Origin of the sequence: Massilia aurea, from assembly GCF_024753205.1 — a bacterium.
Classification (GTDB): Bacteria; Pseudomonadota; Gammaproteobacteria; order Burkholderiales; family Burkholderiaceae_D; genus Telluria; species Telluria aurea.
In genome coordinates this window covers 1,147,971-1,205,641 of sequence record NZ_JANUGZ010000001.1, presented here as the reverse complement: position 1 = coordinate 1,205,641, position 57,671 = coordinate 1,147,971, and the positions used below count along the sequence as shown (strand labels likewise).

At 55.0% G+C, this 57,671-nt stretch carries 50 protein-coding genes and 2 pseudogenes (1 of these 52 only partly in view); 28 read left to right on the top strand and 24 right to left on the bottom strand.

Annotation, left to right across the window (positions count from 1 at the left end; all coding sequences use genetic code 11):
* The 5 genes from NX775_RS05180 to NX775_RS05160 all read left to right on the top strand — a co-directional run.
* On the top strand, positions 1-598 hold the end of the coding sequence (locus tag NX775_RS05180) for a tyrosine-type recombinase/integrase (RefSeq protein WP_258835008.1). It extends 677 nt beyond the left edge of the window; the window shows 598 of its 1,275 coding nt (coding positions 678-1,275); its start codon lies off the left edge, out of view; the stop codon is at positions 596-598.
* Positions 595-2,517, top strand: a complete 1,923-nt coding sequence (locus NX775_RS05175) for a site-specific integrase (RefSeq protein ID WP_258835007.1) — start codon at positions 595-597, stop codon at positions 2,515-2,517. Before NX775_RS05180 ends, NX775_RS05175 begins: the two co-directional genes overlap by 4 nt.
* A 5-nt stretch (positions 2,518-2,522) precedes the next feature.
* Complete coding sequence (locus tag NX775_RS05170) at positions 2,523-4,715, top strand: site-specific integrase (RefSeq protein ID WP_258835006.1); 2,193 nt, start codon at positions 2,523-2,525, stop codon at positions 4,713-4,715.
* Positions 4,708-5,184, top strand: coding sequence for a hypothetical protein (locus NX775_RS05165; protein ID WP_258835005.1), 477 nt, complete (start codon positions 4,708-4,710; stop codon positions 5,182-5,184). Before NX775_RS05170 ends, NX775_RS05165 begins: the two co-directional genes overlap by 8 nt.
* Before the next feature lie 234 nt (positions 5,185-5,418).
* Complete coding sequence (locus NX775_RS05160; protein ID WP_258835004.1) at positions 5,419-6,567, top strand: PA0069 family radical SAM protein; 1,149 nt, start codon at positions 5,419-5,421, stop codon at positions 6,565-6,567.
* 133 nt (positions 6,568-6,700) lie between these two features.
* Here NX775_RS05160 and NX775_RS05155 read toward each other — a convergent pair whose 3' ends face one another.
* Positions 6,701-7,450, bottom strand: a complete 750-nt coding sequence (locus tag NX775_RS05155; protein ID WP_258835003.1) for a hypothetical protein — start codon at positions 7,448-7,450, stop codon at positions 6,701-6,703.
* Positions 7,451-8,148: 698 nt separating this feature from the next.
* Between NX775_RS05155 and NX775_RS05150 the strand changes: the two genes are divergently transcribed.
* Positions 8,149-8,385, top strand: coding sequence for a helix-turn-helix domain-containing protein (locus NX775_RS05150; RefSeq protein ID WP_258835002.1), 237 nt, complete (start codon positions 8,149-8,151; stop codon positions 8,383-8,385).
* Positions 8,386-8,403: 18 nt separating this feature from the next.
* Here the strand turns inward: NX775_RS05150 and NX775_RS05145 are convergent, their stop codons facing one another.
* Both NX775_RS05145 and NX775_RS05140 read right to left on the bottom strand, forming a co-directional pair.
* A complete protein-coding gene (locus tag NX775_RS05145; RefSeq protein WP_258835001.1) occupies positions 8,404-9,786 on the bottom strand; it encodes a UvrD-helicase domain-containing protein in 1,383 nt (460 codons plus the stop codon).
* Complete coding sequence (locus NX775_RS05140; RefSeq protein ID WP_258835000.1) at positions 9,779-11,503, bottom strand: ATP-dependent nuclease; 1,725 nt, start codon at positions 11,501-11,503, stop codon at positions 9,779-9,781. The genes NX775_RS05145 and NX775_RS05140 overlap by 8 nt, the downstream gene beginning before the upstream one ends.
* A gap of 574 nt (positions 11,504-12,077) precedes the next feature.
* Here NX775_RS05140 and mscL point away from each other — a divergent pair.
* Positions 12,078-12,485: a large conductance mechanosensitive channel protein MscL gene (gene mscL / locus NX775_RS05135; RefSeq protein WP_258834999.1), complete on the top strand. Its 408-nt coding sequence runs from the start codon at positions 12,078-12,080 to the stop codon at positions 12,483-12,485.
* A gap of 179 nt (positions 12,486-12,664) precedes the next feature.
* On the opposite strand, the gene NX775_RS05130 is transcribed toward mscL, so the two are convergent.
* The 5 genes from NX775_RS05130 to NX775_RS05110 form a co-directional block, all read right to left on the bottom strand.
* Positions 12,665-14,353, bottom strand: coding sequence for a putative bifunctional diguanylate cyclase/phosphodiesterase (locus NX775_RS05130; RefSeq protein ID WP_258834998.1), 1,689 nt, complete (start codon positions 14,351-14,353; stop codon positions 12,665-12,667).
* A gap of 233 nt (positions 14,354-14,586) precedes the next feature.
* Positions 14,587-14,856 carry a hypothetical protein gene (locus NX775_RS05125; protein WP_258834997.1) on the bottom strand — a complete coding sequence of 90 codons (270 nt, stop codon included), beginning with the start codon at positions 14,854-14,856 and terminating at the stop codon, positions 14,587-14,589.
* Between the two features lie 255 nt (positions 14,857-15,111).
* Entirely contained in the window at positions 15,112-15,933 is an 822-nt protein-coding gene (locus NX775_RS05120; protein WP_258834996.1) for an NADPH-dependent F420 reductase, read from the bottom strand.
* 32 nt (positions 15,934-15,965) lie between these two features.
* Positions 15,966-16,961 carry an MBL fold metallo-hydrolase gene (locus tag NX775_RS05115; protein WP_258834995.1) on the bottom strand — a complete coding sequence of 332 codons (996 nt, stop codon included), beginning with the start codon at positions 16,959-16,961 and terminating at the stop codon, positions 15,966-15,968.
* Positions 16,962-17,084: 123 nt separating this feature from the next.
* Entirely contained in the window at positions 17,085-18,014 is a 930-nt protein-coding gene (locus NX775_RS05110; RefSeq protein WP_258834994.1) for a LysR family transcriptional regulator, read from the bottom strand.
* A gap of 285 nt (positions 18,015-18,299) precedes the next feature.
* On the opposite strand from NX775_RS05110, the gene NX775_RS05105 reads away from it, so the two are divergent.
* Both NX775_RS05105 and NX775_RS05100 read left to right on the top strand, forming a co-directional pair.
* Positions 18,300-19,232, top strand: a complete 933-nt coding sequence (locus tag NX775_RS05105; protein WP_258834993.1) for an LLM class oxidoreductase — start codon at positions 18,300-18,302, stop codon at positions 19,230-19,232.
* 46 nt (positions 19,233-19,278) lie between these two features.
* A complete protein-coding gene (locus NX775_RS05100; protein WP_258834992.1) occupies positions 19,279-20,172 on the top strand; it encodes a LysR family transcriptional regulator in 894 nt (297 codons plus the stop codon).
* A gap of 96 nt (positions 20,173-20,268) precedes the next feature.
* On the opposite strand, the gene NX775_RS05095 is transcribed toward NX775_RS05100, so the two are convergent.
* From NX775_RS05095 to NX775_RS05085, 3 genes are all read right to left on the bottom strand, one after another.
* Entirely contained in the window at positions 20,269-21,258 is a 990-nt protein-coding gene (locus tag NX775_RS05095; RefSeq protein ID WP_258834991.1) for a zinc-dependent alcohol dehydrogenase family protein, read from the bottom strand.
* Positions 21,259-21,608: 350 nt separating this feature from the next.
* Positions 21,609-22,010, bottom strand: coding sequence for a hypothetical protein (locus NX775_RS05090; protein ID WP_258834990.1), 402 nt, complete (start codon positions 22,008-22,010; stop codon positions 21,609-21,611).
* Between the two features lie 266 nt (positions 22,011-22,276).
* On the bottom strand, positions 22,277-22,474 hold the full coding sequence (locus NX775_RS05085; protein WP_258834989.1) for a hypothetical protein: 198 nt from the start codon (positions 22,472-22,474) through the stop codon (positions 22,277-22,279).
* Positions 22,475-23,678: 1,204 nt separating this feature from the next.
* On the opposite strand from NX775_RS05085, the gene NX775_RS05080 reads away from it, so the two are divergent.
* Positions 23,679-27,857, top strand: coding sequence for a CheR family methyltransferase (locus tag NX775_RS05080; RefSeq protein ID WP_258834988.1), 4,179 nt, complete (start codon positions 23,679-23,681; stop codon positions 27,855-27,857).
* Positions 27,858-28,459: 602 nt separating this feature from the next.
* Positions 28,460-28,690: a hypothetical protein gene (locus tag NX775_RS05075; protein ID WP_258834987.1), complete on the top strand. Its 231-nt coding sequence runs from the start codon at positions 28,460-28,462 to the stop codon at positions 28,688-28,690.
* A 175-nt stretch (positions 28,691-28,865) separates the two neighbouring features.
* On the opposite strand, the gene NX775_RS05070 is transcribed toward NX775_RS05075, so the two are convergent.
* The 4 genes from NX775_RS05070 to NX775_RS05055 form a co-directional block, all read right to left on the bottom strand.
* Positions 28,866-29,111, bottom strand: a complete 246-nt coding sequence (locus NX775_RS05070; RefSeq protein ID WP_258834986.1) for a hypothetical protein — start codon at positions 29,109-29,111, stop codon at positions 28,866-28,868.
* A 705-nt stretch (positions 29,112-29,816) separates the two neighbouring features.
* Complete coding sequence (locus tag NX775_RS05065) at positions 29,817-30,212, bottom strand: response regulator (protein ID WP_258834985.1); 396 nt, start codon at positions 30,210-30,212, stop codon at positions 29,817-29,819.
* A gap of 1,056 nt (positions 30,213-31,268) precedes the next feature.
* Complete coding sequence (locus NX775_RS05060; protein ID WP_258834984.1) at positions 31,269-31,745, bottom strand: energy transducer TonB; 477 nt, start codon at positions 31,743-31,745, stop codon at positions 31,269-31,271.
* 236 nt (positions 31,746-31,981) lie between these two features.
* A complete protein-coding gene (locus NX775_RS05055; protein WP_258834983.1) occupies positions 31,982-32,608 on the bottom strand; it encodes a tyrosine-type recombinase/integrase in 627 nt (208 codons plus the stop codon).
* A gap of 142 nt (positions 32,609-32,750) precedes the next feature.
* Between NX775_RS05055 and NX775_RS05050 the strand changes: the two genes are divergently transcribed.
* The 6 genes from NX775_RS05050 to NX775_RS05020 all read left to right on the top strand — a co-directional run bounded on the left by NX775_RS05050 (position 32,751) and on the right by NX775_RS05020 (position 41,700).
* On the top strand, positions 32,751-33,080 hold the full coding sequence (locus tag NX775_RS05050) for an H-NS histone family protein (protein WP_258834982.1): 330 nt from the start codon (positions 32,751-32,753) through the stop codon (positions 33,078-33,080).
* Positions 33,081-33,632: 552 nt separating this feature from the next.
* Entirely contained in the window at positions 33,633-37,697 is a 4,065-nt protein-coding gene (locus NX775_RS05045; RefSeq protein ID WP_307732072.1) for a PAS domain S-box protein, read from the top strand.
* An 871-nt stretch (positions 37,698-38,568) separates the two neighbouring features.
* Entirely contained in the window at positions 38,569-38,922 is a 354-nt protein-coding gene (locus NX775_RS05035; RefSeq protein ID WP_258834981.1) for a DUF6404 family protein, read from the top strand.
* A 692-nt stretch (positions 38,923-39,614) separates the two neighbouring features.
* Positions 39,615-40,115 carry a DUF6630 family protein gene (locus tag NX775_RS05030; RefSeq protein WP_258834980.1) on the top strand — a complete coding sequence of 167 codons (501 nt, stop codon included), beginning with the start codon at positions 39,615-39,617 and terminating at the stop codon, positions 40,113-40,115.
* A 222-nt stretch (positions 40,116-40,337) separates the two neighbouring features.
* Positions 40,338-40,901, top strand: coding sequence for a hypothetical protein (locus NX775_RS05025; RefSeq protein ID WP_258834979.1), 564 nt, complete (start codon positions 40,338-40,340; stop codon positions 40,899-40,901).
* 574 nt (positions 40,902-41,475) lie between these two features.
* The gene (locus NX775_RS05020; protein WP_258834978.1) at positions 41,476-41,700 is read left to right on the top strand and encodes a hypothetical protein; all 225 of its coding nucleotides are present in this window, start codon (positions 41,476-41,478) and stop codon (positions 41,698-41,700) included.
* Positions 41,701-41,778: 78 nt separating this feature from the next.
* Here the strand turns inward: NX775_RS05020 and NX775_RS05015 are convergent, their stop codons facing one another.
* Both NX775_RS05015 and NX775_RS05010 read right to left on the bottom strand, forming a co-directional pair.
* A complete protein-coding gene (locus NX775_RS05015; protein ID WP_258834977.1) occupies positions 41,779-42,048 on the bottom strand; it encodes a hypothetical protein in 270 nt (89 codons plus the stop codon).
* A 141-nt stretch (positions 42,049-42,189) separates the two neighbouring features.
* Entirely contained in the window at positions 42,190-42,477 is a 288-nt protein-coding gene (locus tag NX775_RS05010) for a hypothetical protein (protein ID WP_258834976.1), read from the bottom strand.
* Between the two features lie 428 nt (positions 42,478-42,905).
* Here NX775_RS05010 and NX775_RS05005 point away from each other — a divergent pair, with 428 nt between their 5' ends.
* Together NX775_RS05005 and NX775_RS24140 are read left to right on the top strand one after the other, a co-directional pair.
* Positions 42,906-43,481 carry a site-specific integrase gene (locus NX775_RS05005; RefSeq protein WP_258834975.1) on the top strand — a complete coding sequence of 192 codons (576 nt, stop codon included), beginning with the start codon at positions 42,906-42,908 and terminating at the stop codon, positions 43,479-43,481.
* Positions 43,406-43,579: a site-specific integrase gene (locus tag NX775_RS24140; RefSeq protein WP_370660560.1), complete on the top strand. Its 174-nt coding sequence runs from the start codon at positions 43,406-43,408 to the stop codon at positions 43,577-43,579. The genes NX775_RS05005 and NX775_RS24140 overlap by 76 nt, the downstream gene beginning before the upstream one ends.
* Positions 43,580-43,648: 69 nt before the next feature.
* Here the strand turns inward: NX775_RS24140 and NX775_RS05000 are convergent, their stop codons facing one another.
* The 3 genes from NX775_RS05000 to NX775_RS04990 form a co-directional block, all read right to left on the bottom strand.
* Positions 43,649-44,068 carry a hypothetical protein gene (locus NX775_RS05000; protein WP_258834974.1) on the bottom strand — a complete coding sequence of 140 codons (420 nt, stop codon included), beginning with the start codon at positions 44,066-44,068 and terminating at the stop codon, positions 43,649-43,651.
* Positions 44,069-44,155: 87 nt separating this feature from the next.
* Positions 44,156-44,536 carry a DNA-binding transcriptional response regulator gene (locus NX775_RS04995; RefSeq protein WP_258834973.1) on the bottom strand — a complete coding sequence of 127 codons (381 nt, stop codon included), beginning with the start codon at positions 44,534-44,536 and terminating at the stop codon, positions 44,156-44,158.
* Between the two features lie 982 nt (positions 44,537-45,518).
* Positions 45,519-45,908: a DNA-binding transcriptional response regulator gene (locus tag NX775_RS04990; RefSeq protein ID WP_258834972.1), complete on the bottom strand. Its 390-nt coding sequence runs from the start codon at positions 45,906-45,908 to the stop codon at positions 45,519-45,521.
* 424 nt (positions 45,909-46,332) lie between these two features.
* Between NX775_RS04990 and NX775_RS04985 the strand changes: the two genes are divergently transcribed.
* Positions 46,333-46,467: a hypothetical protein gene (locus tag NX775_RS04985; protein WP_258834971.1), complete on the top strand. Its 135-nt coding sequence runs from the start codon at positions 46,333-46,335 to the stop codon at positions 46,465-46,467.
* A pseudogene (locus tag NX775_RS04980) lies at positions 46,458-47,080 on the top strand (IS6 family transposase); the annotation flags it as partial. The gene NX775_RS04985 and the pseudogene NX775_RS04980, both read left to right, overlap by 10 nt.
* Before the next feature lie 210 nt (positions 47,081-47,290).
* On the opposite strand, the gene NX775_RS04970 reads toward NX775_RS04980, so the two are convergent.
* Positions 47,291-47,572 (bottom strand): hypothetical protein, encoded by a 282-nt coding sequence (locus NX775_RS04970; RefSeq protein ID WP_258834968.1) that lies wholly within the window; start codon positions 47,570-47,572, stop codon positions 47,291-47,293.
* Positions 47,573-47,836: 264 nt separating this feature from the next.
* The gene (locus NX775_RS04965) at positions 47,837-49,000 is read right to left on the bottom strand and encodes a GGDEF domain-containing protein (protein ID WP_258834967.1); all 1,164 of its coding nucleotides are present in this window, start codon (positions 48,998-49,000) and stop codon (positions 47,837-47,839) included.
* Between the two features lie 841 nt (positions 49,001-49,841).
* Here NX775_RS04965 and NX775_RS04960 point away from each other — a divergent pair.
* From NX775_RS04960 to NX775_RS04945, 4 genes and pseudogenes are all read left to right on the top strand, one after another.
* Positions 49,842-50,723 (top strand): annotated as a pseudogene (locus tag NX775_RS04960) (PA0069 family radical SAM protein); the annotation flags it as partial.
* A 125-nt stretch (positions 50,724-50,848) separates the two neighbouring features.
* Positions 50,849-51,004, top strand: coding sequence for a hypothetical protein (locus NX775_RS04955; RefSeq protein WP_258834966.1), 156 nt, complete (start codon positions 50,849-50,851; stop codon positions 51,002-51,004).
* A gap of 330 nt (positions 51,005-51,334) precedes the next feature.
* The gene (locus tag NX775_RS04950; RefSeq protein ID WP_258835113.1) at positions 51,335-52,630 is read left to right on the top strand and encodes an MFS transporter; all 1,296 of its coding nucleotides are present in this window, start codon (positions 51,335-51,337) and stop codon (positions 52,628-52,630) included.
* Between the two features lie 61 nt (positions 52,631-52,691).
* A complete protein-coding gene (locus tag NX775_RS04945) occupies positions 52,692-53,276 on the top strand; it encodes an AAA family ATPase (protein WP_258834965.1) in 585 nt (194 codons plus the stop codon).
* Here the strand turns inward: NX775_RS04945 and NX775_RS04940 are convergent.
* The gene (locus NX775_RS04940) at positions 53,257-53,838 is read right to left on the bottom strand and encodes a gamma-glutamylcyclotransferase (protein ID WP_183555387.1); all 582 of its coding nucleotides are present in this window, start codon (positions 53,836-53,838) and stop codon (positions 53,257-53,259) included. The genes NX775_RS04945 and NX775_RS04940 overlap by 20 nt on opposite strands.
* Before the next feature lie 54 nt (positions 53,839-53,892).
* Positions 53,893-54,798 (bottom strand): LysR family transcriptional regulator, encoded by a 906-nt coding sequence (locus NX775_RS04935; protein ID WP_258834964.1) that lies wholly within the window; start codon positions 54,796-54,798, stop codon positions 53,893-53,895.
* 96 nt (positions 54,799-54,894) lie between these two features.
* Between NX775_RS04935 and NX775_RS04930 the strand changes: the two genes are divergently transcribed.
* The 3 genes from NX775_RS04930 to NX775_RS04920 all read left to right on the top strand — a co-directional run bounded on the left by NX775_RS04930 (position 54,895) and on the right by NX775_RS04920 (position 57,422).
* Entirely contained in the window at positions 54,895-55,920 is a 1,026-nt protein-coding gene (locus NX775_RS04930; protein ID WP_183555385.1) for a fumarylacetoacetate hydrolase family protein, read from the top strand.
* Positions 55,917-56,561 carry a maleylacetoacetate isomerase gene (gene maiA, locus NX775_RS04925; RefSeq protein ID WP_258834963.1) on the top strand — a complete coding sequence of 215 codons (645 nt, stop codon included), beginning with the start codon at positions 55,917-55,919 and terminating at the stop codon, positions 56,559-56,561. The genes NX775_RS04930 and maiA overlap by 4 nt, the downstream gene beginning before the upstream one ends.
* 66 nt (positions 56,562-56,627) lie before the next feature.
* Positions 56,628-57,422 carry a uracil-DNA glycosylase family protein gene (locus NX775_RS04920; RefSeq protein WP_258834962.1) on the top strand — a complete coding sequence of 265 codons (795 nt, stop codon included), beginning with the start codon at positions 56,628-56,630 and terminating at the stop codon, positions 57,420-57,422.
* Positions 57,423-57,671: the final 249 nt, after the last annotated feature.

The following is a 57,671-nucleotide window of genomic DNA, read 5'->3' as shown; positions in this document are numbered from 1 at the left end:
TTTGGATGAAATTAACTGTTTGACCACATTGCAGTTTCTCAGTTTATGTCCCGATTCGGCGACTCCGTTTGTGAGCATGCCGTTGACTATCCATCACGGGAAGGGAAAAAAAACACGGCAAGTATCTATTCCGACCTGGTTGGTAATGGATGCTATTGCATATATAGACGGCGAACGTGCAGATTCGCTTCGATCCTGCAAAGTCAAATCTCGAACGCCCTCACACAAGCTGCTCCTCGCTCATATAACTTCCCGGTCATGCGGGAGACCAGTCACGAACGGTGCACTGCAAAAAATGTTTAGAAATGCGTGTTTTGAATTAGGTCTAGTAGATACTGTTAAAAAGAAGGACCCAATGACGAACGAAGTGTTTTTGGATAAGGTGCCAAAACATTCGATCCATGACTTGCGTCATTCATACGCAGTGCTAACATATCATGCTGAGCGTCTTAATGGTAATCCAGAACCATGGAAGAAAATACAGGCCCAGCTTGGTCACGAGAACCTCAAGACAACCATCGGCACTTATCTAAGGTACGTGGAGATATTTAACGACCAGCCTGGGATGACTGATGTACGACGGATGCTTGGATTGTGAATACAAAAGCTAATCAAATAACTCAGTCTACTGGGATGTCGGGGAGCCGTAAAAAGCCCTCGTCAGCAGCTATTGTGGCCGCGCAGGTTCAAGCAAAGAACGAACAAAATTCAACGATAAAGTCGATAGTTAAGGCTAGAGCCGATCACTGGGTTGATCAAAATACCGGAGAATTGACCTTTGGCGCAATTTTCCCGCAGCCAGAAGGAGGAGAGCCACATAAGATCGACCTTGGGTTCCTTCTGGAATTCCCCAAACTTCAGCCGATATTTACAGAGGCAATCCTAGCATGGGGCGTGCATTGTAAGAAAAATACGCGGTCAGGAGTTGTAGGAGTACTGAGGCGCGGATTCTTCAAGTATCTAAGGGAGTGTTGGCATGTCATGCTTACACCCGAAGATGTAGACGATGAAATATTGGTGGGATTTAAAGAACATTTGCTGCGAAGGGTGAGTGCAAAGGGCAAGCCATTGCACCCAGCAACAGTGAGTTCGTTATTAGACGCGTTAAGGTCAGTATTGGGTGCACTCGACTCCGGCGCTTGGGTTATAAACGCACGACATATAGTCGAGAGGATACCAGCTGGTCCGACGGGGGCAGGCGCTAAGTCACAGCCAACGGAGGTTCTCGATCTTGAAGCGATCGTATCGATTCTGCAAGCTGCCGAAAAAGAAATCCTAGAGATTGAGGCGCGCCGAGCTCTTGGGGAACAGCTACTAATCGAAGGTCGCGCAAAATTGCTTGATCCTACTCGGGTTAAGTCAGGAAACCGAAACGACTATAGCGACTTGTCTGTCTGTCTGGCGGCGTTAGATTCGGCTTATTCAGATCTCATTCCAGATCTAGAGGACATAATGGCTGATAATTCTCCATTAGGCTATGCGGTAAAGCATATACACGGGCAGCGGGAAGTTTGCTCGTATTTTTCTCCAACAGGACGTGATTTGGCCCCGTTTGTGTTGCTACTTACTATTGCAACGGTCTTCAACCCGGAGACAGTCTTGAAGCTGAGTTGGAACGATGTCGATATCGACAAAGATCGCGCAGGTACTCCTGTGATTGAAATTTGGGGAACTAAAGCTCGCGCGAAACGGGACCCTGTTTGCCGAATCGACCCAGGAAGTTCGGTTTCTTCTAATTTGAGTCTTCATCGGTTGTTAACGTGCCTGAAAAAAATTACCGAGCGTATCCGAGCAGCTGCGGACCCAAGTAACATTGGCTATTTGTTTTTATGTGTTCAACAGGTAGGCAAAAAACGGCCTAAGTGCCTTGGCGAAGAAGTGGGACGTGGTGGAAGCAGTGTATGGAAGTGGGCTCTCAAAGGCTTTATTAGTGACAACAAACTTTCCTCATTTACGTTAAGGCAATTGCGCCCAACAATTCTTAGTTTAGTGCAGTTTATAGATGGCAGTCTCGAAGCCGCGCAGCGGGTTGGCAACCATAAAAATCCTGTGACCACTTGGACGCATTACACTAGCAGCGCCGTCAAAAAGCGCTATAGGGAAAAAATTGGTCAAATCATACTGCTACGCGAGCGTTGGATTGAAACTCAGGGAACGATCGATCCCCGACGACTGCAGCCACGACAGGAAAAGGGGGCAGCGACGCCAGGCTTCCTGTGCTTAGATCCATTTGACTCCCCCCGTCCGAACCAGCAACCGGGAAAGCTGTGTAAGGATTACGGTGGATGTCCCGCCTGCCCAATGGCTGCGGCATTTCCAAACGAAGTTGTGAGTGTCGGATACTATTTCGCACTTGAAGTCGCTATTTACAAGAGTCAGTCAGTGATGAGTACAAAAACTTGGTTTGAACGTTGGGTGCCTGTACTTACGGATCTAAGGGCATTATTAGCTTTGGTGCCGCCCGATGTGTTAGCGGAATCGCGGAAATTTTCCATCAAACTTCCTAATGTCGGATGAGTAAGATGTCCAATACACGCTACTTGGGGCTTTCTGCTCCGGCGCCCAAAAAGAAGAAAATTTACGAATTGAATGACGAGGAACTCGGCCTCTATTGTATAAGTTCTAATAGCCAATTTAAGGATGTGGTGTGGTCATTCATTAATCCCACACCTGGCGCAAGGAAGGGCGACAGCAATCTAAATTGGGAAATTGAGCTATTAGATGGAAGCCGGTTGACCGATCAGCAACATGTAGAACGAATTCGATGGGCCAAGATATTGACGCTTACTCTTTTCGTGCTGCCGGTGAAAGGGCGCGCACCTGCTCCTGGATCAGCACCGGGCTTGCGACATGAGTTTAAGTGGATACTTTCTTGGATGAGCGAACGCGGGTATCACTCCCCAAGTGAATTAACTCCGTCTGTAATCCAGCAGTACATTGAAGAGTTATATCATTTCATGATTCGTCATTGTAGCGATGAAGAGATTAGTGTAAGTACTGCTATCAGAGCACTGGCGCCACTCATGCGCTTATGGGATCAGCGATCTGCACTTGAGAAAATGGGGGTTAAGTCGTTATCTAATCATCCTTTCGAAGGAAAGGGAACGCATGCGGTCGCAAAGGAAATTGCTACGAAAGCGCAAGGTTGGATTAAACCGATCCCCGATGAAGTAGCAATTCCTTTGCTGAATAAAGCAGCGTGGTTTCTTGAGACCCCTGCCGACGATGTTATCAAGCTTTTGGATGTAGTACGAGATCCTTCTGCAGGCGTTGTCGTGCCAATAGAGAGAGGGGAGTATATCTCGATGTGCAAGGCCGGGGAGGGTAAAAGTTCGCGCTTGCGTCGTGCCAAAAAATTCTTGGATAACTTTCAGTTCGGCACACCGACAGGCGAAGAAAATCCATGGCATGAGTCGCTTGACGTTAAGTACAATGCCACATCCGAGCGTTCAGCCAGAAAAATGGAGAGGGTGAGAGAATTGTGGGAATCCGTTCGGGATGCAGCTGCAATCGTAATTCAGTCGACCTCAGGCATGCGAATATCCGAATTGCTTGGCATTAAGGCGGGGATTGATAGCGAGACAGGTCTGCCTAGAGATGTCCGCTTGGAAAAAAGTCCCACCGGTTTGTACGAATGGTTCGTCCTTCGCTCAGTACTTTCAAAAACTGATGATGGATTGCCTCGGGAAGTTGACTGGGTTCTTGGCATGAGACCAGGAGGTAGTGTCCAGATGCCGCTTGCCGTTCGTGCGCTCTACATACTTAATAAGATTTATGAGCCTTGGCGTACAAACACACAGAGTGAGTATTTATTTCTCTCGAAGGGAATGGGTAAGCTTCTTCCCCTTGCATCCACGTCACTCCGAGCGATGTCTAATGACACGTTGAATGTTACTATAAAACGCTTTATTGAACGTTGGATTGACCTTTCGAGGTTGCCTGACGAGAGCAAGCATAAATCGGAAGACAACGATTTGATACCTTGGCGCGAAAGCAAGGGAAGTATATTTAGCACGCACATGCTGCGTAAAACTTGGGCACAGTTCACTTTGGCCTGCGATCCCCGACTTTTACCAGTTATTCAGATGCAGTTCCACCATTTGAGTCTGGCGATGACAGAGGGAGGCTATATTGGGCGCAACCCGCTCCTGATTGAGGCTCTTGACTCGATATCTCTTCAAAAGCGAAATCTCATGCTATTCGAGTCGCTGACAGGGAAAACACTGCTTGCCGGACGTATGGGTGAACAGTTGGAGCAGGAAATGGCCCGACTGCGCGCGACAGTGGGTGAGCTCTCTACATCCGAAAAATGGAAAAGCACTGCCGAGTGGGCGGACTCACACGATCTGCAGATGTTTTTTTCCGCGCATGCGACTTGCTGCCCCACCCGAACCAGTGAAATGCGATGTCATGACACAGCGAGAACCCCAGTGTGGTTACGGAAGGAGCCAAATAGCGCAACACGTGAGCCAAGCCTGTGTGCTGGCTGTGCCTGCGCGGTTATGGATAAAAGCCATGAGCCGTTCTGGTCCGAACGTTATGTGACCAGCGAAGTGACGATAAAAGCAGCTTCTGTAGCTGAGATTAAACAAGGATATTTTAGGGAAATCCGGTTTCGTGCGGAGCAAGCAAGAAACATCCTTAAAAAATTCGGGGCCGACATGGAAAAGCTAGACGCACAGGTCCGATTGTCTTTGGAGCAAGAATATGCCTAAGCTGAAACCCGAAGCGCCGGTGGACGATCCTATTGAGCGGGATTTTCTAGATGCAATCCAAAGGTTGCTGGACGGCAATCCAAAGCATAAGACGCTTAAGTTGCAAAAAGAAAGAGGCGCTCTCAAAATCAACATTTCGAATGTTGCTATGGAAGCAGGGCGCGCACGCACCTTGATTGCCTTGGAGCAGGGATGTCGTTACCCGAGGGTGCGTGAACTGGTCAAGCAAGCAAAAAGCGGTAAGTCGGCCTTGCCGACAACCCTTACGGAACTAACTGATCGTCTCCGTTTCGACAAAGCTGAATTGACCGCCCAGGTAAAAAAATATCAAGTTGAGGCGGCGGTACACTTCCAAGCCCGTGTGAAAGCAGAAGCTGAAGCGAAGCGTGAGCGTAATACTGTTGCGCAGCTTCGTAGAGAGCTTGCCAAATGTCGCGACGTGATTCAGCTCGTGCCAAAGGCGCATTAAGCCTATCGCATGGGCCTGTCCAGCAGGAGAGTTAACGTATAAGTTTTCGAATTCGCAATAAGCCTTGTCAAAGGTGGGGCTCTGCTTCTGATGTCTGGTTGCCAAGTAGCGCTGACTTTTGACGTGTGGCGTCGCAAGTTCGCGACGATGCGCACAGCGGTTGCACTCGCCAGCATCGGTTGTTACACTAGAGGTGAATACTGTATAAATATACAGTTAACCTGGGCGGGCGCTATGAATTCAGACTTCACTGAGGTTCGACAGCAACGGATACATGTGCTGAAAGGACGAGGGGCAACGAGCAATGTGCAAGGGCGTTTTGAGGCCAGAACGCGAGAGCGCACCTGCGACGGGTGGGATGCGGAGCCTGATCACTTCTCTGATGAGTACCAGAGAAAAACCGTTGTGTCGGACGAAGTTGCCAAAAGCATCCTCAGCCGCAATTCTTCGCCCGACATCCCCTTCAACGTGTCTCTCAATCCATATAGGGGCTGTGAACACGGCTGCATATATTGCTTTGCCAGGCCGTCACACAGTTATCTCGGCTTGTCGCCTGGACTCGATTTCGAAAGTCGCATCTTCGCTAAGGTGAACGCGGCCGAACTACTGCGCCAAGAGTTAGCGCGGCCCGGATACGTGCCAGAGAATATTGCCATCGGCGTAAACACGGACGCCTATCAGCCATGCGAACGCGACAAGCGCCTGACGCGCCAAGTGCTCGAGGTGCTAAGCGAGTGCCGTCACCCGATTGCTATGATCACTAAATCGGCTTTAATCGAGCGCGACATTGACATCTTGGCGCCTATGGCTGAGATGGGTCTTGCCTGCGCCGCGATTACCATCACCACGCTCGACTCCGAGATCTCGCGTACCTTGGAGCCGCGTGCCTCGGCGCCTGCGCGACGGTTGCGCGCGATCCGAACGCTAACGGAGGCCGGTATTCCTGTTAGTGTCAGTGTGGCACCGATCATTCCCTTCGTTACCGAACCAGAGATCGAAAAAATTCTTACAGCGGCGCGTGACGCGGGCGCTGTGAGCGCGCATTATGTCGTGCTGCGACTGCCTTTCGAGGTCAATCCGTTGTTCCAACAATGGCTGGAGGCCCACTTCCCGGAGCGTGCTCAGCGTGTAATGAACCGTGTGCGCGAGATGCGCGGAGGGAAGGATTACGACAGCGATTTTTCCAAGCGCATGCATGGCGAAGGGGTGTGGGCAGACCTGATCCGTCAACGCTTTACCAAGACCGTTGAGCCGCTCGGCCTTGGTAAGCTTGGTAGTCGTTTTGAACGTCTTGATACGACACAGTTTCGTCGGCCGCTGATCGTGCCGGCGTCAGCAGGTACAGGCCGCGCAACGGCAGCGGGGCAGCTAAACTTGTTCTGAAATCGGTTACTGCTTGAGCGAAGGCGTCGTCGGTGCGAGTCACGCAGGTTAGTTTTATAGTTTGAGGCCGTGCGCGCCACCTGTCATGGTTTTGTCCATCACTAAGATTTACTATGGGATGGTATCTCGGCAATTAGTCTGAACATTCACCAGGTGGAGAAGTAGCAAACCACGTTGCAGCAGCACAGTCTATCGGTTTCGTAATCAAGTACTCGACGTACTTGACGACATCACGCCCCTTCAACTTCTTGAAGCAGACGTCACCAGCTTTAAGAATCGTATCAAGAAGAATGTTAGTTAACCACGACGCCTCTCTCGGGGATGGTCTATGCCAAGGCCAAATCGACTGGCCATTTGCGAGTCGGTAGTCGACAGAGCGGCGAATGCCTCCGGGTAGCATGTTGTAGATGTGCTGCGGCGTATGCTTACCCTCCTGTGTCAATGCTGCGAGGTTCTTCACTGAATAGTAGACGACGTTCCACATCTCACCAATCGAGCATTTGTCTAAATAGTGCTGGATAGCGCCAGAGACTTTGGCAGAGTAGATGCCAGGATGAGCGAATCTGTAGCGTTGCCACTGGCTGACGAAGTATCGCCTGCATTCGTCTTCTGCTACCAAATACCACAGTACCTCGACCGCCTTTGGCTCAGGTCGATCCAACCTACGAAATAATAGCGTAAGAATTTCATCTATCGATCTCCCTGAGACATCGCTTGCAAGGGTCCATGCTCCTGCACGGATGTCAATCGTTACGGCATCGGTATCACGATCCAGACTAAACGCATCAAGGTCAGAAGACAGGGCAGGTATGAAGATTCCGTCGGTGCAAAGCCGACCATAGATTTCGTTTGCTAGCTCTGGAGTCGGAGCGAGTTCGTCCATTTGCATCTCCAACGGCGGCACGACGCTTTGGCCCGGCGCTAGATTCGCAGCAAGCAACGCAGCATACAGGAGACATGACTGTAAGAAGCTCAACTCCGCGTAGTCCACCGGTTTGGCTTTTTCGTGCAAACGCCTCAGTGCGTTTGCTACACGATCCCGGTGATTCGTCAGGATGACTGGACCGTTATCTTGTTTGGGCGCGAGAGCAGCTGCAGAGCAGAAACTGCACAATGGCGGAGGCCAAAGTTCACCGAACTTGTGAATTTTTCGAATTAGTGATGAGTACTCGCTACGAGTCATCACTGAGATCTGGCCTCTGCAGCTTCCACAGCATACGCGAGGAAAGTGCAACCGGCATGCCGATTTCAGCATGTCAACCATCTCCCCCTTGCTGAGTCCTGAATCTGACAGCAGGGTTTGGAATGACTCAGCCCATTTCCCAGTCGGCGATCTTGCCCAATACCTCAAACAAAAACTGTTTGCGATCTCGCTGTCGGTCAGGAGGCACAAAAAGGAAGCGCGATTTCTAGTCATTTTTCGGATAAGGGCCCTGAACAAATTGTCGGACCAGAAAACATCGTCGAAAGCTAGCATGACGCTAAGCATCACTACCTACATCTGCGCAGATGATGACTATAGTCCGAAGACTCCATGATAACGCAGAGCCATGATTTCCCTTCAATATAGGGGGAAATCTTTTGGACCCAGGTTTTGCGTTCGGAAAAGTATTGCGTACGGTTCGAAAGGACGCTGGCCTTACTCAAGAACAACTTGCACTCGCAGCAGACATTGATCGTACGTTTGTAAGTTTGATGGAGCGGGGAGAGAGGCAGCCAACTATACGTGTGCTCTTCAAATTAGCGACTGCCTTGCACGTTCCACCAGCCCGGTTAATCCAGTTGACTGAGGAGAGGGTGGCGCTTGGCATGACGTAGCTAATGGCTCCCAAGGCGTCAAATCGTAGGTTTGGGGAACTGTAAGAAGCGACTGGACGAGGCGATGGTGAGCGACCTCGTCGCGCGAGAAATCGCTACGTAAAAGAGTTTGGCTTGGGCTTGATTTTCTCGGGCAAAGTGCGTCGCGTCCGGGATCACCACATGATCGAACTCCAACCCTTTCAACAGCAGGGGCGTCGAAACCGTCCGGGTCGGCAGGCGCCGACCCGAATTTGCCGTACGTTGGCGCACGACGCCAGCTGCCTCGGTCATGGTTTCGCAGCGGCCAGCGTCCACCTCGCCGATTGCGCGCTCGGCATCGCGCCAAATTTCTCCTCGGAAGATCTTCCACCGTGGACGCATGCGCGCGAGCGCGAACAATCGAAGCAGTTGGGCCGCGCCGTTGCCCTCCGAAAGGGTCTTCGCTGTCGCGTTCATTTCGTCCGCGACGGCTTGGTCGCCCAGATCGGGAGTCGTGCCGTCCAACGCAGGCTTTTTGTTCACGCATTCCTCCATCAGAGCCTTGACGGCGGCGAGACGATTCCCGTTTTCAGGCGAGGCGTCCCATGCCGTGGCGAAGGCGTGTAATCGATTAGCAGCCATTTCCTCGATGGCTTGGAATCCTCCGCTGGACGCTCGAGCGAGCTGGTTGCACACGCCTCTGCGGCAGTGAATTGCAGCTTGCGAACCATTCCGGCTGTCGATCCCATCAAAGAGAAGGCCCATTTCGAAGGCGTCGTCGGCCTCTCTAAACGCTATAGGCCCATCCATCAGGTCAATGCGCTCGCCGGCGATCAGCTTATCCCGGGTTCGCGCAACCCAAGCCCCCAGATCAGGATTTTTTCCATTCCAGCGATGAGGCGTGTCCAAACTTCCCGCCAACGGGAAATCGTCGTGGATGTGGCCCTTCCAGCTCAACGTGGCGCCGGCGAATTCGAAGATGCCCTGCATGGGGTCGCCAAAGATCAGGGTGGGGGTAATCTCGGCCAAGACCACAGCGAGCTCGTGCTGAAGCGCATGACAGTCCTGATATTCATCGATCAGGATCCGGTCGTAGGAGGCGGCGACCACTTCGCGCAAGGCAAGAATAGTTCCGCGGTAAAGCTGATCCCATTCCTGATCGTTCCTCGGCATCCCTTTGGGCGGCTGAGCCACTTTGGGGAAGGCGTTAGCATAGCGCATGCACCATCCTGCAATCGTGTCGACTGATACCGCACCCGATAGAATGCCCAAACGTTTCATCCGGGAGCGGATCGCGTGCACGCCGGCGTGAGTATGGGTCAAGACCAAAGCCCTTACGCCGAGTGCGGCGACGTTGGCTATGACCTCCGTTTTTCCATGGCCCGCTGGCGCAACCACGGCACCGGACCTCAGGCGCACCAAGTCGGCGGGATTAGGCATAGAGCCACTCCTCGGAGGCGGCAAGGGTCAGAGCCAAGGGCGAATTGGGAGCAGACATTGCCACTTTCCAAACATGAGGAGCTAGGCCCCGGCCCACCCGCTGGTCTTTAAACCATTTTTTTCGACAGATCACCTCGGCGATAATTTTGCGCAGATCGTCGCCCGACTTACTAAATGTTTCGCTCCACTCCGCGAAAGGGGCGCTCGCGCTGACCCGATTCATTCCAAGAATCAGCGGCGCCAAGTTGTCGGTCACTGCATCTCCACGCTCCGTTCGGGTATAGGCCAACAGGTCCTCGACCGCCTCGTCGCTCGCCACGCTGAATATGGCCTGCTCGGTGTTGAGCGAGTGGCCATACTCGAAGACCTGGACGCGCGCTTCCGCCAGCTTGGCGATCTCTTCAGGCTTCAACGCGACGTCCGAATCGCGGAAAATGGCAACGGCGTAGCCCAAGGCTCGGAGCGCCAAGGCGAGCTCGCAAGCTTGGTTTCCGTTCCCGTTTGTGACTGCGGCGCCAAGTTGCTCGATGGGCTTGCCTCCATGGCGGGGCGGCCACATTTCACGAATGCCCGTCATCATGCCAACCTCGGTCATGCCCTCGGTCACGAGTATGCGGCGGGCAAACATGGCCCGCGGCGTGTGGCGGAGCAGCGCGACGATCGGAGCGGGCGCCTTTGCCGCGAGAGGGCTTGTCATCCGATCCGGCCGCGATGAGTTCACGACATACAAGCCCTTGCCGCCCGTCTCGCCCAAAGCGATGTCGGAGTGCGTTGTCATAATCACTTGACCAATGGGTCCGCCGACAAGCTCGGCGATGCCTTGGTCGGATTTCAATTGGGAAATGGCACCAATAATGCGGTGAGGCTCAAGGCCATGCTCGATCTCGTCGATGAGGATGATCGCCCCCTCAGGGATGGCGGACTTCTGAATGCCCAAGGTGGCCAAGCGGCGTGTACCCAGCCCGGCGAGGCGCAAGGGTACGCCGCCGTCGTGCAGGGCGATCGAGCCCGACGACAATCCTGAGCGTCCTAGCTCCAAGCCAGGCGTGTACGATCCGTCGACATAAGCCCCAAGCTCTTTCGCGTGCCCCTCCGCTTTGAACGCCGCGGAGGCAAGCGACTCGATCTGATCCAGCTGCGCGCTGTCGCGGGCGGCGCGGTAAGCCTCGGCGAGTCGCCCGCTAGCCTCTGCGCTGTCTCCCGTCATCCGGGAGAGAACCGAGCCTTGGGCCCAGGTGAGGTGCCGCGCGTCGTCGCCGGCGAGGCGAACCAATCCGAACAAGGCCCGGTCTCGGTTCGAAATGGCCCTCGGCATCCCCGCCCGATCGCAGACGATTTCCCATACGGGTTCGAGCGTGGCGTCCACGCTGAGCCTGACTGTAAGGGCCGGCTCGTCCCCGTCCTCCGGCTCGTCCCGCAACGTACCTTCCGGGGTCCAGCCGCGCATGTATAAGCCGAAACGCTCGTCCGATTTTAGTGCCTTCGACAGCTCGCTGACGGTCACCTCGATTACGATAGGACTGCTGGTGTCGCACGCGAAAAAGTCCGATTCGGAGAAAGAGAACCAACGGGAGTTGAGGACTGCCTCGGCCGCGTCCAAGATCGTGGACTTGCCAGAATCTCCAGGTCCGATGAGGCAACAGAACGCATCCTGCGGAGTCCAGTCCATGGCGGTCACGCCGCGAAAATTTGTCACCTTCAGTTGACGGATCTGCATTCGGGTTCCTTGTTGAGAGTTTTCAACGTTATCTAAAAACAATATCGTTTATATCCGAGAATAGAAGGGCTCTCAAGTGTTTTGGTGGCGCGGGTTGTTACCAGAGGCATCAGCAGCTTTGTCGCTACTATTCACAAACTTACCTCGCTTTAAAAAAGGCTAGGTGCAACACATGCCAGGTGGTACGATTGACCCATCGTAACCTCTGGTTCTCGTGCGCATGTCAGTGTTTATCTCGCATCAACAAGCCGATAGCCCTAAGGCTTATGAAATCTCTCGCTACCTCCGCATCTATCACACAATTGATACCCGTCCGTACAGCTGAGTATTTAAGGTAGCCGAGGCGGAAAAGTCGCGGACTGCCACGAAGGGCTGGAACCGACCCGAAGCAGACTTTGCTGTTGTTGAGTTCAACAACCTTCTTCCAATTTTGTGCCATATGCTTGTTGGAACGATCGTTACTGCTGGGTAGGATAGTTCTAACTAGTACTCAGCTAGACGGCGGATTGACAGCATCATTTCTCCCATTTCGAAATTGTTTTGAGTTATTCTTGAATTTTTAATGGAGAAAAAAATGACCGTGCTAACTGAATTTAGAGAATTTGCCACTAAGGGGAATGTGATGGACCTGGCGGTTGGGGTCATCATTGGCGCAGCATTTAGTAAGATCGTCGATTCGCTTGTACAAGACATTATTATGCCAATTGTAGGGAAAATTTTTGGAGGGCTTGATTTCGGGAACTATTATCTACCGCTAAACGGTCAGGCATGGGGACTGCCCCTGATCGAAGCAAAAAAGGCGGGCGCGGTATTGGCATACGGAAATTTTCTAACAGTTTCAGTAAATTTCATTATCCTCGCATTTATAATTTTCCAGATGGTTCGTATGGTAAATCGTCTGCGTAAACCCGCTCCGGTTATTATTGCTACTACCGAGGAAGTCAATCTACTTCGCGAAATTCGAGATGCGTTGCAACGGTAGGCTAGCTTCAGTCGCTGATGTTGCGATAAGTCTAGCGGCACTGGTATCACTGGAGAGATCGTAACTTTGTACAAATTTAGGGGTGACCTTAACGCTGGAAAATTCAAGTGAACTGCTGTGTGCACCCGTTATCATCGCAGTCGGTTGTACGCATAATCAGGGGAATTATCTCTCTTTAATTAATGATCGAGTGTACCTTTCTTCAACCACTGCATGGCTGCAGCGGGTGATAGCGATCGTGAAAACAGATAGCCCTGCATGCATTGGCAATGCGCTGCCTGTAAAAAGTGCGCTTGATCCGTCGTTTCAACTCCTTCTGCCGTCACATCAATGTGCAATGCTTGCGAGAGAGAGATAACGGCGCTTGCAACCTTGTTGGCATTTGTAGCTTGTGGTATTTCCCGTACGAAACTTCGATCGAGTTTGATTATGTCGATCGGCAGCGTACGCAGATAGCTGAGCGACGAGTAGCCGGTACCGAAGTCGTCCAGTACGATTAGGCATCCCATGTCTCGCAGGTTGCCGAGGATTTCTGTGCTGCTACCTTCTAATTGAATAGCGTCACGTTCCGTTAATTCGATTTCGACTTGCGATGGCTCTAAGCCAAACTCTACGAACGCATTTTCAAGGGACCTTATGTAAGCCGGATCAAGCAATTCCTTCGCGCATGTGTTGACTGCCAATCGAATTTTTTTCATTCCACCGAGATGCCATTGCTTCAGCTGCATGCACGCTTGGCGAAAAACCCACGTGCCAATAGTTACGATCAGTCCCATTTCCTGCGCGAGATTAATCACGTAGTCGACCGAGTGACCAGCGAGTTGGGGGTGGACAAAGCGGATTAATGCTTCCATCGATACAGTGCAGCCAGTCTTGGCGTTAACGATCGGCTGGTACTCAATTCGATAGAGATTGTTTTGTACGGTATTGCGCAACGCGGCTTTATCCAGATTCTGCTCCTTAACTGCTTGGTCTATCTTTTCGGTGAAATAGTGATAGCAATTTCTACCATGTTTTTTTGCCTGGTACAACGCCAGATCCGCTGTCGCACGCAAGTCATGCGCATTACGCGCATCGTTAGGGAAAACGGAAATTCCGATGCTGCCGCTGATCAGGATGGCATGGCCATCTATGTCGAACGGTCTGGCCAGCTCTCGCAGCAGTTTCTCCGCTAGCGTGGCCCCGGCAGAGACGCCGGGGGGGTTCAACTGCAGCAGCGCAAATTCGTCGCCTCCAAGCCGAGCGATCACATCGCTCTCACGGCATGAATACTTGAGACGTCTCGCGGCTTCCTTAAGCAGGATGTCTCCGGTTCCGTGTCCAAATTGGTCGTTAACTTCTTTGAATTTGTCTAGGTCGATGGCGAATAGAAGCAACCATTGGCTGCCGCGTTCTGCAACTCCTAATAGTTCAGAAAGTCGTGCTTCAAACGTTGCTCGGTTAGCAACGCCTGTTAGCAGATCGCATGATGCTAAGTATTCGGCCTTTTCAAACATGAGCTTAGTTTCGGTCACATCACGCAGAATTTTGAGAAAACCTACGACAATGCCATTGTCGTGCATGGGCATCATCATTCCGTCTGCCCAGAAGAGCGTTCCGTCCTTTCGCTGGTGCCAGCGCAAGCCAACAACGCTGCTGTCGTGCAATGCCCTTTGCATTTCGCGCTCAGCTATACCTGCAACTCGATCATCTAAGATGAACAGGCGATCTGCCAGTGTTGCGAGAACTTCGTGCGTAGCGTAGCCAAAAATTACCTCCGCGCCGCGATTCCATGACGTGATATGACCGTCGATATCGAAGGTGACGACTGCATACTCAACCATGTTGGAAGATATTTGCTGAAGAAGAAAACTAGGGTCAATCAGCATGACCAACTCCCACTAAGCGATCGAGGCGCATTTAAATATGCGTAAGAATTTTTTTCTTAGTGTAAATATACTGCAAAATTTATATGAAAACCCACTGTGAAAGTTGATATTTGTGATTTCTGTGTACGGCGAACAACCCTCGCTCAACCGAGGGCAGCCACGTAGCTGGACGTGCAGTTTGCCAATGCCAAATTAAGCATCCTATAGGGGTTCCGATTTAGATCGAAATCGACCTATTTTTTGATCCAATGAAGCTCGACCCGATCCGCGCCAACCAGCAGTGCTTCAGGCACTTCTTGAATCTCCTCAGCATTGATAGTTGGGCGCGGGAACGAACTAGATGACTGGAGCAGTTCCGGATGATTCTGCATCGCAATAGTACAAGCCCTGGAAAAAGCGTCGTTGATGTTGTTGGCACGAACGAGACCCGATAGCTCGCAGTCGTGTTGAACTCCATCTTTTTTAAAGCCGCAGCCTACGGCAACCACACGCCATACGATCATGACACTCCTCCATAAACGCTACCCAATTGAATGGAACCAAAAACTAAGGTCTGTTCTTGGCCGAACTCGGCTGTTAGCGTCAGCTTAGCAGGTTACTCGGCGGAAAAGTCGCCGACTGTCTCCACAGGCAGCTGTCGACCCATTGCAGACCTTGCGCTCGTGAACGTTGTATTCGAGGCGTCGCTTTAAGCAAGTTCTGGCGACGCGCCCGTTGAAATAGTGAACCTCTGTATCGCGCGGCCCCGCCCTGCGCAATTACATGTTGATAGCGCGGACCAACCGCACGCCCCATTCCTCGTCGGGATTGGTTGTGCCGTCCCCAAGACGTTCCTGCATTACCGCCACGCCTAGGTCTCGGCGCTTCGGCAACCTGTGTCGCTCTGCAGCATCCAAGGCAGCGCCGATCTCGGCATAGGAAAGATCGGTGCAATAGACGGGCGCTCCCGGCTGCTGGCGCCACGAATTCGCGAGCGAACCGGCGTCAAAGGCATCCAGACCGGTGTCGTTGACCAGCGACATGGCTACCTTGCGATCATGATCTCGATCTGCGGCCACCGGAATAGCGATCCGATCGGATGCTCCGGCAGGCTTTGCCTTCTTGGCCAGAGAAGCTGAGCCGATTGCATTCCAAGCCTTGGCGATAGGGCGACCAAGCTGCTCGGCGACCCACAGGCTCTCGGCCTGTCCTTGCTCGATGGCGTCGATCTTTTTATCGCGGAAGGGATAATAATTGGAGGTGTCGATCACCACTGTCTCCTCCGGGAGGCGAGCGACCAAGGACGCGATGCCGGAGATGCGGTTGAGTGGGATGGACAGAATGACCGCATCCACATCAACCAGTGCGTCCTCAGTGGTCACAGCACGTGCGCCAAAGGACAGAAGTTCCGCATCAATCGTCTCAGGGCCACGAGAATTAGCGACTTTTACCTCATGCCCAGCCTGGCTTAAGCGCACGATGAGCGTCTTGCCGATGTGTCCCGTTCCCAAAATCCCGATTTTCATAAATTTCCTCTCATGGACGTGTAATGCTTTAAAAGTTGACAAGGCAAAGCAATGTGGCCTGTCAATATTGCTCATGGCAGTTGACAGGCCGAGGGCTGCTCAACGGCTTATTTGCCTTTAGCGGCAGTCTTCAGCTCCGTGTACTCGACAGGCACCCAGGAATACCCAATCGTCTCTTTGCGCACATGACCAAGCCCGGGAAACGGATGATGGGCGGCGGCCACGAGCCACTTCTGCTGAGCGACTTCCGCCAGGATCTTCCGGCGTGAGGCGACCGCTTCTTTCGAAGCGACATCGACTTCGATAGTCACTTCCGGGTGTGGCAGCTGGACTGCATGGAAGTGCACGATGTCACCCCACACCAGAAGTTTCTCCGCGCCGGACTTGACTAGGTATGAGGAGTGGCCTGGCGTATGGCCATTGGAAGGAACCACGGTGATACCCGGCACGATCGTGTCGCTGCCGGTGAAGGTCTTGAATCGGCCTTGCGCCGCATATGGCGCCACTGCACCTTGCGCCATTTTGAGGAACACATGCTGGCTTGCAGGCAGTCGAGATGCCGACGATTGGTTGAGCCAGAAGTCCGCATCCTTGCGGTCTGCCCAGATGGTCGCATTCGGAAACGCCGGCTTGCCATCCGGCGTCGTGATGCCGCAGGCGTGATCTGGGTGCAGGTGCGTCAGCAGCACGGTATCGACGTCTGCAGGGCTGTACCCGGCCAGCTTGATGTTGTCGACCAGGCGCCCCACCGTCGGGCCGAAGCAGTCCGACGAGCCGGAATCGATCAGGACCAGGTTATCTTTGGTATGGACGAGATAGGCGTTTACTGCGGTCTGCACCGTGGAGTTTTTTGCCTGGAACAGCTTGGCGATGTGGACTTGAATCTGCTGCTGGGTCATTCCCGACAGGGTCTTGGGATCCAGGTCGAGATAGCCATCGTAGACTGCCGTGACCACGGCGTCACCGACCTGTTGTCGATAAAAGCCCGGAGCCTGTTCGCTTTGCACAGGTGCCGCAGCATGCGCAGCCGCCGCACCGATCAGCGACGAAATGACCAAGTTGGAGAGCAAATTGCGCGCACGGATTCCGAATTTTTTACTCATGGTTCTGCTTTCATAAACGATTGATCGACCGTTGTTGCAATCAGCTACAACGTTGATAGCAGTCTAAATCCGGTTTCTGATTCCAGTAAGTACACCTTTGGATGAAGACTTCATCCTCCAGCTCTATAATTCCTTGCACTTGGCGTTGAAAATATCAGAGCGCGAGGCTGCCAGTTGGGTTAGCGCGTCGACAATCACTTTTACCTTCGGTTGCATGTGCCACGTTTTCTGCCAGACGACATGGATCGGCATCGAGGCGCCGGATATTTCGGGAAGCACTGGCACCAGCGTTCCAGACTGGATAGCGTCACCGGCCAACCAGACAGGAAGCTGTGCTAGGCCGGCGCCGCGAATACACGCCTCCAGAAGTGCGTCGCCGTCTGTCAGCTCATGTCGTGCCGATACCTCATATCGTTCGAATTTCCCCTGCTCGTCCTTCAGGAGCCAGGCAGGTTTGGCGCCACGTCGCCACCCGGTCAGGCAATCGTGTTGGAATAGATCGGCATAGGACAGCGGTACGCCCTTGCGCGCCAGATATCCGGGAGAGGCGCACGTCATCAGATGCTGGTCTCCCAGTCGCCGGGCGATGAGATCGGGGTAGTCTCCCAATACACCGATACGGACGGCCAGATCGATCCCTTGCGCGACCATGTCGACAGGCTGATCCCGCAAGCTGACGTCCAGGTCTAGCTGTTCGTAGCGCTCCGCCAGGTCCAGCAAGGTCGGAACGATGTGGCGGCGCCCAAAGGTCGTCGGCAGGTCCACCCGCACGCGGCCTATTGGATGCTGGTGGCCGGTCGCAAGGAAGGCCTCGGTCTGGTCGAGTTCCTCGAATATGCGGCGGCAACTCAGCAAATAGGCCTCTCCCTCGCTTGTTAGGTCCATCCGCCGCGTCGTACGGTGCAGCAGCTGTACGCCGAGCCGAGCCTCCAGTTTCGAGATGCTCTTGCCGACTGCAGAACCGGTAATGCCGAGCTGCGCCGCAGCCCCTGTCAGGCTACCCTTCTCAACGGTCAGGACAAACTCGCGGATCCCTACGAAACGATCTTCCATGGCGGATTATGGACTGGGAGGCTGGAAACTCAGGAATTTTACCTACTTATTCCACTTGCCGGGATCGACTAGACTTTCCAGACTCAGCCCAGCATGGAGGAAATGGAAGCATGGCTTCTCAAACATGTTGGTCTCAACAATATTGTGCTGGGGCGAAGCGCGACTGCCAAGCCCTGGGCCTGGCGAAATTCTGATACGAAGGAGCAAGCAATGCCAGCAGACACACCAGCAGCACGACCACAGTCTGTACCGACTCAACTCTCGACCCATGCAGGCTTCTCACGCATGTTCAAGCCAGATGGGCTGACCATCGGTTTCATCCTGCCATTGGAGGCTTACCCGGACACGCCGGCCCCTAGCATGCGCGACCATGCCGCCATCGCCAGGTACGCCGACGAAGCAGGATTTGCCGGCCTTTGGGCGCGTGACGTGCCGATGTACGACCCCATGTTCGGCGATACCGGCCAACTATACGAGCCCTTTACCTATCTTGGTTTCATGGCGGCGAACACGCAACGCCTGGCCTTGGCAACTGGTAGTGCGGTGATCACGCTTCGGCACCCGCTTCTGCTGGCAAAGCAAGCCGCATCGGTCGACCAGCTCTCCGGCGGACGCATGGTGCTAGGGGTCTCGTCAGGAGACCGGCCGAGTGAGTATCCTGCGTTTGGTATCGAAAGCGATTTCGACTCACGCGGTGAGCGTTTCCGTGAGGCGCTCGGCATGTTCAAGGCCAGCCTGGAGGAACCCTTCGCCGTGCACAGGTCTGGACGATTCGGCGCTCTCGACGGCTCCCTGGACCTGCTGCCGAAACCGGTCCATGGAAAAATCCCGACGATCGTGACCGGACGCAGCCGCCAGGACCTGGAGTGGATCGCGCGCAATGCGGACGGCTGGCTGTACTACTTCGTCAATCCCGAGCACCTGGCGCCGCTGGTCTCGACCTGGCGCGATGTGGTCAAGCGTGAGACGCGGTCCGACGTATTCAAGCCCTTTGCGCAGGGAATGTTCTTCGACCTGTCCGAGCATCCGGATCACCCGGTGCAGCGCATCCATTCAGGCCTGCGCGTCGGGCGTAACCGCTTGATCGACTACCTGTACTGGCTACAGGCCCTTGGCGTGAATCACGTTGCGCTGAACCTGAAGGCTTCTCGTCGGCCTGCACGCGAAGTGCTGCAGGAGCTGTCGGAATACGTTCTGCCGGAATTTGCTGCGAACTGATTACTGAATAACTCAAGTAGAGGTGCCGATGGAGCTCTTTCAATCAATGCGCCTGTTCTCCAAGGTCGCACAGCTTCAAAGCTTCACCAAGGCCGCCGAGTCCCTGCAGATCGGCCGGCCGCAGGTCACGCTGGCCATCAACCAGCTCGAAGCGTCGCTGGATGTACGACTGTTTCAGAGAACGACACGCAAGGTCAGCTTGACCACCGAGGGCGAGGCCTTCCTGGCCAGGGTTGAAGAGATTCTCGGCGGGGTCGACGAAGCGGTGGCGATGTTCCAGGCTCCCGGGGACGCCGTCAGCGGACGGTTAAGGATTGATATACCTTCGGCGTTTACCGTAGAGGGCTTCATGGATTCGCTCAGCCAGTTCCGGACTATGTACCCCAAGTTATCGATCACGCTGGGAGTGAGCGATCGCTCGGTCGACCTCATCGCCGAAGGGGTTGATTGTGTGCTGCGCATCGGCGAACTGCCGAGTTCCAGCCTGGTGGCTCGCCGCCTGGGTGCGCTCGTAATGATCACCTGCGCCGCGCCGGCCTATCTCGAGAAAGCGCCGCCGCTCGTTCAACCGGACTGTCTTGACCGACACGCGTGCGTCAATTTCCTGTCCGGGATCAGCAAACGCACGCTGCCTTGGCACTTCCGCCACGATGGGGTGAGCAGATCGCTGCTACCCGACAGCTCGATGCTGGTGAACGATGCGTCCGCCTACGTCCAGTGCGGCCGCTCTGGCTTCGGGTTGATTCAAGTGCCGGGAATTATGGTGGAACGGTATCTTCGCGACGGGACGCTGGTGGAGGTCCTGGCGCAATATCGTCCCGCCCCGCGCCCTGTCTCGCTGGTCTATCCCAGCCGGTCGCATGTTCCACCACCGCTGCGGGCATTTTCGGATTGGCTTCAGCAGCACTTCCTCGCCATTGACCGCACCTGGCTTGAGTAATCGAGAAATGAACAGGCCGCGTCGTCTCCCTGTACGACAAACAGCCCCGCAGTACGCGGGGCTTCCAGACGCACATCGCTGTGCGCCAGTGTGACGTTACAGCTTCACCACGATCTTACCGAACTGCGCGTTGGATTCGAGGAAGCGGGTTGCTTCGACGATCTCATCGAACGGAAATACCTTGGCAATCTGCGGGTTGAGCTTCCCAGCGCTCAGACCTTCGGTGATAAATGCTTTGGCACGAGTAAGTTTCTCGTCATCGGCGGTGACTTCGATAAATTCGTAGCCGCGAATCGTTGTGTGCTTGCCCAACACGTGCAGCACCGGCACTGGGGTTGCGTCGTGGCTCAGTGCGCCGTAGATGAACACGATCGCATCCTTGCTCGTCGCCTTGACGATGTTTTCGAAGTCGGCGCCGCCTACCGGATCGAAGACCACGCGTGCGCCGTCGCCGTCGGTGATGCGCATGATTTCCGCAGTGATGTCGTCTAGGCCGGTCTGCAGAATGTGCGTGAAGCCTGCCTGCCTCAGTTCGTCGATCTTCTCGCTATTGCGGGTAATGGCGATCGGGGTAGCGCCGACCGAGGTGGCGATCTGCATCGCAGCCAGTCCGACACTGCTCGACGCTGCCGACAGAACCACGAAGTCACCTTTACCAAGCTTGGCCAGATCGATCAGCGCGCCCCAGGCAGTCGTGAACGGCATCCAGGTGGCTGCTGCGGCTTCCCAGCTCACGCCAGCCGGATTCTTGACCACAGCGCGGGCCGGGGCGATCACGAGATCGCCATACAGGCCGTACTGGTCGAACATGAAGGCCGGGATGACGGCTACAGAATCGCCGACCGCCAGACCGCTTACTTCCGGCCCGACCGCGTCGATCACGCCCGATGCCTCATAGCCCATCGTGGCCGGGAAGGTGGGCTCGATCACGTAGCGCCCAGTGCGGTACATGCTCTCGGCGCGATTCAGACCCAGCGCGCGAACGCTGATGCGTACTTCGCCAGCCTTAGGTTCGGGAGTGGGTACTTCGTCGATTTGCAGAACTTCAGGACCACCGGTTTGGTGAAAACGAACATGACGTGCCATAACTCTTCTCCTAATTTCGATACGCCATCAAGGCGGCGTGGAATGGGTAATTGACCGGTCCGCTCACGCTGGCGTCGAAGGACGGCGAGGTGAGCTGGACACAGGTGAACTATAAGGAGAAGCTCGATCGTCGAGAAGATCGGATGGCGGGAACTGATTGTTTCTGGAATTGATAACTATCGCCACCAGGATGCGATATTCCGCACGATGCGGCCGATGGTATGTCCGCTATTGGCCGAAAGCGGAAGTTCATCGCGCTCAGTGTAACTCAGCAAGAAATAGTGAATTTCTCTACTTCACGCCTGTAGTTGTTGCTGCAATTTTCAAAACGTCGCATCTATTTCGGCAAGTCACAGCTCAAGGTGCAGCGCGATTCCGACCAACTCGCTAGAAACCGGTGAAGCAGCGGCGCTTCGAAACGTGCGAAAGACGCACTCTCGAGCGCCTGCTGCTAGATGAGGCTGCAAACCGGCCAACATACTTGCATGGCGCGACAGAGCGCCGGTACGCACGCCGACATGTAAGCGTAAGTATGGACGGAAGGCTGCAGGTAACGCGTAGGGGCGTGAAGAAAAAATTTTGTACCCCAAAAAGACCAAGTTCGACAAACTTCCTAAGAAAGGCATCAGTGTAGGCACCAGCTTGCTGACCTTGTAGCAAATTGAGGGCGTCCATGATGAGCATAAATACTGTGTGTGCGCACAGTATTTATTATTATTAATTTTTATATAATGAATTTTTACATTTTTCATGTTGCGAGTGCTTCAGTGCTGTAGGGCTGAAATGAGGGCAGAACTGAACGCACATATGAATGAACGTCGACTTAAACCGCGTGCTGACTTCTCGTCCCTTCAAATCCGAGAACAGCTTGTATTTCGTTTTAACAGTGCTCTTGGGCCACCGAACAAGGCTGACTTGGCTATACAAGAAGCCTTTTTAAAAGGGATGATGAGCCCAGGAGAGACACAGCTCTTCATTAGCATGTGCGAGTACGTACTTGAAATTGTTGAACGGCATGCTAGGCGTGATCATCTTGGGTGACCGCCGCAACACCGGGCCGCCGTGGCCCACCCTCTATTAACACACGCTGCGCAACGTGCAAATCTACGCCCAGTTGCTGTGCAGATTCAATACCTGCTGCTAAGCCAAATGCAACGGAAACTGCAACAGCTAAATCTACGTGAGCTGCGGCCAGTCGATCGATTCGATTTTCCATGCGTCAATCCTATCGTGTTAGCTCAAGCCATGGGGCACTCTGTTGAGGTGCTCGAGTCTATGACGAGGTGCGGCGTGGCCTGCCGTCGATTAGTATGTGCTGCACCAAGATCAAAGGCGTTCTGTACTGTGTACGCGCATGCCAGCCACTAGCTCAAACGCGATGACAACGTTGACTGCCAAGTCAACATAAGTAGCACTGAGGCGGTCGGTTCGTTGTTCCACGCTCTCAGTATGGCATGTGCGCGCCAGTGATTCTGGGCCTAGCCAAAATTCGGCAGGGGCCATGCCCGCTGATACGCTGTATGAATGAACAGTGATTCTTACATGTGATTCAAGCCGCAGCTGAACCGCGCTAACCCGGTGCCATTCAAGAGCAAATCCAGGAAGCGCCGACGTGCGCGCAGGGCTTTGGGAGATGAAGCGATTCCGCGCGCTGGCACTATACGTCGACTAGCTGCAGCGTATCTAAGACACCCTATCCGGCGCCCAGGGCGACGTCTTGCAAGCCATCCGCTCGGAACGAACGGGCAAGCAAGACTTCAGAAGATCAAACAGCCGCTGAACGATTCAGCAAACTTGTTGCGTCGACCGGTTGAATCCAAGACCTGTAGCGGACCTTCACGATATCGAAACTTCGAACTTCGTGACCCTAGCTCTCCTTCTACCAAACGAGCGAATAGGTTGTGATCTCTACAGTCGTAATTGGACCAGCGAAAATTGCACGATCTTACTCAAACTGGAAAACACAGTATGAGGCCGCTTGAAACTTTGGAATAGAGAGGTTCACATGCACATTAGCGACATGAATGGGAAAACTTGACATCGAGCATGGCACATCGCACATCGTCAAGTTGTTTATATCATTATAGCGACATATCTCTAGTTGTGAGATAACAATCCACTCGGATTTCTCCACCGGCAATATTAACGCATGAATAAAGCGCAGCTTTGATCGCCTCGCAGCCAGCCTCAACATGCTCGAGCTCAACAATAGGCATACAAGGTGTTGGGATATTGAATAATAGCTAACTTAGCTTAAGAAAGAATATAATATTTGAGAAACCAATATTTCCAAGAAAAAACAAATGTAGAATTGCAGCTTTATATGCAAGTCGACAAATTTAACAGAAACGTATGCATCGGATTTGACCCGGTAATATTTAGTGCTATAAACTAGTAAACTCTTACATTAGTCCCCGCGTATGATTGATCCTGCGAACGTGCAGAGCACACCACCGACTGAGCAGGGCATTGTGCCAAGCAAGCTCGATTTCCCAGTTGTAGGTATTGGCGCCTCCGCCGGCGGCATGACTGCTCTGCTCAGCCTATTCGAGCACATGCCCGCCTCACACGACATGGCGTTTGTCGTGGTGATGCACCTGTCTCCTGATTACCCGAGCTCGGCGGCGTCGATCTTGCAACGCGCGACACGGATGCCCGTGAGCCAGGTTACGTCCAAGGTCAAGATCGAAAAGCGTAATGTTTACGTAATCGCCCCTAACCTGCAGCTATCGATGTTTGACGGTTTGCTGGTTGTCGACGAGCTCGAGCGGCCGCGTGGCAAGCATGTCGCCATCGACCTGTTCTTCCGTACATTAGCAGAGGTACATTGCGAGCGTGCAGTGGCAATTGTTTTGTCCGGCACTGGCAGCGATGGTGCGGTCGGGCTGTCGCGCATCAAGGAGCTTGGTGGCGTTACTCTGGTCCAGTCTCCGGACGACGCTGAATATGACGGCATGCCGGAAGCAGCAATCCGCACCAAAGCGGTCGATTTTGTCTTGCCAGTAGCGGATATCCCGCAAAAGTTAGTCGACCTTTGGGAAAATGCCAGGAACATTGAGTTGCCACCTCCTGGCGATGGAGAGGCACCTATCGCGCACTTGCCAGATACGAGCGATGCAGCCAGTGCTGAGGAAGCCCTGCACGAAATCATCAGCCAGTTATTCAGCAATACAGGGCACGATTTCCGTCACTACAAGCGCGCTACCGTGCTCCGTCGCATCGAACGCCGCCTTCAAGTGCGCAGCATACACTCTTTACCCGAATACAACGAACTCCTAAAAACGGATGCCGTCGAGCACAAGGCATTGCTCGACGATATGCTGATTGGCGTGACCAACTTCTTCCGAGACCGCGATGCATTCGAGGCACTCGAACGCGACGTGGTTCCCGAGCTGTTTAAAGACAAGGGCTCGGGCGATGAAGTGCGGGCTTGGGTAGCGGCCTGTTCTAGCGGTGAGGAAGCTTACTCACTGGCTATACTAATGACGGAACAGGCTGCACTACACGAGTCGGCTCCGGTCTTCCAGGTCTTTGCATCAGACATTGACGAACATGCGATCGACACGGCGCGAGCCGGCATCTTTCCTGGCTCCATTATTACCGATGTTGCGCCGGGAAGGCTGCGCCAGTATTTCACCAAAGAAGATGACCGCTACCGCATCCGGAAAGCCGTACGCGACCGAGTGCTGTTCGCCTCACATAACTTGCTACGCGACCCGCCGTTTTCCAGGCTTGACCTCGTCAGCTGCCGCAACCTGCTGATATACCTGAACCGCGACGTGCAATTACGCGTACTGCAGATGTTCCATTTCGCGCTCAAGCCGGGCGGCTTCCTCTTTTTAGGCAGTTCTGAATCAGCCGACGCGGTCGCCGATTATTTCATTCCAATTGACAAAAAAAATCGTATCTACCGCGCGCGCTCCGGGTTGCCACAACTGCAGTACCAAAGCTTGGCTGGTACGGCCTTCCGCGCCAGTATTCCCGATGTGCAACGTAGCAAGCTACCGCTCAAACGCCTGTTTTCTTACGCTGAAATGCACCAGCGTGCGTTGGCACGGTTCGCATCACCTTCGGCCGTGATCGATCGAGAAGGCAATATAGTGCACATGGCAGAAGAGGTTGGCCAATACCTTCGCATGAGCGGCGGGGAACCCTCGCGCAGCCTGCTCACTTTAATCCTGCCCGAATTGCGGCTTGAATTACGATCCGGAATGTTTCAGGCGACGCAGGCTGACGCTAGCGTCGACTGCCGCCCGGTCGATGTACCTGCGCTCGGCGAGCGCAGTCTAGTGGCAATCACGGTGACGCCTTTCCGCGACGATGAGGCCGAAAGCGATTACATGCTTGTAATGTTCAGACGCCATGATCAGCCCACTGAACAAGTAAGCAGGCCCGGCTCCAGCGGGAGCCACGACGTGGTGCTGGCCCAGCTTGAGGCCGAACTGCAGCGCAAACGCGAGCAGCTTCAGGAAACCATCGAAAACGCCGAGATTTCGACAGAGGAACTGCGTGCCTCTAACGAAGAGCTACAGGCAATCAACGAAGAATTGCGTTCTGCCACAGAAGAGCTGGAAACCAGTAAGGAGGAGTTGCAGTCGGTCAATGAAGAACTAATTACCGTAAACTATGAACTGAAAGTCAAGGTCGAGGAGACCGGCAAAGCGAACGACGACCTGAACAATCTGATCGCCTCAACCGACATCGCCACCATCTTCGTCGATAAGGGCATGCGTATCAAGCGCTTCACGCCGCGTGCGGCCGACCTGTTTTCAATCATTGGATCTGACGTGGGGCGCTCGCTGCTCGACCTCACGCATAAGCTCGACTATGACGAATTGCCGGAGGATGTTAACGCGAGCTTTGAAACCCTACGTATGGTCGAGCGCGAGGTGCGCAGTGTCGATGAGCGATGTTATATTGCGCGCCTTCTTCCCTACCGCACCAACGAAGACCGGATCGAAGGTGCGGTCATGACTTTCTTCGACATCACCCTTCGCCGTCAGGCCGAAGGGCAGGCACGCGCCAGCGAGGCACGCATGCGCTTGGTGGCCGAATGCGCCAGCGACTACGCCATCATCACGCTCGACGAACACGGCTGCATTACCAGCTGGAACAAGGGCGCTGAATACCTGTTCGGTTGGTCGGTGCAGGAAATAATGGGAGAGACGGCAGAACGATTGTTTGTGCCAGAAGACGTGGCAGCGGGCGTGCCGACCGACGAATTGCGGCGCGCCCGTTCCGATGGCCGTGCCGAAGACGAGCGCTGGCATGTGCGCAAGGACGGCTCACAGTTTTACTGCAGCGGGGTAACCACACCGCTGTTCGATGGCCGCTTCTATGGATACGCCAAGATTGCTCGTGACGCTACTGCTCGTTTGCGCCACGAGAATGAGCTCGAGAAGGTTATAGACAAGGCCCAGGCCGGGCAGTCGGATGCGCAGGAGGCGGCCGCGCTGAAAGACGAATTCCTATCCGTGATGTCGCATGAGCTGCGCAACCCGTTGAACATGATCAACATCAATGTAGAACTCCAGTCGCGTATTCCTGAAGTCAGCCAGTCCGAGCTTTTTGCTCGTACATCGGCGAGTATCCGCAATGCAGTACGGAGTCAGGCAAAAATCATCGACGACCTGATGGACATGTCACGTGCGCGTACCGGCAAACTGTCGCTCGCCCTGGCCCCGATGGAAGTTGGCCAAGTCGCAAGGGATATCGTCGAGATCGCGCGCACTAATCCATCGGCAGCTGAATGCGCCATTTCGCTACAAGACAATAGCGGCCGCGCCGCCGTGTTGGGCGACAGGGTGCGCATTGAACAAGTGCTCATGAATTTGCTCAGCAATGCCGTCAAGTTCACTCCGCACGGGGGCCAAATCCAGGTATGTATAGAGCGTGAAGAGAAAACAGTGCGCTTGGATGTAGTCGACAGCGGCCACGGCATCGAACCGCAATTTCTACCCAATGTGTTCGATATGTATGGCCAGAGCGCGTCCGCCGCCACCCGCATCCAGGGTGGCCTAGGTATTGGGCTGGCGTTGGTACGCGAGATCGTGGGAATGCATGGCGGACGTGTAGAGGCCTTTTCCGACGGTATCGGAAAAGGTGCACGTTTCAGCGTATGGCTGCCCGTTTATGACAGCGCGCCGCTGTCCCAGCACGAGACCGTGCACAGCGTTGCCGACACCCTAGTTGGACTGCGCATCGCCATTGTTGACGCCATGCCCGACATGCTTGACCTATTCGCGTCCTTGCTTGAATCGAGCGGTGCGACGGTTTTCCCAACCGCTAGCGCAGAGGAATGTTTGCGAATCTTGCAACAGGAGACAGTTGATCTCCTAATTGCGGATGTGTCGCCATCGAGCAAGGACACGATTGCACTGATGCAGCAAGTACGCACTAATGCTCGTGTTGCAAGGCTACCGGCGATTGCCTTGAGCGCCATGACGCGAAAAAGCGACATCGCCGAGATCATAGCAGCTGGATTTTCGGCCCACATAGGCAAGCCGATTGCAATGGAACAGCTCAGCATCGTGGTCAGCAGTCTATTGCCTTCACATATAGCACCCAACACGAGCACATTGCCCATTGCAAAAAAATGACAGCAATGAGGGAGGCTGTCCAAGAGATCGCTAGCACATTTGTTATGGAGTCGGTATGGCTATTCGGATACGTCGTAGCACCCTGATTTCCCAGCATGTTGAAGTAGCGCTCGTCTACAGAGACATGCTCGGAATCGACGAGGCACTCGCATACCTCGCACGCGAAAATATATCGAACGATCTTGCAGAGCGAATCCTCGGTGATGGGCGTCGTGCCAGCGATATTGTAGTTACGCTGGTGCCGGGAGGTAGCTCGGTAACGTCATTTACCGTATGCCGAAGGCGCAATCATTTACACGACGCCATTATCGAAGCTGCTCTCAAGATCGAAAGGAAACTTGGGACGACTTGGGCGCACGCCTTACTACGGGACGAAAAAGTGCCAGATGAAGTAGCGGCTCGTATTCTGGCAGAAGGTCCTCGTCAATTGCGATGCAAGTCCAAGGCATAGTAATTTTATTATAAAATAATAAAAATTACATTTATTTAAGTTGATTTTTATCCATAAATTTAGCCTATATTCAATGCCGGCTATAATTAATTATTACAATTGACACCAAAAATAAAATATGAGAATCTCGGGTTTTATCCGGAGTCGATCAATGAAACCACATATTCTTAACCGCCGGGAAGATTTTCAAACTGCATTGGCTATCGACTGCGCAGTTATTATATTAAAAAATGCAGGACTCCCCCAAGCTTATGCCGCATTGCTGGCAAATGGCATACCAGGAAGAATTGTCAAGCGTCTACTTTCAATGCCTAATAAATGCCGGCGGATTAAAGTGATCGAGATGAGAGCTAATCATAATCAAGCTTTACCTCATCAATAAGCTTGCTTTTCATTTTACTGTAGCCGCGCGTTATTCGGCACTGAAAGGTCCCCGACCCTAAAAGTGCCACGGCGCCGCAGTTCCCGAAATGATCTAATAGAGCAAGAGTTGCAGTATTGCGGAAGCGGATGTCCGCTCGCGACCTATACGACCCTCAGCTCGTACCTGAGCTGCTTCACACGAAAGGTGTAAATCGCCGAGATTGCATTGCGGCCTTCATCTCTATGTCGGCTTCGAGTGCAGCCGCCTGTCGAAAAAAAAACGCCATGGCTTGTGCGGCATTAATGCCGCTTAATTTGCTAGCACCACCAGCCTCGACTGCCATGAAAGGACTACTTTCGACCCAAAGCGGCCGGTCGCTATATAATTGCGGATTCTGTTCGCACAGAACTGAACGATTTACATCGACCGTCACGTTCATTTAGCTACTAGTCATCAAACCATGGCCACCTACTCAAGCATGAGGAGGTACGAAACACTTCCTTGAATATGACTTGAATTCCGTTAGCGAGGGTTAATTTCTGAATTAGCTGCTTTACCGTCTCCAGATCCTGCTTAGTGGCTCCGTCGTCGAACCGTATCTCGAATGCAGCCAAACCATGACCTGTTATGGAATGCCATCCAGCAAGGCGTGATGCTCCGCTAAACAGCTTTTCTAATGGATTTGTTATCGTTGCTTCCACGCGTTCAGGCGCTTGTTCGTCTACAAGGTACTGAACGGCTACCATAGGAAATGTCCCTTGGCAGGCGGCTGCACAGCTGCTCCTTAGTAACACTGAAGCGGAGAATAAGAGTCATTTAAGCATGAGCGCCTTGTGAGTGTGGATCTTACATAAATCTCGCGTAGCAGAATCGTCACCCCATACGGGGCACATCGCCTGTATCAATGGCTCGATAGTCCGCTATTGGCGCGTTAGCGGACTCCGCGCCCGAGGCTACGTCAACAGTGCTGCATGGGAATCGGGTCCAGCTTGGTAGCGCGTTGACTGCGTTGTGCCCTGCAGTCGAAGACCTATGCACCGATGCATGGCAGGCATTAGTAGCGAGCCCATGCGCCAGTATGCGGAGTGCACTGCGCGTTTAGAGACGACAGTTCAGGCATAGTCAGATTGAATGACGGCCAGCCTTACAGCCTGTCAATTTCCAAAAAAACCGAATCCAAGTAGTCAGTGAACTCTTCCATACTAAAGGGCTTAGAAAAACACCTATCAAATCCAGCATTAATTGCCTTTAGGTAATTTTCATTGGTGTCTAAGCCAGTCATCGCAATCAAATGTGTAGTACCGCTGTGATTGCTTTTTCTGAGCTCGGACGCGAGATCAAACCCGGTTAGACCTGGCATATTGAGGTCTGAGCACGTCACATGTGGATGGAACTCGGCAGCAAGAGCTAGGCCGGAGATGCCGTCAAATGCAATGCGGACATCATAGTCCTGAAACTGGAGAACCATCTGAAGGAGTTCTGCTGCATCTCGGTTGTCATCAACCACCAAAATTCGATGCTGCGAGTGATTTTTTTGCATAAGCGCTATAGCTGTCTGATTGGCATTTGCCAGTTTAACATTTGTACAGCTGCGTTTTTACTAACAGTTAAGCCAAGCTATGGGCTGCAGTTCGCTAGGAGAGCAACCATGCACCGGCAGTGGCGATTAATGGCAGCCTGGGCCAATGGTTGCTGCGTCGGTGCGCTAAATAAGCGGCTCGCTATGCGGAGACGAGTCTGGCGTAGCAGAAGTTACGCTGCGCCGTGGCCCGCCGTCCATCAAGACCGCTGCACAATCTGTTGGGGGATGCCCAACTCATGTGAAGCATCCACCGAGCGGCTAAGCCGAATGCAACGGATACGTTTGTGGCTAAGTCTACGTGAACTGCGGTGAGTCGATCAATTCGATTTTCCATATGCCAATCTTAGTGCGTCGGTGTGACACGCGGCGGCTCAACCCGCCAATGACCTCCGGCCGGTCGAGGCAACATCGCAGGTTGTCGCGTTGAAAATTGAACACGCCCGCGAACGGCCGAAAACGACCCAAAGCAGCCGTTAGACGTCTAGTCAGTAACAATGACGCCGCCATAATTTGAAGGTGCGTTCTTATCTGGCCATCGTAAGTCGACCATTGGTTTATCTGTACACAGTGAGTTGGCGATAAATTTTCCGCTAGGGATTCCACGGCACTCCCATCTTATGTCGCCTCCATGTGCGATACCGTCCCACGCGACGTCGAAATCGTTCGCTAAAGGTACTCGGGGTTGGTCACTTATCAGATCGGCATATGGCGAAATTGCCGCCGCATTTTGAGTCCAAGGGGACTTGGTTGCAATAGCCGAGCTAGCCTTCTTGACCTGATTCTCTTCGTTAGCACAGCCGGCTAGTACAGCGAATACCACGTACGCAAAACGCGTCTTCAAATTTCCTCCCGTAGTCAAGAGCGTAGATGTCCAGCTGTGGCCGAACGCGGCCGTTTACGTCAGCTTAGCACGTTGCCTGGCTTGAAAAAGCACTGACTGTCACGACAAGCCGGTACCGACCCGAACCAGACTCTTGCGTGAAATCGATTAGGCTTTTGACTGCCGCAATGGTTCTAAGGTTGTGGGGTAGCCGGAAATGGAACTTGAAGTCTCTCGGCGGGGGGTAATAACCAGACGTATTGGACCGGAACCCATGCGCGTTGTGGCTGGCCATCTCTGACGGCCGGCTTAAAGCGGCATCTGGACAGTCCAGAAAGCGCCGCCTCATCGAGCGATAAGTCCCCACTGGATTTTAGGATATTGGACTGGGCGACGCGACCGTCGATATCGATCAGGAAGCGGACAGTCGTGGTCCCCTGTGAACCACGCCGAAGCGCTTCCTTCGGATATTCGACTCTGGGGCATGTAGCGGGTTTCTGGGCCGACGTCGTCGTGCTGGCGACGTCGGCGTTAGCGCGTGTAACGGGTGCCTGGGCACAGCCGGCCAAGCTGAATTGAGCTGAGATAAGAGCCAGGCTAAGGACGGCGATTGTGCCATTTGATTTGAAGGGTGGGTTGGGGTCAACGACCGCTCGTTCAATGCATAACATAATGCTCCTAATTAGTGGCATAGCTGATATGTAGCCTAATGGGTGGGTAGCGTCACAATCTTGCGCCTTGCCGCGCTATGAGATGAACTGCCAAAACAGAGGGTTGAACTGTGTGCTGAGCCGATAGGGCAACGGGGCGTTCTCTCAGCAGCATCTAACGTCTGCTTTTGGCCGTAAGCGGCCTTGGCGACAAGGCCACTTACGAGCATTTCGAGCGACTGATTCTGTTTTGTACGTCAGACTTCGGTCTGCTCGGCGATCTCTAGTGCGTCGTCAACTTCAATGCCGAGATATCGTACTGTGCTCTCGAGCTTAGTATGGCCGAGAAGCAGCTGTACAGCACGAAGGTTTTTCGTACGACGGTAGATCAATGTCGCCTTCGTCCGCCGCATGGTGTGGGTTCCATATGCCGCTGGATCCAAGCCGATGGATCGCACCCATCTGGCGACGATGCGCGCATACTGACGAGTCGAGAGGTGATGCGAGTTCTTTGCTCTACTCGGGAACAAATACTGGTTCGATGTTAGCTCACCAGCTGTAATCCAGCCTTGGACTGACTGGCGAGTCTGCTCCGTAATTTCGAACTGAACAGGCCGGTGAGTCTTCCGTTGCATAACAATCGCACGATGAAATATGCTGCCACCTTGTGCGACGTCTTTCACTTTTAAACTGACCAGGTCGCAACCGCGGAGCTTGCTATCAATTGCGAGATTGAAAAGCGCTAGATCTCTTGAGCGTTCAGCAATCTGCAGTCTGATCCTTATCGCCCAGATTTCCTTCAGCTTCAAAGGCAACTTTTGACCGACCAGACGTCCTTTGTTCCATGGAATACTCCGGCTAGCGGTATCACTAATTGTGTTCATGTCGACCTCCTCAATGAGCAAGGCCTAATTTTGGTACGTCAGCTGAGTGAAGGCGGCTCAATCGCAGTCGAGCTAGCCCATGACGCGTAGTAGAATCGACACAGTGCGCAACACACTCAACTAAATTGAAGGAATATCGTAAATGGCAACTATTGATCTGTCAGGCTACAACCTCAGCGAACTGAAGGGCCTGCAGCATGACATTGAAAAGGAAGTCAAGAGTCGGCAGCACCAAGACTTGCAGAGGGCGCGGGAACAAATCCTGGCAATCGCTCAGGAGGCAGGGGTCTCAGTAGAGGAATTGCTTGCTGCAGACAGCAAAAAACCGAAGGGCAGCAAGGGGCAGAGGGTTCAGGCGCGCTATCAAAACCCCAGTGACAATAGTCAAACCTGGACTGGTCGCGGGCGCCAGCCGAAGTGGATTGCAGAAAGGCTTGCCAGGGGAAAGTCGATGGATGACTTCCGCATCTAGCAGCAGGAGTTGACCTGGCCGCCACCGCTAGAGCAAGGGGGGGGCGCACCTGTTTTACTAATGTGAGTGTTTTTTGGTTGTCCCCGGCGGGATGAGATTAAGAACCTCCCAAATAACCACGTTGGCAAAGCCATAGTCCTCAAGAAAACGCATGGCGTACAGCAAACCGTGCGTTTTCCTTAACTGAACAGCCGCAACGAGCAACTTAGCCTTGCGGTGGAGGTCTGGTTTAAGCTGAGTAGTCATCAGCGCATTGTAGGGAGACCGTGTGTTCCGACTATGATATGGATCAAGCAATTGCACTGCGGACTGCGACGATGTGCATTGATGGGGCAACTGCTTGAGTCCGCTTTCGGCCAAAAGCAGTCGTTCGCAGATGGAACCAAACTGCAGCGGCAACCCTGCGCCAAAAAACCCGCGCTGAGCAAAACTTACGCTAATATTGTTGAAAGCTTCACAGCAATTTTTACAATTAGCTCAACTTCGTTAGTGATTTTCGGTATCTAACGATGAATCTGTTCACCCCGTGCAATATTCTACGAATGTATTTCAATGAACGATTCGAGCGCTTTCGCCAGCATGTTGGGCAATTCCGTCGCCGCAAAATCCATTCTTAAACACGATTGGTCCGTCAGTGAACTAGGTGGCATTGAAGCGTGGGGGCCGGAACTGCGATGCGCGGTCGCTATGGTCTGTCGCGCTCCTGCGGCGATGGCTCTACTATGGGGGCCGCAAGGCCAGTTGATATACAACGATGGTTATCGAAAAATTGTCGGCGACCGCCATCCAACAGCGCTTGGTGCGTCAGCATTTTCTGTCTGGCCAGAAGCAGTCAGTTTCAATTGCGATGTGGTTAGTCGCGTCGGCAAAGGGGAGTCGCTTAGCTTACGCGACGTGGAATTTGTACTGCAACGCGCTGGCAAGGCGCAGTCGGCTTGGTTCGATCTAGATTACTCACCGGTGTTCGACGGTCAGGGCGCGGTGATAGCCGCACTCGTCCTAGTGATAGAAAAAACTGATTCGATCCACGCCAACAGACAGTTGGAACTAGAGCGGGCAACGTTCGTTGAGCTATTCGAACAGGCGCCGACGTTTATGGCGTTGCTGCGCGGCCCCCAACACGTTTTCGACCGCATCAATCCCGGCTATGCAAAGCTGGTCAACCATCGTAGCGTAATCGGTAAATCCGTCGCTGAGGCATTGCCGGAGGCGGTGGAGCAGGGTTTCGTCGAACTGCTGGACAGTGTGTTCCAGTCCGGCGAAGCGTTTTCCGGTTCCTCTGTGGAATTTTCCGTGCAATCCGCGCCTGACGGTCCTGTCGATCGTCGCTATCTTGATTTTGTATACCAGCCAATACGCGATTTTAATGGCGTCGTGACAAGCATTTTCGTGGAAGGTGTCGACGTTACAGACCGTGAACTCGCCAGCGCGCAAATAAAGCGCGCAGAGGCGCAAAATCGGCAGATCCTTGATAGCGCAATCGATTATGCAATTATCGCTTTTGACCTGAATGGCAAGATAACGCAGTGGAACCGGGGTGCATGGCACGTCTTGGGCTGGAGCGAACAGGAAATGTTGGGGCAGGATGGCTCACGTTTCTTTACACCCGAAGACCGCGCCTTAGACCGTATGCGCATCGAGATGAGCTGCTCGCTAGAACGAGGCGTCGGCAACGATGAGCGCTGGCACATACGCAAATCCGGCGAGCGCTTTTGGGCGTCCGGCGAAATGACTCCGTTGCTCGATGAGCAGAAGCAGCCTGTTGGTTTCGTAAAAGTGCTGCGCGACCAGACTGAGCGGCATCAATCGGCGAAGACACTCGAGGACTCTTTGCGCCGCCTTGACGCTGCGCAGGAGGTCGGCGCCTTGGGAACTTACACGGTTGACGTGGCAGATGGCGAACTGCAAGGCAGTCGCGGTTTTTTTCGCATTTTCGGCTTGGATGAGCAGGAGCGTATCGACGCCACCGATATCGAGGCGCTTGTGATCTCCGAAGATACCCTGATTCGATCGAGCAGAGAATCTCGAGCGGATGAGTCCGCTCCTCTTGATGTGCAATACCGTATTCACAGGGCCAGTGACGGCGCTGAGCGCTGGATCGCCCGCAAGGCTGAGTTTGAACGCGATAACGTTGGTGCGCCCTTGCGCATGGTAGGCATTGTGCAAGATATCACCGAACGTAAGACACAAGAATTAGCGGTTCAAGAAAGCAGCGCGCAGTTCAAAACCCTGGCGCAGGCATTGCCCAACCAAGTATGGACCGCCAATGTCGATGGAAAGCTGGATTGGATAAACCGGCGCTTGATCGACTATGTTGGCGCCAGGCGCATCGTCAAAGAAGGACAGAGTTGGGTAGATTTCGTGCATGCGGACGATACGGCGAATACTCTGCTTTTATGGGAGCAAAGCGTCGCTTCAGGCGCACCTTTTGAAACTGAGTTTCGCATGCAACGCCACGATGGCGAGTACCGTTGGCATCTGAACCGAGCACTGCCCTCGCATGCCCCGGACGGCGAAATCAGCCGCTGGATCGGCACTTTGACCGATATCCACACCAACAAGGTACTAGAAGAACAGACCAAGCGAGATCGCAATCGGATGTGGACCCTGTCGCAGGAACTGATGTTGATCTGCAGTTTCGAGGGGAATATTGCGGCGGTCAACCCTTCGGCGACGCGGTTACTCGGATGGAGCGAAGAAGAAATGGTCGGCCACTCGCTTGGCGATTTCCTCCATATGGACGATATCGCAGCCACTGCCGCCGAAGTGGACAAGCTAGGTCAAGGCGTCACAACCCTGGCATTTGAAAACCGTTATCGGGGTAAGGACGGAGCGTTCCGCACTTTCGACTGGACTGCGGTGCCCGATGGCGGCATGATTCACGCGGTCGGCCGTGACGTCACCCACGAACGCGCCACTGAGGCAGCTCTGCGGCAGTCTCAAAAGTTGGAAGCGATTGGGCAATTGACGGGTGGCGTAGCCCATGATTTTAATAATGTACTGGCGGTAATCCGGACAGCGGTCGACATGATGCGTTTGGTGAAGCTGACCGAAGAGCGCCGTGAGCGTTACGTGACCGCCATTTCAGACGCCGTAACGCGAGCCACCAAGCTGACCGCACAGCTGCTCGCTTTCGCCCGACGGCAAGCCCTACAGCCTGTAGTGTTCGACGTTAACCGCAACATTCAATTAGTTAGCGCGATGATCGGTAGTTTGACGGGCGCTAGAGTCGCAATGGTAGTTGATCTGGCGCCAATGCCTTGTTTTGTCAATGCCGATCCCAGTCAGTTCGACACTGCAATCGTCAACCTGGCGGTGAATGCGCGCGACGCTATGAATGGCAGTGGCCGCCTCAAAATCACTGTGTCACCTGTTAGACAGATTCCGTCGGTTCGTGGTCACGACGCCGTCGAAGGTCGTTTCGTCGCGATTTCTATGCAGGATACGGGACTTGGTATTTCTGCCGATAACTTGATGAAAATTTTCGAACCGTTTTTCACCACAAAGGGAATCGGTCAGGGCACCGGCTTGGGACTGTCACAGGTGTTCGGCTTCGCTAAACAGTCCGGTGGAGAAATTGACGTGAAGAGCGAACTGGGATCGGGTTCGACGTTTACCATGTTTTTGCCGCAAAGTGGGCAGACTGGCGCTTCCGATGCGGATGTAGAGGTAGCAAATGTAGTGCACGGCAAGGGCGGTTGCGTGCTGGTGGTGGAGGACAACGGCGAGGTGGCCAAGTCAGTGGAAATGACGTTGGAAGAACTCGGATATAGCACAGTGACGGCGTCGAGCGGCGAACAGGCCTTGCAGATCCTGTCGAACGACGCTACCCGCTTCGCGGTTGTATTTTCCGATGTGGTAATGGGGGGCATGAGCGGCATCGATTTGGGCAATGAAGTGCAACTTTTGTATCCTGCATTGCCGATCGTCTTATCAAGTGGCTATAGCCATATGCTTGCAAACAATCCTGAGCACGGATTTACCTTGCTGTCCAAACCGTACTCACTTACCGACCTGGCGCGCATCTTAAGCGATGCGATCGCTGGAAAGCAGGTGGGCGCGACGATTTCACAATCGCACAAAGCCGCGCTCTTGCCCAACGTCGAGCGCAACCTCGATTACGGCGACATGGAGTTGTTCCGGCAGGCTGAACTCGATTCACTGCAAATTCTGGATACCGACGACGAAGCAGCATTCGATGAAGTCACACGCATGGCTGCAGAGTACTGTGGCGTACCGATCGCGCTGATTTCCCTGATCGATGCCGATCGCCAGTGGTTCAAATCGCGTGTTGGTCTGCAAGCCCGGCAAACGCCGCGCGAATATGCCTTCTGTGATCACGCCATCCGGCTGCCGGGCGAGACCATGGTGGTAAACGATGCGACCGTTGACCAGCGCTTTGCTGATAATCCGCTGGTTACGGGCGACCCCAATATCCGTTTTTATGCGGGCGCTCCTTTGGTGACGCAGAACGGCAAAGCGATTGGGACTTTGTGTGTGATCGATTCGGTAGCGCGCAAAATGGACGCTGGGCAAATAGAGATGCTTGAATTATTGGCCAAACGAGTAGTCTATTTACTTGAAAGACACAGGAATACCCATTCGACCACCATTTAAGCAAGCGGGGTTTTCATAGCATTCGTTAGGGCTACAATATGAATCGCGAAGCTAGATATATTTCTATTATGCAACTTCCGCATTGAACCAAAGCCTTGTTCATCTGTAGATAGAGGAAAATCCTGCAGTCCGCACCGTCGTTTAACGACGCTACCCTAAGCTAGACATCTGCAGACGCGAGTTTTTTAGCCATTTCGCGACGACGCCACCTGGCACCTGCGCCTGACGGTTATGAAACTAGAGAGTGGTACTAGGTCAACGCCGGTGTCCGGAGCCGTGAGTGTAGGGTCTATGCCAGCGACACGATAGGCAGCACGATTTCAAAGCGGCTGCCGTGCCCAGAACCATCGGAAAACGCCTGCAAAAAATAGACCCTTAGATATCTTGAGTTCTGCAACGCAAGAAATTCAAAAATTCATGTTGAATCGGTAACTTTATGAGCGCAAACATCTTTTTATCGATCGAGGCTGCACGAAGTGCTGCCTGGCCCAAAGGGTCTCGATGGAGCATTTTATTCGGCCTCTATGAGCGGTATCTCGGTCGCGTTTTCTTGACTGCCCCTCAGCGGTTCTTGTTGGTAACCAAACATGGGGATCTGGCTTTCGATGCCCATGAGGTCCGGTAGGTCGAATGGGTTGATAACGCTCTTGTGACGGACACTGAACGTTCCTATTGGGCCTGTGACCCATTCATATGAGAGGCCAATTTTTACCTCACAGTTGTTTGTCCAACGTCTGCTTTGGGTCGAAACCAGCCGATCGAGACAGGCAGGAAACGGCCAAGAGCGGTCGTTTAGCGTAATGTGAAAAAGCGCGCCTTTTTCCCTGCTCCGACTGCGGTAAGATTGAACTCCATCCGTTAATCGTTTTCCATGTCCAACAATACTCGCCGTACTAAAGCGCTCGCAATCTTGGCCGATACTGGCATGTGGCGCAGCAATTATGAACCTCCGTATCTGCGTTTGCTCTGGCGCCTTGGTGTCGATGCAGCCCCGCCTCACTTCGTGCCGTTCTGGCGCACCCTTCCCGTCGCTGGAATATGGTTTGGCTCTTTTTGGGGAGCCTTTATGTCGCTGTTTGTTTGGAGTCAACAGGGCTTTCCGGTTGCACTGGCTGTCGTGCTTACCGCAGGCGTCGGCTTGTTTTTCGGTCTCAGCATGGCAGGCTATTACGCTTATGGTCGCCGCAAGTATCATTTGCCTAAGTGGAATTCCATACTGTCCTGATGCAGGTTCTCGCGTACGCTCAAGGATGGTCTGATGTACAAGCTAGAGCTTCCGAAATCGGCCAAAAGCCGACGCTCAGCACAATCTGACTGCTTAGTGTGAAATTGTGTGAGCCTGTCCTTCGGCTGGGAGGGTATGCTCCCTGCTTCATCAACCTTTCATTCGCTCAACATGACTGAGGTACGTTGGCACTGGGTCGCTCCCTTAGCCCTAATCGGTATCGTGGCCCTTTGCCTCATTTTCCGCTTCCGAGACAAGCATTTGCGGCCAATAGCTGTCACAGCTGCGGGCGCAATTTTTTCACTTTTTTGGGAGGGCACAAGTGGGGACAGTAGCGCTCTTGTCCCAATCTTGCTTACTGGTTTGATCCTGACTATCACTAGTGCGGCCACCGGGCGCAAATAATCGCGCTATATCTAAGCTCGATACGAGTCCTAATCCGGGGTCTAAGCGGATTCACTTACGACTGTTAAGGTCTGCTTTGGGTCGACAGCTGCCGGTCGAAACAGTCAGTGAGTTTTCCAGCCCGGCAACCTGCTAAGCTGACGCGCAGGGCCGAGTTCGGCCAGAAGCGGTCTTTCGGCCGAAACCATCATCACGAGGAGAGCTAACCGTCTGCTCGCTTTGGTATGGAGGCGGGAAGCTTGTGATATTGTTATTATTCCAATAATCTTTCAGGATTGGTTTTAACCATGACGACGTCTAGCGGCATTAGCGCCTCCCACGAGGAACATACTCACGAACTCAGCGAGAGCGATGCTTTTGTACGCTGGCTCGGCCTCGTAAGCGGCACGCCGGAACTGGCCGAGCAGGCACGCTCGACATTCGGCAACAGCGAAACCATGCCGGACCTTTTTACTCTGATGGAAGAATTGGCTTCGATCGAGCTGGCCGTGAGTGCCGACCTCAAGGATGACGACACGTTCGAAGAAATGATGTTGTGCATGTGCAACACGCGCCAGCTGCCGGCGCCTGACCTGCCTGATGAGCCGCCGCAGGGGCCGGCGCGGATCAGCGTACTGCTAGATACCCTGCTGGAACACGCACCGAAGTTCGGCAAGCGGATGATCGTACTGGATGACGGAGGCGACGCCTGGAATGTCGTGCTAGTCGACGAGCACGACGGCGACAAGTTCTTAGACCTGTGTGAGCAACTGGGCGTAGGCATCCTGGACCAAGACCAGTGGCAATAAAATCAGCGGCAATGACGAGTAACGAAGCCCCATGTTTGCGCCAATTAGGGAAGAAGGTTTGACCCGTTGGCGTATGCGGTACCTTGCTTAAGGTCCGCAATGAGTCGAGACCGGCCTGTCGTGACAGTCAGGGCCTCCCAAGCCTGGCAACCTGCTAAGCTGACGTGAACGGCCGGGTTCGGCCAAGAGCGGACGTCATTTATAACTCATCAGAGGAGTCCAATGAGCTATCGAGCGGCGGCAGAAGCGGCTTACACACTGGCATGCGACGAAGATGTCGAAGTCGCGAAATTGGGAGCGCGACTCCTTTCCGATTTGGCCGAGAAGAAATGCTATCTGGCCATGCTCTGCATGGTGTACCTGCACAATACTGGTGGACACGACGAGCAGCATCTTGCATTAGCAAGGATGTGGGCTATGCGAGCGAAATCATTACATCCGACGCTCACCGACGCAGATGACCTCTGCGATGCTGGAGGGCTATGTAACCAGTATGCTTACTGGTTGGAAACGACCGAACGTGACGCGCTATTCTTTTGGGAGAAAGCCGCATCGTTAGGTAGCGGCAACGCTCTTTGGGAAATCTGTGAGGCGACTCGCGTCGACAAAGGCACGCGTGCTTGGCTCGATCGATTATCGATGGCGGCAGCTTTGGGGAGTATCCAGGCAATGGTTGAGCTTGCAGAACAAGAGGGCGTGCGAGACACAGAACAGGAGTTGATCTGGCTGCGGGCTGCGGCTGCCTTGGGTAGCCTGCGTGCCAAAGAGATGCTCAATGTCTCATAGGTTTCGCAATGGGTCGGTACCGGCCTGTCGCGGCCACCGCTGAATTTTCAACGTGGCAACCTGCTATGCTGCCTCGACCGGCTGGTTTCGGCCAAAAGCGGTCTTTCGCAGCGGACCAAGTTGATCAGCGTGAAATTGTGTGACCTTTCATGTTCAAGCTCCACGTATCATGCTTGTCTTTCGGATCAATGTTGATTCAACATGGCAAACGTAGCTTGGTATTGGGTCGTTTCACTCGCACTGATAGGGATCATCGCGCTCTACCTTATCTTCCACCTTCCTACCCAGCGCTGGCCGCGAGCGATGGCCGCCACAGCCGGAGGAGCGATCGTGTCACTATTTTTCGGTGACACCAGTGCGCTATGGCCCATTCTGCTTTCCGGTTCTGTCCTAACAATTTGTAGTGCAGCAGCGCAGCGCGGATAAGTGCGTCAAACCGTGCATGCAGCCCAGCCAGTTGTTCTCTCAAAGCTGTCGGCAGACGTCCGAAATGGGGTCGAAACCAGCCTGACAGTGACCGGCCGATTTCGGCCAAAACCGGCCGTATGAGAGCTTCCGAATCTGAAAGGCGCGAATGCATCTTCCAACTGCACAACAGCTTATGTTGGTGTACGAACGAATTGGTAAAGACATCAATGAGGCAGACGCCATAATCCGCACATTGCCAGAAACTGAACGCACTCAGCATCTGCATGCCCTCGCTGGCATGGTCAATTACATCTGGTTCAATCTTCAGGCTCCCATCGTACGTGAGCATGGAGAGTTAGACCCGGATAAGGATTACTTCCAGAAAAAATGACAAGTGGAGCATGGAGGTCTGCTTTGGGTCGAAAGCAGTCGTTGACGGTGCCCAAAAGGCGGCCAAAACAATGCTGCGTCACTTCGGCCAAGCCTGCATCGTCTTACCGTGGCGCGCCGCGCACGTGGCGTTGTAATGCAGCAGCCCGAGCGCCCACTCTTGCCAGGCGTCGAAATCGGAGGCTGCCGGGCGGGCTACTTCCGGGCACCGTGCCGCTAGCGCGCTATCAAGGGATGATTTTGTTGGTGGCTTCGATTGCGGCGTCGAGGTTGCGCACGCGGTCAGCATCAGGCACGCAACCAGCAGGCAGAGGTTTCGCATTACGCAGCTCTTGGTGAGCGCCGACATTCGCGGCGCCAGGGTGGATTGAATCGCGGCGAACTCAGTAGCCGCCGTGGTGATGCGCGCGGCGTCGGCCTGCAGCGTGGTCAGCGCCAGCTCGGACTGGCTGAATATGGTTTCTGCGTGCGTGCGCGCGCTGCAGCTCGGCTAGAACCCTACGCTCGGGATTTCAATATTCCTGTCACTCATAGTTCGAACGCGATCGACACCGTGGGAAACTGCCACCATTTTGGCAAGTCCTGTCGTCGCGAAAGTCTGGGTCTCAACTTGGTGAAGGGCAATCGCCCTATTGGGGGCATCTGGAAGACCACTTACCCGTTGGATCAGGTAGGCAGGCCAGAAGTCGCCATCAGGGGCTGGAATGGCATAACCATAAACAATATAATCACCATCACTCCATGGATTTATAAATTTCAACGACGTAATTTCGCTCACAAACAGGTCTCCTTTAGATTTTTTCAGAATTGTAATCGAGCATGGGCATCGAAAATTTTTGCCCACTTATTTCTTCGGGTCAGACCCGGGGCGCAACAAGCCAGTTTAATAATCCTCAATCAAGGGGACTGCTATGAGCGCAAACATTTCCAAACGCGGCGGTGTATGGCACTACCGCTTCTAGGTCGCCGGCGTGCGCTACCGTCGCAGCACAGGGCTGGCCAGCCGACGCTCAGCCGAAAATTTAGCTCAGCGTGCTTACGACGCCGCGGTACTGCGCGCCAACGGAGGCGAGCCGGTGCCTACGCTGGCCGAGTTGGCGCACGCGTGGATCGAAGTGCACCGGCCCGTGTCCAGCGCCGCGCACATCCGCAGCGTCGAGCTGTTCCAGCGCTCGCACATGTTCGACCCGGGCGCCAAGCCGATCAATGATCACCACGCTCGACGTCGAGCTGGCGCGCAACCTGTACCTGCTGACGCACAAGCCGGCCAGCGCAAACCACTGGCTGCGGATTGTGAAGATGCTGACCATGTGGGCCGTCAAGCGCGGCATGCTGGCGGCGATGCCGTGGCAGGTATCCATGCTCAAGGTGCAAAAGCATTCTCGCTCGATTCTGCCGCGTGCCGCCGCACGCGCGTGGTTCTCCGCAGTCGACGAGGCCAACGAACACGCGCCGGGGATTGGTACCGCCGTGCGGCTGATGTTCGGGCTGTGCCTGCGTGAGGGAGAGGTGATCACGGCGCGCTGGGAGTGGATCGATTGGGCGCGCAAGACGTACACGCTCGGAATTACGAAGGGCAGGGAGGCTGAACCGGTGCCAATGGCGGGATGGCTGCGCGAGCACTTGATGGTGCGGTGCCAGCCTACCGGTCTAATCGTGGCCAGCCAGATGGCAAGGCCTTTGCATCAGGGTTTGCGCGTCAGGCGATCCGGCGAGCCAATGATACCTGCGCCATCAAGGGGATCACTCCGCACCGCCTGCGCGGCACGTTCGCGACGCTGATGTCCGAGGCTTGCGTGCCGATTCAGACGGTGCAGCGCGTGATGCGGCACAAGAGCTTCACGACTACGATGGGTTATCTGGATAAGAATTGGATGTAGCTGTACAAGCCCAAGAGAGAATTAGTCAGATTGCAAGACTATGAAAATTACGTTAGAAACTCTGAGATATTAAGATTTTATGTGCCGTAGGTACAACGATGCAATGCGCCTTATCCGAGTCGCAGCTCGAGATTCCAAAAATTCACCGTACTCTGTTGTAGATCTTAAATAACGCTTTTCAGTAAGGTCGCCGATCCAAGGATGCAGCATGCAGTCGAGTTCTAAATGCATTGGTACCGGCGACTTTTTCCGTACCTGGAGTTTAAGCTGAGAAATAGCCATACGGGATATATAAAACAACACTTGATCATCAGCATTAAAGAGTGAATTCCAAAATTCGGACGGTGCTTTCATATGAACTACGAATGGGCCTTTCCCTGGAAGATATATTTCCAATTCGATAGAAATGGCATTATCCTCTTCACGGCACGTATGAACTTTACCTCTTCCGAGTTTGCTGTCGATAAAGTAACGGGTAATTTCTTCCATATGAGTACTAAGCGGTTAGAAAATTTAGTATTTGGTTTCAGTCAATAAGTAACTGCTGATGAGGCACGCTAGAAAACTGAACAGTAATTAATATGCGAGTTGCCCATATTTGCCGCGTGGGCCGCCCGTCATCCGTTCAACTGCACGTTCAAGTTGGGGAAGTGTGTAGGGCTTTCGGATGAAATGATCAACGAAGTAATTTGTTGTACCTGTAGGCGTAGTCCCGTCTACCAGTATGACCTTGATTCTTCTCTGATATGCCTTAGCGTCGAAGGCGACGAAGGCAGTTTCAGGATCATCGAGCGCCTCAATCACCACGAGAGCATCGAAGACAATCCCGTCAAAGCTGGAGTATGCAGTCTTAGTTGTCCCGACTGGGACTACCACGTAGTTTCTGCCCTCAAGCATGTATGTGATTGCTTCTCGGGTCAGGAGATCTTTTGCGAGAAGTAGGACAGTGACAGGCATGATTTTACGGAGGGTGATTGAGCCGACATTGTAGTGCATGACTGCATAGCTGCCACAAAAGTGACACACCGCATCGAAGTACGCCCGTAGATACAGGCTCTACGTTTGATTAATGATCAGCAGTAATGCTAGACGCAAGCCTGCCTAGGTCGCGCGACGTGGTGCGTATCGTGTCTGGCGGAGTGCATAACAAGCTTTTAGCAAGACGTGATCAGCAGAAGTGAAAGATCATAAGGCTTAGGCACCTGATCATGTAACACATCAGCTAAAATCGGAAAAAGTGATACCATGCGCCGGATTGATTGCTGTATCATTTTTAGAAATCTCTCCAAAAGTCACGCAATCTCGTAAGACATCTGCGGCAAACCTGAACGAAATGATCATATGCATCAGAACTCACGCAGCCAACAAGTGTCAGTCATGATTGGCGACCTTAGATCTGGGGGGATGAAGGTTTGCCCAGCCGACAGCGCGATGCTCGATGCCTATTGCAGGGGGGTAGTAACGGGTCGTGACATGCTCGCGCACTTCCGCCAATTTCGTACATTGGAATCGTATCAAGCTTGGTCACACGACTTTCCAAGTATCAACATTAATCACCCGATTGCCGATGTCTCAATTGAGCAGGTACTTAGTGAGTTTCGAGAATGCTTACAGCGACGGCAAGCCAATGTATTAGACAATGCACTGCGCTAGGTGCTGCCCGGTGCAGCCGTAGCCCTACAGCATTTTGAGTTACGAACGGGGACAAACCGTTGAGATCAAGTTCACGGCCAACCAGACACCAAAAATTTATGGTTCGGTAGGGTGATAGGTGACATGCCTAACGCCCTGCAGAGCGGCATGTGACGTCGCTTCCCTCAACACGCGCTCGATGATGCCATTCGGGACGTGGACATCTCTTAAAAATTTTAGCGCGTACCCTCTGCCCCGAAAGCGGCACAGCCGGATTCCAACTTCGACCAACATCTGGGTGTGGCGGTTATTTCGGCGCTCGACGAAGTCGGTCATCGTTTAGATCACTTGAAATAGAAAATTTTTCTAGCGTTTTCTCCAGCGCTAGCAGCGAAAATGGCTTTTGTATAAAAGCATCAATTGCTAACTCTGAGAACTCCGGCGAGTCTATTGCATCCGCTATTACAAGCTTTAAGTGTGGCTGAATCTTTTTCGCTTCCAGCGCGTAGCTCGGCGCTTCAATCAGCGTAGTGCCCGGGCTGGTAATCAGCACATCAAATCCTAAATGTTTAAGTAGCTGCAGGCCACGAATAGCGGATGAAGTCCCTAATGCTTCATGGCCTAGCGCTGTTAAGAGGTCAATAAGGGTCTGGCGAAGAAGAAGGTTTCTTTCTACTACCAATATAAATGCTCGCATTTCGGCTTTCTCATGGAGCAGACCTTCAGGTTACGCTGATGGCTACTCAGATACACTCAAACTTGCAAATTAAGGAAAACAAAGCAACAACGAAACAACGAAACAACTCACGTTTACCCACAACAATGTAAAAAATAGATATATTACCAATAGAAATAATTAGGTGCCGTGTGCCACGCTGCTAGGGTCGTTTTTTATAGAGTGTTAAATCATGGGTTTCGTTGACCTACCTGCAGCCGCTCAACATGGTCGACGCGGCCAAGCCTGTCGATTACGCCCGTCAAGGCGAGCGCTGAGCAAGTCGCCGAAATTCAAGGAATCCTCGCACGAAGAACCGTTTCCGCATCGCCGGCATGATTTTTAATCAGCTAATTATGGTGACCTAGTCGATGCTAAACCAGGCTGCGGCCTGGGCAATCAGCAAATGAGCCTGAAGATCGTCAACCTGAGCCTCAACGGCGCGCAGCCGCGGATGATGGATGACGATAATGGCCCGTACGAAACGGCCGCCATGCGGGCCGAGTCATCTCGCCGTCAGATGATTGCCAATACTGGCTGAGCTACCGGCACCTCGAAGAGATGATGGAAGAGCGTGGCGTGTCGGTCGACCATTCGACGATAAACCGATGGGCGATCCGCTTCTTGCCGCTCATCGAGAAAATGGCCCGGGAACACAAGCGCCCGGTCAGCGGCAGCTGGCGCATGGACGAGACGTACATCAAGGTCAAGGGCTTCTGGAAATACCTCTACCTCGCCGTCGACAAGCATGGAAAGACCGTCGACTTCCTGCTAACGGCGAAGCGGGACAAGGCTGCGGTGAAGCGCTTCTTCGACAAGGCCGTGGGAGCGAAGGGCGATCCAGAAAAAGTCGCGATGGACAAAAGCGGCGCCAACAAGGCGGCCATGGATACCATCAACGCCGGCCGCGCCGTGCCGATCCTTGTCCGCCAGGTTAAATACCTCAACAACATTGTCGAGCAGCACCATCGCGCCATCAGGCGGTGACCAAGCCGATTCTCAACTTCAAATCATTCCTTGCAGCCGGCTCTGTGCTTGCCGGCATCGAGCTGATCCACATGATCCGCAAGGGCCAGTTCGTATTTGACGGCGCAGACGCCATGTCGTTCGCCGACCAATTTTCTGCGCTGGAAGGAATGGTCCGTTCAGCCTGAGCGGTGCAGGCTGGGTCGGGTCGGTCCCTGCCCTTCGTGACAGTCCGCGACTTTTCCACCTTGGTGACCTGATATGCTCAGCTGAACGGCCCGGTTCGGCCAAAAGCAGACATACAGCAGTCTGCGAATTGGTTAGTTGCTCATCGGCATGCGTCCTTAAATCACAGCGACTGTGGCATGCCAGATCGGTTTTTGACAAAAATGCTGAAGTTAGCAGCCCAAGCGATCCTTGGTGCGAACTCGCTGGAGACCGTGGGAGACGGCCATCATTTTAGCGAGTCCCTGCGTTGCAAAAGTTTGGATATCTACTTGATGAAGTTCCACTGCTTTCTTAGGGGCATCGGAAATTCCTTGAATTCGCTCTATTATGTACGCTGGCCAATAAGTACCATCAGGAGCCGGAATAGCATAACCGTAGACACGATAGTCACCCTCAGTCCAAGGATCAACCGACTTCGAAGGGGTAAATCCGCTCATAATCAAGTCTTCCATTAGTTGCCTAACCATCGTAATAACAGGTTTGGATTGATAATTTTGCCCCAAATTACATCTTCGGGTCAATCGGAAGTAACATCGATAGTGTGAAGCGAGTTGGTAAGGAAGACTGGTCTATGAGCGCGAACGCATTCGAGCATGCGGCGTCTAGCATCATTTATTCAGATTGACGGCAGACGCTTTCGCCGCAGAACACGCCTCGTAAGTCGATGTACCGCAAGCAGATAGTTTGGCGCGAGTACGGTACTACAGAACTTCGGCTTAAATAGAGCTAGTAACATTCCATTCGGCCACGTGAACCCGGTTCCGACCGCTACGTTTGGCAGCGTACATAAGCTCATCAGCGCGTGCTATCAAGGCATGGCTTGCTATTGTTGGAAGATGGGGCAAAAGGCAGGTACTGACCACCCCAAAGCTTGCTGTAGCATTGATCCGGACATCCCCATGCATGCTGATGGCTTCAGTTAATTTTGTGCGAATGCGCTCGGCAAGGGCAAGGCCATCGGGCAAATCGGTGTCAGGCAAAATTAGTAAGAACTCTTCACCACCGTAGCGCACGACTGTATCAATACCGTCTCGGGTCATGGAAAGCAATAGGTGCGCGAAATCTCTTAGAAGCGTGTCCCCAGCCTGATGCCCATGAGTATCGTTGACGGCTTTGAAACCGTCTATGTCGCATATGATGACGGTAAGCGATTCCCCATTAACTCTAGCGCGGTCAATTTCTTCGTCGAGCAGGCCAGCGTTTAGATGACGACGATTGAAGACGCCGGTTAGGGGATCCCTCATAGCTTGGCTGATTAGAATTTGACGAGTCCAGTATTGTCGGCGCGATGAATGAGAGTCGCGCCGTGCGGCAATGGCGCCGAATAGATTTGCGAGGATGAGCAGCATTGTCATAGTCGATAGCTGACGCACGCTTATCATATCGACAGCATACACAAGCCCCAAGAAGGCGATGCTCGCGCTGAGTGCGACGATAGTGGCGTTGACAAGTCGGTTCGGAATAAACAGATAGACGATGATTAGCATAATGGCCATCGACATACCGTGAAGCAGCAAGTCACCCCGGAAATAAGCGACTAGCAAGAACGTCAGCATTGCGAGGCTGGTAAAGACAGTAGCCACGCGGTAGGCGGTACGCGCTGGATTGGAACTGCGGCGAATCATTACGATACCTATCAACGCCGCGATCATGACCATGAGACGGGCTAGAAACAGTGCCAGTGCTTGATCGCCATAGCCGAGTTGGGCTAGGTCAGCAAGCCCGAATGCGCAAAAAAAAATCCCGCAAAACGCAAGCGAACGCACTGATTCACCCTGGATGACGTTGCCATGGTCGTGTAAAAATTTAGATTCGATTGTTACAGAAGCAAATTCGCTATGCCAGCATCTGATGTCACCGGGAGACTGCAGCTTCGACATGGGGTAGGTATCAGATAGGATGGAGCAAGACTTTAGCGGCTAATTGCATTGCTGTAAAGAATTTACGTAAAGACAGATTCGATCAGCAAACCACGCCGTGGGGCACGAGCGGCAGTTTCTGTTGGCCAGAAGCATCAGCTTAGGAGTCTCGAGGCTTAGAACACTGCTTGCATTGCGTCGATAGCTACTTGTAAATACGACCGGCGAATTTTTCAGCCTGGCAAACTGCTAAGCTGACGCGAACGGCCGGGTTCGGCCAATTGCGGACGTTCGATACGGCTCAGTGTACTCGGCTGTTGCCTGCTGAGCAACTAGAGGGTTTTGTTAGGCGCTCTAATGCATATCCTGGCTGACCCTCAGCAAGTCAAGTTAGGCCGAAACCGGATGCGCATTCGCTTTCCGGGGATTGAATGCTCGAGAAGTCTGGCAAGACGAAGCGGTCGAGGTCGATAGTTTGCAAGTTGCTCGATGCCTGCGAGGCAGTGATGCGGCCCATGCTGGCGAACTCTCGTTAAGAACTAACCGCCGGCCGGACGCCTACATCGAAGCCTGCAATAAGAAAGGCTGGACCACGGCCGAGGAATGTTTATCTCTGTTACTGACTTTTCGGCGGCGGTGAACATCGTGCCGTATGTTGGGATTGTTTCCTCAGAGGCATACTTGGATCTGCAAGCCGCACCGCGCCTGCGTTTAAGCGTAGCATTTCGAAAATAATCGGTGGAACAGTAGCGTTACGCTGGGCACTTGTTCATAAACAGCATAATTTTGGCAAATTGGATTTTATGGATAAAAATCAACGACTTAGAATATTCTCTGAACAGTTCGAGTCGACATTCTACAGGGCTGCATTTATTGCTTCGCGCGGCCCACGCATAGCTATCTCGGCCTGTCGCCGGGCCTCGATTTTGAATCCCGGCTCTTCGCCAAGGTGAATGCTCTCGAACTGCTGCGGCGCGAACTCGCCAAGCCCGGTTACGTCCCCGAACACATTGCCATCGGCGTGAATACCGACGCCTACCAGCCCTGCGAGCGCGAGCGCCAGATCACGCGCCAGGTATTGGAAGTATTGTCCGAATGCCGTCACCCGCTTGGCCTGATCACCAAGTCGTCGTTGATCGAGCGCGACATCGACCTGCTTGCGCCAATGGCGGCTAACAATCTGGCGTGCGCGGCGGTGACGCTCACGACACTCGACGCGCAGATTTCGCGCACGCTCGAGCCACGCGCGGCCGCGCCGATGCGCCGTCTGCGCACAATCCGCACGTTGACGGACGCCGGCATTCCCGTCAGCGTGAGCGTGGCGCCGATCATTCCGTTCGTGACCGAGCCCGAGATTGAACGCATCCTTGAAGCAGCGCGCGATGCCGGCGCGGTCGGCGCGCACTACACGGTGCTGCGCCTGCCGCACGAAGTCAATCCGCTGTTTCAAGAGTGGTTGCAGGCGCATTTTCCGGACCGCGCGCAGCGGGTGATGAACCGCATCCGCGAAATGCGCGGCGGCAAGGACTACGATGCCGACTTTGCACAGCGCATGCATGGTGACGGCGTATGGGCCGACCTGATCCGTCAGCGCTTTGAAAAAGCGGTCGCGCGCCTTGGCTTCAAGTCATTGCGCGGGCGCTTTGGGCGGCTCGATCGCTCGCAGTTCCGGCGACCAGTGGTGGTACCCGCGACGACACGCCGCGGCAGTGCTCAGGGGGCAAGGCAGCTGGACCTGTTTTGAGAATGCAGGAATGGCCCAGGACGTTGCCAACTAGCCCGCACGCCCGTCTGCGCAAGCTCGATGCAGCCGTCTACGCGGAAAGCGCGACCGCGACCGCGAACGCCGGGCACTGGTAACTGCGCGCCGTGTCGTTCGACGTAAACGACGGGCTGGCCGATAACCTGCGCAGCCAGGTTCTCGGCCGGCTGGGCGGGCAACTGATGTGCTTGGTGTCCGAAGACGGTCAGCGCGGTGTCGCACCGGGTACACGACGTAACGAGCAGAACCGGCGTGGCGGGTAGGGCAACGGACCCGGCAACGGGTGTGGTCCTGTGATTGAGCTTGGGCGGCATCGGCAATACGGGTGGCATGGGCGCCAGGCGGGGCGTCGATGACTTCGGTGGATAATGGTGACCGGGGACATCGGTCCAGCGCCAGATCACTCGGCCCGCATACCCTTGGTAAAACGTCACTGAAGAGCTCGTTTTATTCTAAGATGCGGCATTGACAGGCGCGCCGCTCCGCGCGCCGTCCAGTTGCCTCGATAAGAATCCATGACCACACCAGTGACACCAGGGCAGGCCGGCTTTCCCGGCAACGGCCCGAACGAGGCCAGCGCTGCCGCCGTGACGATGGAGCAGGGCTTGCAAGCCGCCGGCGTCGGCCGGTTCCAGTACCGCATTTTCCTGATCTTTGGCCTGGTCTGGCTGGCCGACGCGATGCAGGTGCTGTCGATCGGTTTTTCTGCGCCATCGATCGCGAAGACCTTCGGCCTGTCGATGCCGCAGGCCTTGCAGACAGGGACCGTGTTCTTTGTCGGCATGATGATCGGCGCGTTTGTCTTCGGGCGTTTGGCGGATCGCATCGGCCGCCGGCCCGTGCTGCTGATGGCAGTCGTAATCGACGCCTGCTTCGGTGTGGCGTCCGCGTTCGCTCCCGATTTCACATGGCTGCTCGTGCTGCGCCTGATGACGGGCATCGGCGTGGGCGCGACGCTGCCGGTCGATTACACGATGATGGCCGAGTTTCTGCCCAGCGACCGGCGCGGCCGCTGGCTGGTGCTGCTCGAATCGTTCTGGGCATTGGGCACGATCGCCCTGGCCGTGCTGGCCCTGTGGGCAGTGGGCTGGGGCGACGATGCGTGGCGCGTAATCTTTTTTGTCACCGGCATCCCGGCGCTCATCGGCATCGTGCTGCGCTGGTACATCCCCGAGTCGCCCATGTACCTGCATCGCAGCGGCAAACCGGACGAAGCGCGCGCGGTGCTGGAACGCGTGGCCAGGACGAATGGCCGTACGCTGACGATGCCGCCGTTGCTGCCCGAGCCGCAAGTCAAAACGACACTGCTGTCGCTGTTCTCGGGCGGGCTGCGCCAGCGCAGCATCGCGCTGTTCGTCACCTGGGGCCTGATTTCGATTGCGTATTACGGCGTGTTCGTCTACCTGCCGATCCGCCTGAGCGCGGAAGGCTTCGGCTTCATGCGCGGCCAGGAATTTTTGATCGTGCTGGCGCTGGTCCAGTTGCCCGGCTTCGCGCTGGCTGCGTATGGCGTCGAACGCTGGGGCCGTAAGCCGACGCTCGTTGGTTTTCTCCTGCTGAGCAGTGTCGGCTGCCTCGGTTACAGCCTGGGCAGCTCGACCGTGCTGGTCGTCGGTTCGACGCTGCTGATGAGCTTTGCGCTGCTGGGCACATGGGGCGCGCTGTATGCGTTCACGCCCGAGGTATACCCGACCCGCCTGCGCGCCAGCGGGATGGGCATGGCCGGGGCAGTTGCCCGCTTCGGTGGCCTGTTCGCGCCCGCGATCATTGCGCCGGTGATGGCGACGCACTTCACGCTGGCGCTGATCATGCTCTCTGGCTTCCTGCTCATGGGCGCGATCGCCATCCTGTGCGTAGACACCGAGTCGCGCCAGCGCGCGCTCGACTGAACCGTTGAGTTGTCACGGCGGCTCGGCTAGGATGTCGCATCGATCGTTACAGGATGCAGGCATGGGTGAGCAGGGGGCAGGCAGTCGGCTGGTGGTGTTTGTCGGCGCCGAGTCGACGGGGAAATCGACATTGGCCAGCATGCTGGCGCGCGAGCAGGGCGCGCAGTTCGTGCCGGAGATCGGCCGTTTCATCTGGGAAGAAAAGCAGGGCCAGCTGGTGGCCGCCGATTATGTCGAGATCGCCGAGCGGCACCGCGCTGCCGAAGACGCCGCCGTTGCCAGGGCGGGCGGCGAGTACGTCTTCGTCGACACCAATGCACTGACCACGTTGCTGCTTGGCTTGCGCTTTGGCCAGGTCACCGAGCCGGTGCCGCCAGCCTTGCTGCGCTACGCGCTGGAATGCCGCACGCGCTACCTGCACCATTTCGTGTGCGCCGACGACATCCCGTATGAAGAAGAGCCTGGCGTGCGCGAAAACGCGGCATGGCGCACGCAGATCCAGCAACTGGTGCTGGACGATCTGGACCGGCGCGACATCGGCTACACAATCCTCACGGGTTCGCTCGAACAGCGTGCTGCGCGCGTGCTGGCCACGCTTGCAGCCATCGCGTCGCAGGGGAACTCAATTACGCGTACTGCTGCGTAACCCCCATCGCCGCCAGATGCCGCTCGATCTCGAACACGTGCGGATCGGGTTTGCCCAGCGCGCGCAGTGACTGGGCCAGGCCCAGCAGGTAGTCGCTGTTCGGGCCGCTCGGGCCGCGCGCCGTGGCGATCTGGCGCGCAATCGCGTGTTCATCGGCCGGGCCCAGGTACGCCGCGTTGTCGTGCGTGGCGATATACACGATGCCTTCGTCGCTGCTGCCGTCATCAAACTGCATTTGCGTTGCCAGACGCAGGTAGCCGTTCTTTTCGCGATGGTCGAGATGCGCGAATTCTTCGGGCGTGACGAGAAACGCCATGCCGTGGCAGACCGCATCGGGATCCGGCACCAGCGTCACCACACGTCCCGGCGCCGTCTCGGTGCCGCGGTGATCGTGCGAGCCTTGCCAGAAGCGGCGCGTCCAGCCGCGGATGGACGCCGCGCGCTGCTGAAGAAACGGGAAATCGGGTTTGAAGATCAGGGAGCCGTAGCCAAACAGCCAGACGCTGGCATGGCCATCGAACTTGTTCATCTGGCGGTTGATCGCAATCGTATCGTGGGACATCGTGGGTCCGATTAAAAAAGACACGGCCCATTGTAGCGTGCCTTTTCGTGAGAATCAGCCTTCCGCTTGCGCCCGTTTTACATATGCAAAGAGGAATTCCACATAACTCTCGGCGGCCGGCGACAGCGACCGGCCCGGCCGCGTGTAGACGAAAAAGCGCCGCTGCAGCGTCGGCGCATCGAGCGGGCGCATCGTCAATCCATACAGCGTGGCCAGCGGCGCCGCATAGGGCAAGCACACCGTCACGCCCAGGCCGGCGCTGACCATGGCCAGCGCCGTCGTCATGAAGGTCACTTCGTGCGCCGGCGTGAGCGCAACGCCCGTGCGCGAGGGCTGCACCGCGTCGAGCAGCAATTCGGTGAACTGGCCCTGCAGCGAGATGAACGGATAGGCCGCCGCATCCTGCCACGTCACCCGCTCGAGCGCGGCCAGCGGATGCTGGTGCGGAAACACCAGCGCGAATGGCATGGTGAACAGTTCACGTGCCAGCAGCGGCGGCGCGGGCGTGCGTTCCGGGCCGATCCCCACATCGGCCTCACCCGACAGCACGCGCGTAATGACGCCCTCGACTTCGGTATCGGCCAGGCGCACAACGATCTCGGGGTGCTGCGCGCGGTAGTCGGCAATGCTTGGCGGCAGCAGGGTGCACGCCATCAGCTGTGGCGCGGCGATGCGCACGACGCCTTTCTTCAGGCGCGTGTGGTCGGCCACGTTAGCCAGCGCACCGTCCAGGTCGTCGATGATCTGGCTAAATAAAGGCAGCAATTCGCGACCGATGTCGGTCAGGCCGATCCGGCGCGTGCTGCGGTCGACGACCCGGGCGTCCAGCGTCTGTTCGAGCTCCTTGATCAGGCCCGATAGTGCCGATTGCGTCACGTGCAGCGTCTGCGCGGCCAGCGTGAAATTGCCGGTGCGGGCCAGCGCAACGAAGGCGCGCATTTGTCGTAACGTTGGATTCATCAGATAGGGTGATATATCACGCTGAAAATATCGTTTGTATGATAGTGCGTTTTACCTTGTAATGGCGGCTACTCAGCAATAACAAAAGGATAGTCCATGAAACTCGCCACCCTCAAAGCCGGCGGCCGCGACGGCACCCTGGTCGTCGTCAGCCGCGATCTGGTCACCTGCCAGCAAGTCCCGACCATCGCGCGCACGCTGCAGGCCGCGCTCGACAACTGGGATGCCTGCAAGCCGCAGCTCGAAGACGTCTATGCCCAGCTCAATGACGGCAACGCCGAGGGGGCCGAATCGTTCATCGAAGCAGATTGCCATTCGCCGCTGCCGCGCGCCTACCAGTGGGCCGACGGCTCGGCCTACATCAACCACGTCGAGCTGGTGCGCAAGGCGCGCGGCGCCGAGGTGCCGGCGTCGTTCTATACCGATCCGCTGATGTACCAGGGCGGCGGCGATTCCTTCGTCGGCCCGATGGACCCGATCGCGGCCCTGTCCGAAGACTGGGGCATCGATCTCGAAGCCGAGGTGGCCGTAGTCACGGGTGACGTGCCGATGGGCGCCGATGCAGCCGAGGCCGCCAGTGCCATCCGTCTCATCATGCTCGTCAACGACGTGTCGTTGCGTAACCTGATCCCGAACGAATTGGCTAAAGGCTTCGGCTTTTATCAGTCCAAGCCGGCCAGTGCGTTCTCGCCAGTGGCGGTCACGCCGGACGAGCTGGGCGAGGCCTGGCAGGGCAACAAGCTGCACCTGCCGATCCTGGTCACGCTCAATGGCGCCGCGTTCGGCAAGCCCAACGCCGGCGAAGACATGACCTTCAGCTTCGCCCAGCTGATCGCGCACGCGGCGACCACGCGCGAACTGTGCGCGGGCAGCATCATCGGCTCGGGCACTGTGTCGAACAAGCAGGGCGGGCTGTATGGCTCGAGCGTCGAGCATGGCGGCGTGGGCTATTGCTGCCTGGCCGAAGTGCGCATGTACGAAACCATCGAAGGCGGCGCCCCCAAAACGCCGTACCTGTCGTTCGGCGACACAGTGCGCATCGAGATGCTGGATGCGAGCGGCGCCAGCATCTTTGGCGCCATCGATCAGGAAGTCGTCCGTTACCACGAGAGACAACCATGAAACTGTATACCTACTTTCGCAGCTCGGCCGCGTACCGGGTGCGCATTGCCCTGAACCTGAAAGGGCTGGCCTACGACGCGGTGCCGGTGCACCTGCTCAAGGATGGCGGGCAGCACCTGCAGGACGACTATCGCCAGATCAACCCGAGCGGTCTGGTGCCGGCCTTCCAGGATGACCGCATCACGCTGTCGCAGTCGCTGGCGATCATCGAGTATCTCGAAGAAGTGTATCCGGACGTGCCGCTGCTACCGAAGGATGCGCCGGGCCGGGCGCGCGTGCGCGAGCTGGCCCAGATCATTGGTTGCGACATCCACCCGATCACCAACCTGCGCGTGCTCAATTATCTGGCGCGCGAGATCGGTGTGCCCGACCAGGCAAAGAGCGAGTGGTACCGTCACTGGGTGATCGAGGGATTGCAATCGCTCGAAGCGCATCTGGCGCGCGATCCGGGTGCGGGGCCGTTTTGCCATGGCGACCATCCGACCATCGCCGACTGTTACCTGGCGCCGCAGGTATTCAATGCGCAGCGTTTCAATATCGATGTTTCGGCCTACCCGAACATCGACCGCATCAATGCGCTGTGCATCGCGTTGCCGGCGTTCCAGGCGGCGCACCCGTCGCGACAGCCCGATTCCGAATAGCGCGCGGGTGGATGCGAAGGGCGGCGGCGCGCTACAATCGCCGCCTCCTTCCATTGCCATTTCGCCATGACCGCCACCGCCGCGCTTGCCTCCAGCCCCATCGCCATCCCTGCACCGATCCTGCAGGCCCTCGACCTGGCCGACGCCTCGTGGCGTCCGATCCTCGAAGCGGGCTTGCAGGGGGTGGCCCGCGCCAATCCTGATTATTTGCCCGCACTGGCGCAGGACGATTACGTCCCGACGGAACACCGCATGTTCGCCGCCTTTGCCCAGCCGCTGGACAAGGTGCGCTACGTGCTGGTGGGGGAGGGGCCGTACCCGCGCGCCGCGAGCGCCACCGGCGTGAGCTTCATGGACGGGGCCGTGGGCGACCTGTGGAGCGATGCCGGACTGTCCAAGCCGGTGAACCGGGCGACGTCACTGCGCAACTTCATGAAGATGCTGCTGGTGGCAAGCGGGCAGTTGCAGCCCGATGCGACGAGCGGGGAGGCGCTGGCGCCGGTCGCCCAGGCCGCGCGCGCTGACGGCTCGATCCAGACCTTGGCGCAACTGCAGGACAATCTGATGCATGAGGGCTTCTTGCTGCTCAATGCCGCGCTGGTGTTTCGCAAGCATGTCAAGCCGGTCATCGACGCGCGCGCCTGGTTGCCGTTCCTGCAGACGGTGCTGGCGGCGCTGGCCGCCCAGCCGCAGGTGCCGACGCTGGTCCTGTGGGGCAAGATTGCCGAGCAATTGCAGAAGTTGCCAGAGACGGCCGCGTTTCCGCAGGCAGTGGCTGAGCATCCGTACAACCTCAGTTTCATCGGGCATCCGGGCATGCAGGCGCTGTTCGGGCCGATGGCGTTGCTCCGAGCCCGCTGATCGCGTGCATGGCTGCAGGAACGGTAGGGTGGGCGGGTTTCCCGCCCACGCGTTCAACAAACCCCTGCGTCATACATCACGTTGGGTTGAACGCGTGGATGGCATAGCCATCCACCCTACGGTGCGCAATCCGTACCAGCGCGGTAGGGTGGGCGCGGCCGGCGGCGGGTCCCCCCGTCCACGCGTTCAACGGCGACTTTTTCAGGAGTGAAAGTGACCCGCCGTTTTTGGGGTGGTCCAAGACAAGAT

What these genes read in the sequence shown, in the direction of transcription:
- NX775_RS05020 (WP_258834978.1), top strand. Translation starts at nt 41,476, where the DNA reads ATGCATCTTCCAACTGCACAACAGCTTATGTTGGTGTACGAACGAATT.
- NX775_RS05145 (WP_258835001.1), bottom strand. Translation starts at nt 9,786, where the DNA reads ATGCCTAATCCCGCCGACTTGGTGCGCCTGAGGTCCGGTGCCGTGGTT.
- NX775_RS04930 (WP_183555385.1), top strand. Translation starts at nt 54,895, where the DNA reads ATGAAACTCGCCACCCTCAAAGCCGGCGGCCGCGACGGCACCCTGGTC.
- NX775_RS05015 (WP_258834977.1), bottom strand. Translation starts at nt 42,048, where the DNA reads ATGTCGGCGCTCACCAAGAGCTGCGTAATGCGAAACCTCTGCCTGCTG.
- NX775_RS05045 (WP_307732072.1), top strand. Translation starts at nt 33,633, where the DNA reads ATGAACGATTCGAGCGCTTTCGCCAGCATGTTGGGCAATTCCGTCGCC.
- NX775_RS05075 (WP_258834987.1), top strand. Translation starts at nt 28,460, where the DNA reads ATGAAACCACATATTCTTAACCGCCGGGAAGATTTTCAAACTGCATTG.
- NX775_RS05030 (WP_258834980.1), top strand. Translation starts at nt 39,615, where the DNA reads ATGACGACGTCTAGCGGCATTAGCGCCTCCCACGAGGAACATACTCAC.
- NX775_RS05140 (WP_258835000.1), bottom strand. Translation starts at nt 11,503, where the DNA reads ATGCAGATCCGTCAACTGAAGGTGACAAATTTTCGCGGCGTGACCGCC.
- NX775_RS05125 (WP_258834997.1), bottom strand. Translation starts at nt 14,856, where the DNA reads ATGATCGTATGGCGTGTGGTTGCCGTAGGCTGCGGCTTTAAAAAAGAT.
- NX775_RS05120 (WP_258834996.1), bottom strand. Translation starts at nt 15,933, where the DNA reads ATGAGCAATATTGACAGGCCACATTGCTTTGCCTTGTCAACTTTTAAA.
- NX775_RS04990 (WP_258834972.1), bottom strand. Translation starts at nt 45,908, where the DNA reads ATGCGAGCATTTATATTGGTAGTAGAAAGAAACCTTCTTCTTCGCCAG.
- NX775_RS05055 (WP_258834983.1), bottom strand. Translation starts at nt 32,608, where the DNA reads ATGAACACAATTAGTGATACCGCTAGCCGGAGTATTCCATGGAACAAA.
- NX775_RS05025 (WP_258834979.1), top strand. Translation starts at nt 40,338, where the DNA reads ATGAGCTATCGAGCGGCGGCAGAAGCGGCTTACACACTGGCATGCGAC.
- NX775_RS05065 (WP_258834985.1), bottom strand. Translation starts at nt 30,212, where the DNA reads ATGCAAAAAAATCACTCGCAGCATCGAATTTTGGTGGTTGATGACAAC.
- NX775_RS05155 (WP_258835003.1), bottom strand. Translation starts at nt 7,450, where the DNA reads ATGGACGAACTCGCTCCGACTCCAGAGCTAGCAAACGAAATCTATGGT.
- NX775_RS05035 (WP_258834981.1), top strand. Translation starts at nt 38,569, where the DNA reads ATGTCCAACAATACTCGCCGTACTAAAGCGCTCGCAATCTTGGCCGAT.
- NX775_RS05090 (WP_258834990.1), bottom strand. Translation starts at nt 22,010, where the DNA reads ATGAAAAATGTAAAAATTCATTATATAAAAATTAATAATAATAAATAC.
- NX775_RS05060 (WP_258834984.1), bottom strand. Translation starts at nt 31,745, where the DNA reads ATGTTATGCATTGAACGAGCGGTCGTTGACCCCAACCCACCCTTCAAA.
- NX775_RS05005 (WP_258834975.1), top strand. Translation starts at nt 42,906, where the DNA reads ATGATCACCACGCTCGACGTCGAGCTGGCGCGCAACCTGTACCTGCTG.
- mscL (WP_258834999.1), top strand. Translation starts at nt 12,078, where the DNA reads ATGACCGTGCTAACTGAATTTAGAGAATTTGCCACTAAGGGGAATGTG.
- NX775_RS05095 (WP_258834991.1), bottom strand. Translation starts at nt 21,258, where the DNA reads ATGGCACGTCATGTTCGTTTTCACCAAACCGGTGGTCCTGAAGTTCTG.
- NX775_RS05115 (WP_258834995.1), bottom strand. Translation starts at nt 16,961, where the DNA reads ATGAGTAAAAAATTCGGAATCCGTGCGCGCAATTTGCTCTCCAACTTG.
- NX775_RS05110 (WP_258834994.1), bottom strand. Translation starts at nt 18,014, where the DNA reads ATGGAAGATCGTTTCGTAGGGATCCGCGAGTTTGTCCTGACCGTTGAG.
- NX775_RS05170 (WP_258835006.1), top strand. Translation starts at nt 2,523, where the DNA reads ATGTCCAATACACGCTACTTGGGGCTTTCTGCTCCGGCGCCCAAAAAG.
- NX775_RS05080 (WP_258834988.1), top strand. Translation starts at nt 23,679, where the DNA reads ATGATTGATCCTGCGAACGTGCAGAGCACACCACCGACTGAGCAGGGC.
- NX775_RS05105 (WP_258834993.1), top strand. Translation starts at nt 18,300, where the DNA reads ATGTTCAAGCCAGATGGGCTGACCATCGGTTTCATCCTGCCATTGGAG.
- NX775_RS05070 (WP_258834986.1), bottom strand. Translation starts at nt 29,111, where the DNA reads ATGAACGTGACGGTCGATGTAAATCGTTCAGTTCTGTGCGAACAGAAT.
- NX775_RS04920 (WP_258834962.1), top strand. Translation starts at nt 56,628, where the DNA reads ATGACCGCCACCGCCGCGCTTGCCTCCAGCCCCATCGCCATCCCTGCA.
- NX775_RS05100 (WP_258834992.1), top strand. Translation starts at nt 19,279, where the DNA reads ATGCGCCTGTTCTCCAAGGTCGCACAGCTTCAAAGCTTCACCAAGGCC.
- NX775_RS04945 (WP_258834965.1), top strand. Translation starts at nt 52,692, where the DNA reads ATGGGTGAGCAGGGGGCAGGCAGTCGGCTGGTGGTGTTTGTCGGCGCC.
- NX775_RS04985 (WP_258834971.1), top strand. Translation starts at nt 46,333, where the DNA reads ATGAGCCTGAAGATCGTCAACCTGAGCCTCAACGGCGCGCAGCCGCGG.
- NX775_RS05085 (WP_258834989.1), bottom strand. Translation starts at nt 22,474, where the DNA reads ATGGAAAATCGAATCGATCGACTGGCCGCAGCTCACGTAGATTTAGCT.
- NX775_RS04970 (WP_258834968.1), bottom strand. Translation starts at nt 47,572, where the DNA reads ATGGAAGACTTGATTATGAGCGGATTTACCCCTTCGAAGTCGGTTGAT.
- NX775_RS04995 (WP_258834973.1), bottom strand. Translation starts at nt 44,536, where the DNA reads ATGCCTGTCACTGTCCTACTTCTCGCAAAAGATCTCCTGACCCGAGAA.
- NX775_RS05160 (WP_258835004.1), top strand. Translation starts at nt 5,419, where the DNA reads ATGAATTCAGACTTCACTGAGGTTCGACAGCAACGGATACATGTGCTG.
- NX775_RS04940 (WP_183555387.1), bottom strand. Translation starts at nt 53,838, where the DNA reads ATGTCCCACGATACGATTGCGATCAACCGCCAGATGAACAAGTTCGAT.
- NX775_RS05050 (WP_258834982.1), top strand. Translation starts at nt 32,751, where the DNA reads ATGGCAACTATTGATCTGTCAGGCTACAACCTCAGCGAACTGAAGGGC.
- maiA (WP_258834963.1), top strand. Translation starts at nt 55,917, where the DNA reads ATGAAACTGTATACCTACTTTCGCAGCTCGGCCGCGTACCGGGTGCGC.
- NX775_RS05165 (WP_258835005.1), top strand. Translation starts at nt 4,708, where the DNA reads ATGCCTAAGCTGAAACCCGAAGCGCCGGTGGACGATCCTATTGAGCGG.
- NX775_RS05130 (WP_258834998.1), bottom strand. Translation starts at nt 14,353, where the DNA reads ATGCTGATTGACCCTAGTTTTCTTCTTCAGCAAATATCTTCCAACATG.
- NX775_RS05000 (WP_258834974.1), bottom strand. Translation starts at nt 44,068, where the DNA reads ATGGAAGAAATTACCCGTTACTTTATCGACAGCAAACTCGGAAGAGGT.
- NX775_RS04950 (WP_258835113.1), top strand. Translation starts at nt 51,335, where the DNA reads ATGGAGCAGGGCTTGCAAGCCGCCGGCGTCGGCCGGTTCCAGTACCGC.
- NX775_RS04935 (WP_258834964.1), bottom strand. Translation starts at nt 54,798, where the DNA reads ATGAATCCAACGTTACGACAAATGCGCGCCTTCGTTGCGCTGGCCCGC.
- NX775_RS04965 (WP_258834967.1), bottom strand. Translation starts at nt 49,000, where the DNA reads ATGTCGAAGCTGCAGTCTCCCGGTGACATCAGATGCTGGCATAGCGAA.